Here is a 57,402-nt window from a genome sequence, read left to right as displayed (position 1 = left end):
GTCCGCGCAGCACGGTCGGTCTTGCGGGCAGCTCAGCGCGCCCGCAAACGCTTCGAACGCGCGGAGGTACGTCGGTTCACCGGGCGTACCCGGCGCCGTCGTATCGCCTGGATCGTCGGGGGCGGCAGCGTCGCTCTCACTTTTGGTCTCATCATCGGCGCCGCCTACTCGCCGCTCATGGCGCTGCGCACGATCGAGGTCGTCGGCACCAGCCGCATTCCCGCTGGCGACGTCGCGGCCGCCCTCGCCGACCAGCTCGGCACCCCGTTACCGCTTCTCGACGCGGACGAGGTCAAGACCGAACTCTCCCAGTTCAAGCTCATTCAAAGTTATGTCACCGAGAGTCGCCCGCCGGGCACGGTAGTGGTGCGGGTCATCGAACGGGTTCCGGTGGGCGTGCTCGCTGGTGCGTCCGGCTTCGACCTCGTCGATTCCGCTGGCGTCGTTGTGGAAACAACGCCGGAGCGCGCCGTCGGCTACCCGCTCATCGAAGCTCCGGATGGCGTCGACAGCGCCGGATTCACCGCCGCTGCCGCCGTGCTCGCCGTGTTGCCCGAAAGTATCCGCACGCAATTGGATTCCGTCACCGCCGTTACCACGGATGACGTTACGCTCAGCCTGCTCGGCGGCGAACGGGTGGTCTGGGGCAGCGCGGAGAAGTCGGAGTACAAGGCTGTCGTGCTCGCCGCTCTGCTGGTCGGCCACCCGGCCGGCACGGTCAACGAGTACGACGTCTCCTCGCCCGACAGCGCCGTGCTGCGCTAATGCGCCGTGAGCCTACCGCGACCGACTTGGGTGGCCGCTACGGTAACCGCAGCAGCGGCCATCCGCTTTGGGCGCGGGCGCGGTCGCGAGCATCGTTGGCGCATGAGGCGCAAAATAGACGGCCAAGCGGCTCGCAAGGAGCCGTGCGGAGGGTCGCGGCAACGGATTTTGCGTGTACTTCGCGACACGCGGGCGTGCCTCCCCATTCGCGCGCCTCGCCCGCATACTTTCGTAATCAGGAATTGCATACTCAGCATAACTTTAAACCTCGACTAGAGGTTTAGGGTTCCACCCGGAGGCCGGACGTGTCAAACAATCAAAATTATCTAGCCGTCATCAAGGTTGTCGGCATCGGCGGTGGTGGCGTCAACGCCGTCAACCGCATGATCGAACTGGGCCTCCGCGGTGTCGAGTTCATCGCCATCAATACGGATGCCCAGGCTCTGCTCATGAGCGACGCCGACGTCAAGCTCGACGTCGGTCGTGACCTCACCCGCGGCCTCGGTGCTGGCGCGGACCCCGAGGTGGGTCGCCGTGCCGCCGAGGATCACGCCGAAGAGATCGAGGAAGCCCTCGCCGGGGCCGACATGGTCTTCGTCACCGCCGGCGAGGGTGGTGGCACCGGAACCGGTGGCGCCCCCGTCGTTGCCCGCATCGCCAAGTCGATCGGTGCCCTCACCATCGGCGTCGTCACCAAGCCGTTCGGCTTCGAGGGCAAGCGTCGTCAGGCTCAGGCCGAGACCGGCGTTGCCTCGCTCAAGAACGAGGTCGACACCCTCATCGTCGTGCCCAACGATCGCCTGCTTGAGATCAGCGACCGCGGCATCAGCATGCTCGAGGCCTTCGCGACCGCCGACCAGGTGCTCCTCGCCGGCGTGCAGGGCATCACCGACCTGATCACCACCCCCGGACTGATCAACCTCGACTTCGCCGACGTCAAGTCGGTCATGCAGGGTGCAGGATCCGCACTCATGGGTATCGGCTCCGCTCGCGGCGCCGACCGTGCCATCAAGGCTGCCGAACTGGCCGTGGCCTCGCCGTTGCTTGAGGCCTCGATCGACGGCGCGCATGGCGTGCTGCTGTCGATCCAGGGTGGCTCCAACCTTGGAATCTTCGAGATCAACGACGCGGCCCGCCTCGTGCAGGAAGCAGTGCACCCCGAAGCGAACATCATCTTCGGAGCCGTCATCGATGACACCCTCGGCGACGAGGTACGCGTCACTGTTATCGCTGCCGGGTTTGATGGCGGCGAGCCCGGCGCCAAGGCGGTCGAGGTGCGGCGTGCCGACCTCGTTGCTGCCGGCATTGCGGCCGGTGCCGGTACGGCAGCCGGAGCGGCATCCGCTGGAGCAGCCGGCGCGCCGGCCACCGACTCGGGCAGCTACAGCGATGGCGAGCTTGCGGCCTCAGTCTGGGGTGGTTCCGACTCCGCGAACGGCGTCACCGTGGCTGACCCGGCCTTCGAAGAAGAGGCCGACGACCTGGACATCCCCGACTTCCTCAAGTAGGACGAGATCCCTCCCGGGGCCGACTCAGTCGGCCCCGGGTATCGTGCCTTAATCGCCTGAAACGAAACGAAACGAACCGAACATCATGAGCATGGTATCTCTAGGCGCGGCACCGGTCGATCTGGCCACCCGTCTCGAAACCGTGCGCTCTGGTGTGACCGACGCTGCCCGCGAGGCCGGTCGCGATGCGGCCGAGGTCACGACGATCGTCGTCACCAAGTTTCATCCGGTGTCGCTGATCGAAGCGTTGTACGCCCTCGGGGTGCGCCACGTGGGGGAGAATCGACACCAGGAGGCGCAGTCCAAGGCCGCTGAGCTCGCCGAGCTCTGCCTGACCTGGCATTTTGTCGGACAGGTGCAGGGAAAGAAGGCGCGCCAGGTGCGCGCCTACGCCGACGTCATCCACTCGGTTGATCGGGACTCGCTCGTGGCCGCACTCGCGTCGGGGGAATCGACCATCGATTGCTTCATTCAGGTCAATTTAACGGATGATGCGGCTCGCGGCGGCGTGGATCCCGCGAACCTGCCGGCCCTGGTCGACACCGTTCTCGCCGCGCCCGGCGTGCACCTGCTGGGGCTCATGGCCGTTGCGCCGCTGACGGAGGAACCACGCCGCGCGTTTGCGCGCGTGCGCGAGCTCAGTGAGCAGATTCGCAGCCAGGCCCCCGCGGCCACGGCGCTGTCGATGGGTATGAGCCAGGACTACGCCGCTGCCGTGCTCGAAGGGGCGACACACCTAAGAATTGGCACCGCAATCACCGGTAATCGTCCGGCGTTCAGTTAATCTCGAAGAAGCAAACCAACACGGAGGTCGACATGTCCAACCCGCTCAAGAAAACCATGGTCTACCTGGGTCTGGCAGACGAAGAGCTGGAGTACCAGGTGCCCGCCGGCGCCCAAGGTGCTGCCAACACGAACCACGTGAGCGCGGTGCCGGCCCGTGGGCACGACAACACGCCCCACGGTACCGCCGCGCACTCCAGCGCAGCCCAGAACACCGCCGGTCGTGCACCGGTCACCCCCCTGCGCAAGACTTCGACCCCCCAGAATGTGGTTGCGTCCGAAATGAATGAAATTCTCACCGTTCACCCGCGCGCTTACAAGGACGCCCAGGTCATCGCCGAATCCTTCCGTGACGGCATCCCAGTCATTATCAACCTGTCGCAGATGAGCGACGGCGACGCTCGCCGCCTCATTGACTTTGCCAGCGGCCTGTCTCAGGGACTGTACGGCAAGATCGAGCGGGTCACCGCCAAGGTCTTCCTGCTGTCGCCGTCCCACGTCGTCGTCTCCGGCGACAGCACGACCGAAGAGGGCGCTGAGGACAGTTCCTTCTTCGCGCAAGGCTAAACTGAACTGTGACTGGTATACCGATTCTCGGGAATCTCTTCTACTTCCTGTTCTTTATGTACTTCCTCGTGCTGTGGGGTCGATTCATCATTGACCTCGTGCGCGGCGTGAATCGTTCGTGGCGGCCGCAGGGCTTCTTGCTCGTGCTGGTGGAGCTCGTCTACACGCTGACCGATCCGCCGGTGCAGTTCTTTCGAAAACTGGTACCGCCGCTTCGGATCGGTCCCATCGCGTTGGATTTCGGTTTCACACTGACGATGCTGTGCTGCATCGTGGGCATGTCTCTGTCGGGCTTACTGTAAATAGCCCCACCGGGGCATGTATCCTTGTCCGATGATGGTTCGCCGTGAGCCCATACTCGCTCGTCGGCAGCTCGGGTCGTTCCTAGGACCCAGTCATTCAACTGCTCAAGTCATTCATAGGCTCGCAGCAATCAATTGCTCGAGTAAGTCAAATGTTCGCAACAAATATTAGTTTTGAGGGTGAAAAGCCATGGCGCTAACTCCGGAAGATGTAGTCAATAAAAGGTTCCAGTCGACCAAGTTCCGCGAGGGATACGACCAGGATGAGGTCGATGACTTCCTCGATGAGGTCGTCGTTGAACTGCGTCGCCTGACCAAGGAAAACGAAGAACTGCGCGGCGGGGCCGGCTCCGAAGCTGCCCCCGCAGCCGAGTCCGCTCCGGTTGCGGCAGTGGTCGCCGAACCGGTTGCCGTCGCTGCGCCCGTGGCCGCGGCTGCGCCGATCGTACCGACGCCGATCGACGAGACCGCCGGCACGACCAACCTGCTGCAGCTGGCTCGCCGCCTGCACGAGGAACACGTCAAGGAAGGCGCCGAGAAGCGCGATGCCCTGATCGCTGAAGGTCACGCCACCGCCGCTCGCGTCATCGCCGAAGCCGAGATACAGCAGCGCGTTCAGCTGCAGAAGCTCGACCTGGAGCGCACGGCGCTCGAGGGCAAGATCGATGGCCTTCGCACGTTCGAGCGCGAGTACCGCCTCAAGCTCAAGAGCTACATCGAGGGTCAGTTGAACGACCTCGACGCGAGCTCGGTCGACTCGCCGTCGTCCGACTCGAGCTCGAAGCCCAGCTTCCAGGGCTTTGGAGCCTAGGGCCCGAACGAAGAAGCGTTCGCGAGCGCTTATCGTTCTAGCCCTCGTCGCGCTCGGCGTTTACGCGCTCGATCAAATCAGTAAGTATCTCGTCGTCGCGTCGATGACGGAGGGCTCCGTCATCCGGGTTCTGAACGATGTGCTGCAACTGCACTTCGTTCGGAACCCGGGTGCCGCGTTCTCCCTCGCAAGCGGATCCACCTGGATCTTTTCGATCATCGCCGCGGCCGTCGTGGTGTTCATTATCTGGTTCGCCCGGCGCATCCGCTCGCTCGCCTGGGGACTCGTCTTCGGCCTGCTGCTGGGCGGTGTGCTCGGCAACCTGACCGATCGCCTGCTGCGCGAGCCCGGTTTCGGACTCGGTCACGTCATCGACTTCATCTCAACGCCCTGGATGCTGCCGGCGATCTACAACGTGGCCGACATGGCCATCGTGACCAGCATGGCCATCTTCATGATCCTGACCATCCGCGGCATCGGCCTCGATGGCAACAAGGTCGTGGCCGAAAGCAAGAAGACTGTGTCAACCTTGAAACAAACGGATGCTTTGACTCCAGAAACACCCACCACCGCACCAACCGCAGCTGCACCGGCCGAAACACCGACCACCGAGCCGCGCCCATGACCGGCAGCTCGGAGAGTCGCTCCCTGCCCCTGCCCGACGGCCTGGAGGGCGTGCGCGTTGACGCCGGTCTGGCCAAGCTGTTCGGATTCTCCCGCAGCTTCGCCGCCGAGGTCTCCGAAGCCGGCGGCGTCGTGGTCGACGGCACCGTTGTCGGCAAGTCCGACCGGCTGCGAGCCGGAGCCTGGATCGAAGTCACCTGGCAGCCCAAGCAGCCGCTGCGCATCATCCCCATCGCTGTACCAGACCTGACGATCGTGCACGACGACGAGAGCATCGTCGTCATCAATAAGCCCGCCGGGGTCGCCGCGCACGCGAGCGTCGGCTGGACCGGGCCGACCGTTCCGGGCGCCCTCGCGGCGGCTGGATTCCGCATCGCGACCTCCGGCGCGGCCGAACGCGCCGGCATCGTGCACCGCCTCGACGTCGGCACCAGCGGACTCATGGTCGCGGCCAAGTCTGAGACGGCCTACACGGCGCTCAAGAAGGCCTTCCACGACCGCGAGGTGCAGAAGATCTACCACACCGTCGTGCAGGGTCATCCCGACCCGCTGACCGGAACGATCGACGCCCCGATCGGTCGCCACCCGCGGTCGGACTGGAAGTTCGCGGTCATGGCCGATGGCAAGCCGTCGATCACCCACTACGAGACTCTCGAAGCTTTCCCCTACGGTTCTCTGCTCGAGGTACACCTGGAGACGGGGCGCACCCACCAGATTCGGGTGCACATGACGGCCCAGCGGCATCCGTGTGTCGGCGACGCCATGTACGGCGCCGATCCATCGATCACCGCCCGGCTCGGCCTGAAACGGCAATGGCTGCACGCCAAGCAGCTGGCTTTCACCCACCCGGACAGTCACGAATGGGTCACCTACAACGCCGACTACCCGGCCGACCTCTCGCACGCCCTCGGCGTGCTGCGCGGAGATTAGCCGCAGCCTCCGCTAGCCCAGAATCAAGCGAGGCGATCGATCCCATCGAACACCGTTCCATCAACTGCTCGGAGCAATCGTGAGTAACCCGGCCAGCGCGACCGACTCGTTCGTGCATCTGCACGTGCACAGTGAATATTCCATGCTCGACGGAGCGGCCCGGGTGAAACCCCTGATCAAGGCTGCCGTCGACGAGGGGATGCCGGCGGTCGCGATCACCGACCACGGCAACGTGTTCGGTGCATTCGACTTCTGGAAGAGCGCGACCGATGCCGGCATTAAGCCGATCATCGGCACCGAGGCGTACATCACGCCCGGCACCGATCGGCGGGACAAGACCCGGGTGCGCTGGGGCACGAGCGGCCAAAACCGGGACGACGTCGGTGGCGCCGGTTCGTACACCCACATGACGCTGCTCTCCGAAAACACCGAGGGCATGCACAACCTGTTCCGACTCTCGTCGAAGGCGAGCCTCGAGGGCTACTACTTCAAACCGCGCATGGACCGCGAGCTGCTCAGCCAGTTCTCCAAGGGCCTGATCGGCACCACCGGCTGCGTCGGTGGCGAGGTTCAGACCCGGCTGCGCCTCGGCCAGTATGAGGAGGCCAAGAAGGCCGCCGGTGACTTTCAGGACATCTTCGGCAAAGAGAATTTCTTCTGCGAGATCATGGACCACGGCATCGACATCGAACGCCGCACCATGACCGACCTGCTCAAGCTGGCCAAGGAACTTGACCTTCCGCTGCTGGCCACCAACGACTTGCACTACACCCACGCGCACGATGCGACCGCCCACGCAGCGCTGCTCTGCGTACAGTCGGCATCCACTTTGGACGACCCGAACCGGTTCAAGTTCGACTCCAATGAGTTCTACCTGAAGACCGCGGCGCAGATGCGGCATATGTTTCGGGACCACCCCGAATCCTGCGACAACACGCTGCTCATCGCCGAGCGCTGCGAGGTGGAATTCAACACCAAAGCCAACTACATGCCCCGCTTTCCCTGCCCGGAGGGCGAGAACGAGGAAAGCTGGTTCATCAAGGAGAACGAGATCGGGCTGGCCAAACGCTACCCGAAGGGCATCCCCGATGACGTGCGCAAGCGCGCGGACTACGAAATCGGCATCATCGTGCAGATGGGCTTTCCCGGCTACTTTCTCGTCGTCGCCGACTTCATCATGTGGTCCAAGCAGCAGGGGATCCGCGTCGGTCCCGGTCGCGGCTCGGGCGCCGGCTCGATGGTCGCCTACGCGATGGGCATCACCGACCTTGACCCGCTCGTGCACGGACTCATCTTCGAACGGTTCCTCAACCCCGACCGCGTCTCCATGCCCGACTTCGACGTCGACTTCGACGAGCGTCGCCGCGGTGAGGTCATCAAGTACGTCACCGAGAAGTACGGCGAGGAACGCGTCGCCCAGATCGTCACCTACGGCACGATCAAGGCCAAGCAGGCCCTGAAAGACGCCTCGCGCGTGCTCGGCTTTCCGTTCGGAATGGGCGACAAACTCACCAAGGCCATGCCGCCGGCCATTATGGGCAAGGACGTGCCGCTGACTGGCATGTTCGATAAGGACCACCCGCGCTACCGCGAAGCGGCGGATTTTCGGGCCGTGATCGAAAGCGATCCAGAGGCCCGCACCGTCTTCGACACCGCGCTCGGCCTGGAAAACCTCAAACGCCAGTGGGGTGTGCACGCTGCCGGCGTGATCATGTCGAGCGACCCCCTGATCGACATTATTCCGATCATGAAGCGTGAAGCGGATGGCCAGGTCGTCACGCAGTTCGATTACCCGGCTTCCGAAGCCCTCGGACTGATCAAGATGGACTTTTTGGGGCTGCGCAACCTCACCATTATCGACGACACACTCGACAATATCGCCGTGAACCGCGGCCACCGGCCCGTGCTCGAAGACCTCGGCCTCGAAGACCCCGCCGCCTACGAACTGCTCGCCCGCGGCGACACGCTCGGTGTGTTCCAGCTCGACGGCGGCCCGATGCGGGCCCTGTTGCGGCTCATGAAACCCGACAACTTCGAGGACATCTCGGCCGTCATCGCGCTGTACCGCCCGGGGCCCATGGGCGCCAACTCGCACACCAACTACGCGCTGCGCAAAACCGGCGTGCAGGAGATCATCCCGATTCACAAGGAGCTCGAAGAGCCCCTCAAGGACGTCATCGGCACCACCTACGGCCTAATCGTGTACCAGGAGCAGGTTATGTCGATCGCGCAGGTGCTCGCCGGCTTCACGCTCGGTGAAGCCGACCTGTTGCGCCGGGCCATGGGTAAGAAGAAGAAGTCCGAGCTGGACAAGCAGTTCGAGGGCTTCTCCAAGGGCATGCAGGACCGCGGCTATTCGATGGATGCCGTCACCACGGTCTGGAATATTCTGCTGCCGTTCTCCGACTATGCGTTCAACAAGGCGCACTCGGCCGCGTACGGCGTGCTCTCCTATTGGACCGCCTACCTCAAGGCCGTCTACCCGGCCGAGTACATGGCGGCCCTGCTCACGAGCGTCGGCGACTCCCGGGACAAGCTCGCGCTGTACCTCAACGAGTGCCGCCGCATGGGCATCCAGGTACTAGCGCCCGACGTGAACGAGTCGATCGGATTCTTTGCGGCGGTGGGTACGGACATCCGTTTTGGTCTGGGTGCTGTGCGTAACGTCGGTTTCAACGTTGTGGAGGCCATTCGCGGCGCCCGCGAGGAGAAGGGGCGCTTCGAATCTTTCCACGACTTTCTGCGCAAGGTGCCGCTGCCGGTGGCCAATAAGCGCACGATTGAGTCATTGGTCAAGGCTGGGGCGTTCGACTCGCTCGGCGCCACCCGTCGGGGCATGGTCGAGATTCACGAGTCGGCCGTCGAGTCGGCCGTCAAGATCAAGCGTGAAGAGAGCAACGGCAATATCGGGTTTGACTTTGACAGCCTGTTCGACGAGCCGCAGGACACCGAACAGGTGCCAGACCGGCCGGAGTGGAGCAAGAAAGAGAAACTCGCCTACGAACGTGACATGCTCGGACTGTACGTGTCCGACCATCCGCTCGCCGGGCTGGAGATCCCGCTCGCCAAGCACGCCAGCACCACGATCGCCGACCTGATCGCGTCGGAGTCGACCGAGGACGGCGACACGGTGACCGTGGCTGGCCTGATTACGAGCGTGCAGCATCGCATCGCGAAGAAGTCGGGCAACCAGTACGGCATGATTCAGGTCGAGGACTTCGGCGGCGAGATCACCGCCATGTTCATGGGCAAGGCCTATCTGGAGTTCGCGCCGGAGCTGATCAGCGATTCGGTCGTCGTGGTGCGCGGTCGGGTAAGCCTGCGCGACGACGGGATGAACCTGCACGCCTTCAGCGTGTTCCAGCCCGAACTCGGCCAAGGTTCGGACCAGAGCATGGTCGCGATCACGGTGGGGGAGGCGCGGGCGACGACCGACACGGTGAGCGCGCTCGGCGAGATCCTCCAGCGCCACGCCGGCGACGCCGAGGTGCGCCTCAAACTGGTCAAGGGTGATGTGGCGCGGGTGTTCGAGTTGCCGCACCGGGTGAAGGTAAGCGCGGACCTGTTCGGCGAGCTGAAGAGCATCCTCGGGCCCAACTGCCTGACCTGACCCGGTTCACTGGGCTGCAGATGACTGACAGGATGCCCGCTTAGGCTGGATACATGCACAAGCGAGAGCCGATCTACTCGACCGCTATCAGCGCCGGACGCGCCCTGTTCGGCGTGCTCCGGGTACGCCAGAACGTGACCGGGTTGGAGCAACTGCCCACCACCGGCGGCGCCGTGCTCGCGATCACCCACTTCGGCTACCTGGACTTCGCCCTGGTCGAGTGGGTCACCTGGCTGCACAATCGCCGACACATCCGCTTCATGGCCAAGAAGGGCGCCTTCGACCAGCCGCTGGTCGGGCGGCTGTTGCGTGGCATGAAGCACATTTCCGTGGATATGGAGAGCGGCGGTGAGGCTTACGGGCAGGCCGTGACCGCGCTTCGCGAAGGCGAACTGCTTGGCGTGTTTCCCGAGGGCGGCGTCAACGCCTCGTTCACCGTGCGCCAGCTGAAGACCGGCGCGGTGCGCATGGCCCAGGCCGCGAACGTACCGATCATCCCGGTGGCCGTGTGGGGTGGTCATCGCCTGATGACCAAGAACCACCGCTCGACGCTGCGGCAACGGGTCGGCGTTCCGGTCAGCATCCGCTTCGGCACGCCGTTTCAAACGGATGCTGCCGGCCAGGACGATGACGCAGCGGTCGCCACCCTTCGGCTCCACGCTGCCCTGCAGTCCCTGGTCGATGCCCTGCAGTCGGAGTATGCGGTGCCGGGCTCTGGCCAGTGGTGGCAGCCCGCGCACCTCGGCGGAACCGCGCCGACCCCGGCCGAGGCCGCGATTGTCGAAGCCGAACGTCGTCGTCGCAAAGCCGCCGCAAAGTTAGCCGCCCAGAAGTAGCCGCGCGGCTCGACCAGGCCCGGACCAAGGGTGCCCGCGCTGGCGGGCACGGCCGCTACCCACAGGGAACCACGGCAGCTTTAGACGGCGGCGCCCGGTACCCGGTAGGTTCGCTCGTGGTAGAGCAGGGCCTCATCGTCGGTGCCCATGCCGCCGCCCTCGATCTGCACCACCACCACGGCGTTATTGTGCACCGATACCCGTTCGACAATCCGGCCGATCATCCAGCTGGTCACCCCGGTCAACACGGGAAGCCCATAGGGCCCCGGCTCCCAGTGATCACCGACGAAGCGTTCGGCATGTGGGCCGGCCAGTTTCTCGGCAATCGCCCGGTTCTGGGCCCCGAGCATGTGGATGACCACGCGCTCGGCCACAGCAATCGCAGCCCAGGAGCTGGCCGACCGGGCCATATTGAAGGTCGCCAGCGGCGGAACGGCCGAGAGTGAGGCGAGGGAGGTGGCGGTGAAGCCGACCGGACTACCGTCGGGCGCGAGCGTCGTGACTGCGGCGACCCCGGCGGCATGACGGCGGAACGCGTGCTTGAACGCCGCCAGGTCATCGGGAGCATTCGGGTCAGCTGCAAGCGGCGGGCCGGCGGGCAGAGTAATAGCGGCTTCACTAATGACTTGGGGTTCAACGTTGCTTTGCATACTCAACCAACAATCTGTTTCACCTTCAGCCTATTCCCGGGCACGGAGTGTCACGGCGTGTTCGGCAGTCCGAGCGGCTGCGCCGGTCGGCGCGCAGCGTTCACGGATAGGCTGGGACACGATGATCCAGACTATTGACCTTCGCGGCACAGAGCCGACCCCCGCCGACCTCCTGGCGTCCGTACCCCGCGCGCTGACCAGTGTCGCCGTCGCCGCCGATATCGCCGCCGAGCTCATTGCCGACGTGCGCGAGCGCGGCGAGGCTGCCCTGCTCGACCAGGCTGAACGTCTCGACCGGGTGCGCCCCGAGCAGGTGCGCGTTCCGGCCAGCCACATTGCCGACGCCATCGCCGGGCTCGACCCGGCCGTGCGCACCGCCATCACCGAGACCATCCGCCGGGTTCGCCTGGCCAGCGCCGCCCAGGTGCCCCCGCACGTGACTACCACGATCGAGGCCGGCGCCACCGTCACACAACGCTGGCAGCCGGTGAACCGGGTCGGCCTCTACGTCCCCGGCGGCAAGGCGGTCTATCCGTCCAGCGTCGTGATGAACGTCGTACCGGCGCAGGTCTCCGGCGTGCGCTCGATCGCGCTCGCATCGCCGCCGCAAAGCCACTTCGACGGCCGCGTGCACCCGACCATCCTCGCCGTAGCCTCGCTCCTCGGCGTCGATGAGATCTACGCCATGGGCGGCGCGGGCGCGATCGGCGCCCTCGCCTACGGCGTCGAAGACATCGGCCTCGACCCGGTGCAGATCGTCACCGGACCGGGCAACGTCTACGTTGCCGCCGCCAAACGCCTCATTCGCGGCCAGGCTGGGATCGATTCCGAAGCTGGCCCCACCGATATTCTCGTGATAGCGGATGCCGCCGCCGACCCGCTGCTCGTCGCCGCCGACCTGGTCAGCCAAGCCGAGCACGACGAGCTCGCCGCGGCGGTGCTCGTGACCGACTCGTTTGACCTCGCCGAGGCCGTGGCGGCGCGCCTCGCCGTGCTGGCAGCATCCACTACCCACAGCGAACGGGTTCGTGCTGCGCTCGGCGGCCGCCAGTCGGCGATCGTGCTCGTCGACAACCTGCAGATCGCGGCCGCGTTCAGCAATGCCTTCGGGCCGGAACACCTCGAAATTCAGACCGGCGACCCCGATGCCGTGCTGGCCGAGATTGAAAACGCCGGAGCAATCTTTCTTGGCCCGTATTCGCCGGTCAGCCTCGGCGACTACGTCGCCGGATCCAACCACGTGCTGCCCACCGGGGGACAGGCCCGGTTCTCCTCCGCACTCGGCGCCTACACGTTTCTCCGGCCGCAGCAGGTCGTTCGCTACAGCCGCGAAGCCTTGCAGGGCGTCGCCGGTCACATTGCGGCGCTCTCCAACGCCGAGGCGCTCCCCGCGCACGGCGACGCCGTGACCGCGCGGTTCGCTCCCCAGTAGGCCCCGTCGCGCGAGAGCGGCCTGCTCTCGCGGAGCAGCGGAGCAGCGGGGGATGCCGGGACCGGTAGACTGGCAGCACAATGTTTTGCCCGTTCTGTCGCCACCCCGATTCCCGAGTCATCGACTCGCGCACGAGCGACGACGGCCTCTCGATTCGTCGTCGTCGTCAGTGCCCCGAATGCGGTCGCCGCTTCAGTACCACCGAAACAGCGAGCCTGAACATTATCAAGCGCAGCGGCGTGGTCGAGCCGTTCAGCCGCGAGAAGATCGTCACCGGCGTGCGCAAGGCCTGCCAAGGCCGACCGGTCACCGACTCCGACCTGGCCATGCTGGCTCAGAAGGTTGAAGAGACGATTCGGCAGACCGGAGCGGCACAGATCGAGGCCAACGACATCGGGCTGGCCATCCTCCCGCCGCTACGCGACCTCGACGAGGTCGCGTACTTGCGCTTCGCGAGTGTGTATCAGAGCTTCGATTCTCTCGACGACTTCGAAAGCGCCATCGAGCAGCTGCGCACGGAGCACAAGGCCGCTCAGGCCAGCAAACGAGCGCAACCAGCGGATGCTGCCGGCGCCGCGGCCGCGTCAGCGGAGTCCACGTCCACCAGTTCCACTAAACCGTAGGTGTAAGGTCCAGGGCGCGATGTATCCACTTTTCTTCAAATTCGTGCTCACCAGGATGGACCCCGAGCGCGCCCACCACCTCGCGTTCATCGTCATCCGTCACCTGCCGAGCCTCGGAATCGGCCGCCTCGTGCACCGTTTCACCCGGCCGCGCACCGACCTCGGCGTCGACACCCTCGGCCTGCACTTCGACTCACCGTTCGGCGTCGCCGCTGGGTTCGACAAAGACGGCGAGGCCGTCATCGGACTCGGCCAGCTCGGATTCGGGCACGTCGAGGTCGGCACCCTCACCGCGCTCGCCCAGCCCGGCAACCCGACCCCGCGACTCTTTCGGTTGGTGGCCGACCGCGCCGTCATTAACCGCATGGGCTTCAACAACCACGGCGCCGCGGCCGCTGTCGATCGACTCGCTCGCGTGCGTGCCGTGCCGGGGCGCCCCGTGCTCGGCATCAACATCGGCAAGAGCCGTGTCACCGCCGTCGAGAATGCGACGGCCGACTACCTACAGAGCGCTAAAACCCTCGCCGCTCTCGCCGACTATCTCGTCGTCAACGTGAGCTCGCCCAACACTCCAGGCCTGCGCGGCCTGCAAGAGCTTGACCAGCTCGCCCCGCTGCTGATGGCGGTCAAACAGGCTGCCGGCGATACCCCGCTACTTGTGAAGATCGCCCCCGATCTGGCGGATGCCGAGGTGGCCCGCATCGCCACCCTCGCCGTCGAACTGGGCCTCGACGGAATCATCGCCACCAACACCACGATCTCCCGCACCGGCCTGAAAACGGATGCGGCGACCGTCGACGCAGCCGGAGCCGGCGGCCTGTCTGGCGCCCCGCTGGGGGCCCGCTCCCTCGCCATCCTGCACCAGATTCGCGCTGTCGTGCCGGCCGGGTTCTGTGTCATCTCGGTTGGCGGCGTCGACACGGCAGCCCAGGTCGCCGAGCGTCTCGCCGCCGGAGCCACCCTCGTGCAGGGCTACACCGCGTTCCTCTACCGCGGTCCGCTCTGGGCTCGCCAGATCAACCGCGGCCTCGACCGCCTGCTGGCGCCGACGGGCTGAGCGGCCGGGCCGGGCCAGTGCGGCGTAGAACCGGGCTAGCGGAGGCAACCCTTCTTTTTTAGACATCCGTTCGAAACAAAGTCGAACTCGAATCGATATCTGCCCCGCCTAAACTGCCATTTCTGGTGCTGTTCTGCCCAGGAAATTCATGATCCACAGCGTCTGTACCACCGCAGCGCCCTTGCACCCTCGAGAGGAATCCCGCAATGACACCATCCAGAGGCTTTTCTACCCATAATCGAGCGGTTGTCCGGGTGGTCAAGGGCGTCGCCACCGCCGCCGTGCTGGCCTTGGCACTGACGGCCTGCGCGGGCAGCGATACCCCGGATGCCGCGGGTACGGCCGGGGAGGGTGCCTCCTTCGGCGACGCGAGCATCCAGTTCAGCTGGATCAAGAACGCCGAGTTCATGGGCGAATACCTCGCCGATCAGAACGGTTACTTTGCCGAGGCCGGTTTCGATGCCGTGGACATGATCGAGGGTCCGGCGTCCATTGAAGCTGCCGTCATCTCGGGCAACGTCGACGTCGGCATCGGCAACGCCATCTCCACCGGAACGATCATCGCCAACGAGGGCGCTCCGCTGAAGATTATCGGCGCCACCTACCAGAAGAACCCGTTCACGATTCTTTCGCTCGCCGACAAGGGCAATATCGCCGGTCTCGACGATCTGCTGGGCAAGACCATCGGCGTGCAGGCGAGCAACCTGAGCCTGTGGGAAGCCTTCCTCGAAATCAACGACATCGACGAGGATTCCCTGACCACCCTTCCGGTGCAGTACGACCCGACCCCGCTGTTCAACGGTGAGGTCGACGGTTGGTTCTCCTACCTGACCAACGAGTCCATCGACGCCGAGCTTCTCGGGCTCGACCCGGTCAACCTGCCGCTGGCCGACTTCGGCCTGCCGTTCGTCGCCGAAACCCTCACCGTGACCGACGACGCGATCAAGAACGACCGGGAGAAGCTCAAGGCCCTGCTGGTCGCCGAGATCCGTGGCTGGACCGACGCTATCAACGACCCGGCCGCCGCGGCGAAACTCACCGTCGACACCTACGGGCCGACCTTCGATCTCACCATCGAGAAGGAAACCCGTCAGGCCGAGATTCAGTCCACCGACCTCGTGGTGAGCGCGGACACCCTGGCCAACGGGCTGTTCACGATCAGCTCTGAGCTGCAACAGCAGAGCATCGACACGCTCGAAGCGACCGGCCTGACGATCACGGCGAGCCAGTTGTTCGATCTCACCCTGCTCGCCGAGGTCTACGCCGAGAACCCCGACCTGCTCGCGTACAGCAAGTAGCAGCCCGGTCGGCCGGCTTGCGGGTCGCGTCAGCGTTCCGCAAGCCGGTCTGACCGGAACGTAAAATGGGTACCGGACGAGAACCAATCGCTGTCGCCGCTAAGGAGTAAGAAGACGTGAGTAGTACTGATGCCGGTGTTCGTGATTCAGCGGTCCGCGCCGAGGCGGAGGCGGCCGCTTCGGGAACCGGCCTGCATATCTCCCAGTTGCACAAGGTCTTCGCCGCCGGGCGCAAAGAGGTCGTCGCCCTCGACAATGCCAACCTGCACACCGACAAGGGCAGTTTTCTCTCCCTGCTCGGGCCGTCCGGGTGTGGAAAATCCACCATTCTGCGCATCCTCGCCGGGCTCGAGCAGCCAACGAGTGGCACGACCAGGGTGGACGGCAAGAGCCCGCAGGAGCTGCGTGGCGGGCACCAGCTCGGCATCGCCTTCCAGGATTCCGCCCTCCTGCCCTGGCGCAGCGTGCGCTCGAATATCCGTCTGCCGTTCGAAGTCGCTCGCATTCCCGTCGACGATGCCTACATCGATGAACTGATCGCCCTCGTCGGACTGCAGGGCTTTGAGAAGGCCAAGCCCGCGCAGCTCTCCGGCGGCATGAAGCAGCGCGTGTCCATCGCCCGGTCGCTTGTACTCAAACCCTCGGTGCTGCTGCTCGACGAACCCTTCGGGGCCCTCGACGACATGACCAGGCAGCGTCTCAACCTTGAGCTGCTGCGCATCTGGACCCAGAAGCCGGCCACCACGCTCTTGGTCACCCACGGAATCGCCGAGGCGATCTTCCTCTCCGACCACGTCGCGGTAATGAGCGCACGTCCCGGTCGGGTCAAGGAAGTCATCGACATCGACCTGCCCCGGCCCCGGTTGCCGGAGATGATGCGTTCGCCCGAGTTTCACTCCCTGCATGACCGTGCCTCCGACCTGCTATTTAGCGATGCCGCCGTGCAGGGCGACGACCAGTGATTCGAAGTTCGCTGCGCGCCCTGCCCGCCTGGGCGACCGGGCTGATCGGGGTCGCCGGCGTTGTCGCACTGTGGTGGATCAGCGCCGTCACTGTCTTGGCCGAGGTCGGCTCGATGCCGGGCGGCGCGGTGCCGACCCCGCTGGATGTGCTCCGTCAACTGCTCAGCGATGGGCCGGCCTTCTACCTGCCGCACGTCAGCGTCACCGTGCTCGAAGCGCTCATCGGCTTCGCCTGGGGCAACGGGCTCGCCCTGGCCCTCGCCGGCCTCGTGCTGCTGCTGCCACGCATCGAGAAGATCGCCATGCAGATCGCCGTGATCACCTACTGCATCCCGATCGTCGCCATCGGCCCGATCGCCTACATCGTGATCGGCGCGCCGAGCGCCGGCGACCCGGCCGGAACGGCGGTTTTTCTCGCGGCCATATCCGTGTTCTTCACGACCGTGATCGGTTCCCTGGTCGGTCTGAAGGCAGCGGATGCCGCGAGCCTCGACCTCATCACCGTGTACGGCGGCAGCAGATTCACGCAGCTGCGCAAGGTGCGCCTGATCGCGGGGCTGCCCAGTGTGCTGACGGCGTTGCAGATCGCCGCGCCGGCCGCCTTCATCGGGGCGATCCTGGGGGAGTACCTCGGCGGGGTCAGCCGCGGCCTCGGCATCGCCATGCTCGTGGCCGGTTCAACGGCCAACGTCGACCGGGTGTGGAGCCTCGCGCTCGTCGCAGGAGTCACCGCGGGGCTCGGCTACGCGATTTTCGCCGTCATAGTGCGTTTCGCCACGCCGTGGACGACCGGACGGAGCAGTCGATGAGCTTCGCACGAGTCGCAGTCACGACCGTACTGCGCGGACTGCTGACCGGGCTCGTCACCCTCATTCTCGTGCTGCTCGCCTGGCAGGCACTGCTCCTCGTGCTGGACATTTCGCCCTTCCTGGCCAAGGGACCGCTCGACGTCTGGACCTGGCTCGTCACCGTTCCCGAGGCCGCCGATAATCGGGCCCTCATTCTGGGCAACCTCGTGGTGACCCTGAGCGACGCCTTTCTCGGGTTCGTCGCCGGGCTCACCTGTGCCCTGCTGCTCGCGGTCGTGTTCACCCTGTCGCGGGGTATAGAGCATGCCCTCATGCCCATCGCCCTGCTGCTGCGGTCGGTGCCGCTCGTGGCCCTCGTGCCGATCATCAGCCTCATCACCGGGCGCGGACTCACCACCGCGGTCGTGATGGGCGCCATCGTCGTTCTGTTCCCCGCCCTCGTGAACATCGCCTTCGGTCTGCGGTCCTCCTCACCGCAGATCAGCGATGTGATCACGGTCTACGGCGGCAGCGCCGTCACGACCCTGCGCAAGGTGGCATTGCCGAGCTCCCTGCCCTCGTTTTTCGCCGCGGTGAAGATCTCGGTGCCCGGCGCTATCACCGGGGCACTCTTGGCTGAGTGGCTGACCACCGGCCAGGGCCTCGGCAACTCGATCGTCGCCGCTGTCGCCAAGGTGCAGAATTCTGAGGTGTGGGCCTCGGTCGTGGTGATCACCATCGTCTCGCTCGCCCTCTACGGCCTGGCCCAGGTCGTCGAGAACCTGGTGCTGCGCCGCATGAGCATGGATCAGAGCACCGCGGGGTAACCCAACGCGATCACATCGCTGGTCGTGTCAAAGCCGCTCAGATCTGGCCGGGCTCAAATCAGGCCGTGCTCGGCCAACTGGCTGGACAGGCTGGACCCATCGGGGCCGTACACCCAGGGGGCCTCAGGGCCGCCCTCGATGAGCACGGCGTCGCGGGAGCGGCCGCCGGCGAGCACGGCCTCGCTGGGGGAGAGCTGGCGAATGGCCACGGCGGCGACGCTTCCGGGGTAGTCGCGTTGAAAGTCGCTGTAGATGGCTTCGTCGTGCTGGCCGTCGTCACCGATCAGAATCCAGCGGATTTCCGGAAACTGTTCGGCGAGCCGCCGCAGGTTGTCGCGTTTGTGGGCACTCCCGCTGCGGAACCAGCGGTCGTGCGTCGGGCCCCAGTCTGTCAGGAGCAGTGCCCCGGCCGGGTACAGGTTGCGGGAGAGAAAACGGGACAGGGTCGGTGCCACGTTCCAGGCTCCGGTCGAGAGATAGATGACCGGAGCACCCGGGGTGAACGCCGCGAGCCGTTCCAGAAAGACCGCCATCCCTGGGGTCGGCACGCGGGCATGCTCGTCGAGCACAAACGTGTTCCAGGCTGCCAGCAGGGGCCGGGGGAGGGTTGTGACCATGACGGTGTCGTCGACATCAGAAACGACACCGTAGCCGACCGTTGGGGCAACGATGAAGATGGGGGCGTGTTGAACGTCGGAGAATTCGGTGTGCAGTCGGGCGACGTGCCACCCCGGGGGCAATGACACGGGCACCACGGTGTCGACGACCCCGCCCCGGTCTGCCTGCACGTGATGGGTCTGGCCATCGATCTCGATCGTGACCGTGACGTCATTGACCGGAACGCTTGTGAAGCTGCGCCAGCCTCGAATGCCGGCGTCGCGGCCATCCGCTCTCGGACGTTTTTGCCGTTTTTCCGGCTTGTCCGGCTTGGCCAGCAGAACGCGGCAGAGAATGCGCACCCACCCGGTGGAGCCATAGCCGGAATACGGGATGACGGTCGGTCGGTAGCCGCGGCGACGGGCGGAGTGTTCCCGCCGATCGTGCAGCCAATCCTCGATCCGGGCGGCGCGGTGCATGATTCGCACGGGACTGGTCGCGTTCGGCGTGTTGTCTCGGGACTCTGGCACTCCCTCATTCTGCCATGCTTGCTGTGCATCCCCCGATCAGAGATGTATAAATGGGGTTTTACCCCGTATGATGTTGACTTATCTTCAAGGGGGATAAATGCCGCTTAATGGCCTATTGGGTGAAGACGCTGGCGCCGCACCACAGCAGGTGCGCGCTGAGCCGATTCAGCAGCGCAGTGCAGCACGGTTGTCCGGTTTGCTCGATGCCGCAGCTGCGGTCGTGGACGAGGTCGGTTTCGACCGCATCACGACGGCGATGATCGCTGAGCGTGCCGGTGCGTCGATCGGTACGGTCTACCGCTATTACCCCGACCGGGTGGCTGTTCTGCACGCCCTGCACGAGCGTGCCGTCGTGCGTTTTCGGCAGCGCGTCGTCGACGAGCTCGGTGCAAGCACCCTTACCACCTGGTGGGACGCTGTCGACTGTGTCGTCACGGCCTTCGTCGGTCTGTACCGTTCAGAGCCCGGCTTTCGCATCGTCAACTTCGATGACCGAGACGGTGCTCCGGCAGCGGATGCCGCGGCCGACGTTGATTTCTTCGCCCGCCGCCTGGCTGATGTGCTCGTGAACGAGTTCAATCTGCCCGCCGGCCCGGAGCTCATCTTTCGCCTCGAAGTCGCCGTCGAAATGGCCGACGCACTGTTGGCACGTGCTTTCCACAGCGAGCCGCTCGGTGAAGAACGGTTTATCGCCGAGTGTCGGCTGGTGTTGCGCGAGTACCTCGACCGCTATTACAGCCCGCGGGCGCTCAGCCTCCTCGCCGCTGCGTCGTAGCCTCTGCTCGTCGTAGCGGCTGCGCGTCGATCTGCCGCTGCATTGCTCGGTGGGGTGGTCGGAATTTGAGGCAGTGGGTTGCCTGTTCGCTCCGGGATGAATTCTTTTTGCGTAATCTGTTTTGCCTGTCGCGGAGAAAAGTGGTTGGGTTAGCATCTGGTTTGTCTGACCCGACTTGATGCGAGGAGCGAGCCACCACGATGATTGAATTCCACTCGGTGACCAAACGGTTCCCCGACGGCACGGTTGCCGTCGATGGCTTCAGCCTCGTGCTGCCCTCGCGCAAAACCACCGTATTGGTCGGAACCTCGGGGTCGGGAAAGACAACGCTGCTGCGCATGATCAACCGGATGGTCGACCCGACGAGCGGGTCCATCGAGATTGACGGGGCCGATATAGGCACACTCGAACCGGTCAAACTGCGGCGTGGGATCGGCTACGTCATGCAGAACTCGGGGCTGCTTCCCCATCGCAAGGTCATCGACAACGTCGCCACCGTGCCGATGCTCTCGGGGATTCCTAAGAAGAGAGCCCGCGCCGAGGCTCTGCAGTTACTCGACACGGTCGGTCTTGATCGATCGCTCGCCAACCGGTACCCGAGTCAGCTCTCCGGCGGCCAGCAGCAACGAGTCGGAGTGGCGCGCGGCCTCGCGGTCAATCCCAACATTCTGCTCATGGATGAGCCCTTCGGCGCCGTTGACCCCATTGTGCGGGCGGAACTGCAGCAGGAGTTGCTGCGCCTGCAGCGGGAACTCGGAAAAACGGTCGTGTTTGTGACGCATGACATTGACGAAGCTTTTTTGCTCGGCGACCAGGTGGTGATTCTGCGTACCGGCGGGCTGATCGCCCAGGTGGGGTCCCCGGCGGAGATCCTGGCCAATCCGGCAGACGATTTTGTGGCCACCTTTGTCGGAGCAGATCGCGGCAAACGCGTGCTGCACCTCGAGTCCCACTCGGATGGCGACGTGCTTGTCGACGCCGATGGACGGCTCGCCGGCGTACTCGCGGGTGGAACGTCCCCGAGTGCCGCCGCTGGAGCAAAGACCGCGCCCGAAGAAAAGACCGCCCCCGAAGTAAAGGCCGGCCCGTTCGCGGGATCGGGTGCCCCGGCGCAGGGTGGGGATCCCCGGTGACCTGGATATGGTCAAACCTGGACCTCATCTGGGATCGCACTCTCGATCACGTCGTGCTGAGCGTTCCGCCCATCATCCTCAGTTTTCTCCTGGCTGTTCCCCTCGGCTGGCTGGCATACCGCTTCCGCGTTGGGCGCGGCATCATTCTCTCGGGCGTAGGCCTGCTGTACGCCGTACCCTCGCTCCCACTCTTCATTGTGCTTCCTTTCATCGTGGGAACGACCGTTCGTTCGCCGCTCAATCTCATCATCGCCCTGACGCTCTACGGTGTGGCGCTCATGGTGCGAGTGGTGGCCGATGGTCTCGCCTCCGTCGACCGGAACGTTCGACAGTCCGCGATGGCGGTGGGCTTCTCCGAGTGGACCCAGTTCTGGCGGGTGGAGTTTCCACTCGCGGGTCCGGTCCTGCTGGCCGGGTTGCGGGTCGTCGCAGTGAGTACGGTCAGTCTCGCTACGGTGGGCGCTGTCATTGGTGCCCAGAGCCTGGGCAGTCTGTTCACCGACGGTTTTCAGCGCGGCATCCAGGCGGAAATCATTGCCGGAATTATCGCCACGGTCGTACTCGCGCTGGCACTGGACGGGGCTCTCGTTCTTCTCGGTCGCCTCCTCATGCCGTGGACGAGATCTGCGCCATCGGCGGCGCGCGCGCCGATGCGCTCTGACAAGGAGGCGGTGGCATGAACTTCTTTGCAGATGCAGTCGCGTGGCTGTTCGATCCGACCAACTATGTGGGATCGAATGCCATCGGCATCCGGGTATTGGAACACCTGGGTTTTACTTTGCTCACACTTGTCTTTGCGTCCGTCATCGCCATACCGCTGGGCTTCTTCATTGGACACACCGGACGCGGGCGTGGCTTGGCCGTCGGAACTGCAGGCGCTTTCCGTTCCATTCCGACCCTGGGGTTGCTCACGCTTGTCGCTCTGTCGGTGGGAATCGGTCTGACCGCACCCTACGCGGCCCTCACGGTGCTCGCGATCCCACCCATTCTCGCGGGGGCATACACCGGCTTTGAAGCGATTGATCGCGCGACCATCGATGCCGCCAGAGCCGTGGGGATGTCGGAGGGGCAGATTGTGCGCAAAGTGGAGCTTCCGCTCAGCCTTCCTCTCTTGATGGGTGGGTTGCGCTCGGCCACGCTGCAAATCGTGGCCACCGCCACACTCGCTGCCTACGTGGCCGACATCGGACTGGGCCGCTTCCTGTTCACGGGGTTGAAAAATCTCGATTATGCGCAGATGCTGGGCGGGTCCATTCTCGTTATTCTGCTCGCGCTGCTGCTTGAGGGTATCTTTACGGTGCTTCAGAAATTGGTTGTTCCCCGCGGAGTTGCGGCCGGACGCCCCACAGACATCTGGGCCGGTTTCACCAAGCTGGCCCGGTGATGGAATTCGCCATCATGAAAGGAAAACGCATGTTCACAGCAAAAAAAGGCCGACTCACGCTCATCAGTGTGGTCGCGGTTGGGGCCGCAGTAGCCCTCGCAGGGTGCGCGTCCGGTGATCCCCTGGGCAGTGGAAGTGGCGCCACAAGCGCTGCCGACACGCTCGTTGTGGGTTCCCAGGACTACTACTCCAACGAGATCATCGCCGAGATCTACTCGCAGGCATTAGAGGCCAACGGTTTCACCGTCGACCGCACGTTCCGGATAGGCCAGCGCGAGGTGTACCTGCCCGAGCTGGAAGCAGGCGGCGTCGATGTATTCCCCGAATACACCGGTAGCCTGCTGCAGGCACTCGAACCGAACGCTGTCGGTGGCACGAGCGACGCGATCTACACCGAGCTCCAAGCGGCGCTTCCTTCCACCCTGCGCGTGCTGGACAAAGCGGCGGCCTCAGACCAGAATTCCTGGACCGTAACCCAAGCCTTCGCGGAAAAATACAACCTAACGGACATCGCGTCACTGAAGAATGTCACCGAACCGCTCATGGTTGGTGGCACCTCTGTGCTGGAGACACGTCCGTATGGGCCGGCCGCCCTCAAGGCGAAGTACGGCATCGAAACCGCCGGTTTCACCCCGATTGAGGATGGTGGTGGTCCGCTGACCGTTAAGGCTCTTGTTGACAACGCGATTCAGCTGACCAATATTTATACGGCAAGCCCCAACATCAAGTCAGACAAGCTCGTGGCGCTGAGCGACCCCGATGGTCTCTTCTTCTCGGACAACGTCGTGCCTTTGGTTTCCGAAAAGGTCACCGACAAGGCCGCGTCGGTACTGAACAAGATCAGTGCTGCCCTCAGCGCTGAGGACCTGGTGAGCCTCAACTCTGAGAGCGTCAATGACCAGAAGTCCGCTGAGGCCATCGCGGCGGCCTGGCTCGAAAAGGCAAACCTCTTCTAGCAGGATCGTTTCACCCAAAACCCTCATAACGTCCCTTCTTGGGCGGTGTGAGGGTTTTGTGCGTCTATGCCCGCAACAGCACGATGGCGGGGGCGAGGGCGAGCGCGATCGCGGTCACGAAGACGGCCATGGTGGCGAGGCGGGACAGGGGAAGAGCCTGGTTCATGAGCCGGTACACCCGCGGAGCGACGAGAGCGCGCTCCGGCGACGAGATCCATGGCTCGTCCGACTCGCCATCCGACGCCGCGGCGAGGACCTCCGGTTGTTGCCCCAGCCCCACGAGCGCGATAGCGGTAGCAAGTGTGCGGTCGTCCACGTCGCGGCGTGCGCGATCGTCCGCGATCATTTCAACCAAGAGCGCCACGGCATTTTCGGCGCGATTGGCGATGGGAAACCAGGGTAGGGCGCTGTGCCAACTCTTGAAGGCCAGTAACACCAGGTGATGCTGCTGAACCAGATGGGCTCGTTCGTGGGCGATCACCGCACGCACCTGGTCGGCGTCGAGCAGGCGGAGCAATCCCTTAGACAGCACCGTCGCGGAATGACCAGCACCGGGAAGGCAATAGGCGACCGGGGCAGGATGGTCGATGACGCGCATTCCCGGTTGGCCGTTCAGAGGATCGCTGAGCAGGGCGATGAGAGTGTAGTGGCGGCGTCGCTGTCGCTCGGCGCGCACGAAAGTGGCGAACAAATTCAACAGCAGGTGAGTGCTGAGCAGAATAGCTGCCCCGAGCGCGAGCACGTGGGTGAAACTCGTATCGGCCGGAAGAGTGCCGGACCGCAGGCTGTCGCCGAGGGCGATGACGCTCTGTAGCAGAGCATTACCGAACGGAACAAGACCGTAGAGCAGCAGTGAGCCGATCATCGACATGCCACCGGACAGGGCGATGGCCTGCCAGAGCACGAGGGCGACGTCCGGGGAGCGCGCGGGCCAATCCGAGCGGGCCAGCACCAACGGAAAAGGCCAAGCGAGAATCACGGCAATGACGCCAAGCAGGGCGGCGCTGATGATCACGGGTATCGCAGTTAAGGTCTGGCGGAGTTAGAGGTTGTCGGTCGTCGCAACGCCGAGGAGCTGGCGCAGTGTGTCTGCCTCCTGAGGGGTGACGCCTCCAATGAACCGCACGAGGGCCGCTTGGCGGTCCGGCACCTGCCCGAGTACCTCATGCATGAGCCCGGCCGTGTGGGTCGCACGGGTCATAACAGCGGTGTACGTGTGTGGGCGGACGCTGCGGTCGCGGGTGACGAAACCCTTTGTCTCAAGTCGAGACAACACCGTCAGAACGGTTGTGGTCGCCAGTGGCTTCGTGGGCTTGGTCGCAAGACCCGGGCGCATTAAAGAATCCTTGAGGTCGTTGGCGGTCAACGGTGTGGGGGAGTCCCACAGAACATCCATCAGAAGCCGCTCAAGCACGCCCAAATTTGCCATACGCAGCATCCTACGCGGTCGAACTGTAATTTCTACGTGTCGTAGAAAATTGCTGTCATACCCAGGTTTCTACACAGCGTAGAAGTGTAGTGTTCTACACAGCGTAGAAATTATGCGTGATGCGAATAAATGCTGGAGGGCATATGAACGAGTGGTTGGATCCGTTACTCCTCTCACGGTGGCAGTTCGGTCTTACGACCGTTTACCATTTCCTCTTCGTACCTCTCACCATTGGCATGGCCCTCACGGTTGCCATCGTCCAGACGGCGTGGGTGCGCACCGACAAGGCCAAGTACTTGCAGCTGACGCACTTCTTCGGCAAAATCTTTCTGATCAACTTCGCCATGGGCGTCGTGACGGGAATCGTGCAGGAGTTTCAGTTCGGTATGAACTGGTCGGATTACTCGCGCTTCGTCGGTGACGTGTTCGGGGCCCCGCTCGCGTTCGAGGGCATCCTTGCCTTCTTCCTCGAGGCGACGTTCATCGGCCTGTGGATCTTTGGCTGGGACAAACTGCCGAAGAAGGTGCATCTCGCCACCATCTGGCTCACCGTGATGGGCAGCATCACGTCGGCTTACTTCATCCTCGCGGCCAACGCCTTCATGCAGAACCCGATCGCGTATACCATCAACGCGGAGAAGGGCCGGGCCGAGCTGACTAGCATCGGGGACCTGCTCACCAACCCAATCGCACTGGCGGCGTTCCCGCACACCATCTTCGCGTGTTTCATGGTGTCGGCAGGCCTGATCATTTCGGTGGCGGCCTGGCACCTGGCACGTAACCAGCATTTTGAGACCATGCGCCCAGCTCTCAAATTCGGTCTGTGGATGATGGTCCTGGCCGGCATTGGTACAACTCTCGCCGGCGACCAGCTCAGCCTCGTGATGGGTGAGGTACAGCCGATGAAAATGGCAGCCGCCGAGGCGCTCTACCACACGGCCACCGGAGCCAACGCGTCGTTCTCCCTCTTTACACTCGGCACGCCCGACGGTGTGCACGAACTCTTCTCGATCCGCATCCCGTACCTGCTCTCGTTCCTCTCGACCCACACCTTCGACGGCACCGTGCAGGGCATCAACAACTTGCAGGCCCAGTACGTTTCGACGTACGGCCCCGGCGACTACACGCCCACCATCTGGATCACCTATTGGGCGTTCCGCTGGATGATCGCTCTCGGTCTCGTACACATGCTCGTGGCCGTCGTTGGGCTGTTTCTCACCCGCAAGGGACGGATGCCGACGCAGAATTGGGTATGGAAGCTCGCTATTTGGAGCTTCCCCGCTTCGCTACTCGCGATGACGGTCGGCTGGGTATTCACCGAAATGGGCCGCCAGCCGTGGCTCGTGTTTGGTCTGCTGAGAACGCAGGACGGCGTTTCACCCGGCGTGACCGGCGTGGAAATTCTCATCTCCCTGATCGCCTTCACGGTGCTCTACGGCATTCTCGTGGTGGTCGAGTTCAAACTCATCCTGAAAGCCGTTCAGAAGGGGCCGGACGATGCTCCGGTTCTCGACGCCGAGTCCGGCGAAGTCAAGCACACCGCCACGGTCTATTAAGACGGGTCTAGGGGAATACAAAATGGATCTCACAATTCTTTGGTTCTGGATCATCGCTGTCATGTTCGTTGGGTACTTCGTGCTCGATGGATTCGATTTTGGGGTCGGCATGTCTCTCCCATTCCTGGGCCGGGACGACACCGATCGCCGCGTTCTCATCAACACCATCGGTCCGGTTTGGGACCTTAACGAGACCTGGGTGATCGTGGCTGGGGCGTCGTTGTTCGCGGCGTTCCCCGAATGGTACGCAACGATGTTCAGCGGTTTCTACCTCCCGCTCATGCTTATTCTGGTGGCCCTGATCGTGCGCGGGGTGTCGTTTGAATACCGGCACCAACGCCCCGAATCTTCGTGGAAGAAATGGTTCGACGGCATGATAATCGTCGGATCGGCCGTTCCGGCATTGCTCTGGGGTGTGGCGTTCGCGAACATCGTGCGCGGCGTGAACCTCGACGTCAACCACAACTACACCGGTACCTTCTTTGACCTACTCAACCCGTATGCCCTGCTCGGTGGGGTCACCACTCTGCTGCTGTTCTTTGTGCACGGTGTGGTCTTCATCTCGCTCAAGACCGAGGGTGACATTAGAGTGCGGGCACGCAAGCTCGCCACCAAAGCCGGCATCCTGACGATCGTTGTCGCGGCTACCTTCCTGGTGTGGACAATCTTTGCCTACGGCACCGTGGCATCCGCTCTTCTGGCCGCCGTGGCGGCTGGTGCACTGATCGCATCGTTCCTCGCCAACCTGCGCGGGGCCGAGCGGCTCGCATTCGGCTTGATGGCCGGCGCTATCGGGTTGGTCGTGCTGAGCCTGTTCGCTTCGCTGTTTCCCGAGGTCATGCCGGCGAGTAACGACCCAGCCAACAGCCTGACCATCGCCAACGCCTCCTCGTCGGCGTACACGCTGGGTGTGATGAGCTGGACGGCACTGATCGGAATGCCCGTCATTCTGCTCTATCAGGGTTGGACCTACTGGGTATTCCGCAAGCGCATTGGTCGGGCCCATATTGAGGTCTCTGTTCACTAGCTCGCCCCTGACGAGTACCCCGTTGACCAGCACACCCGTGACACGGGCTGTGGGAGAATAAGCCAGTGCGCCCCCTGGATCCTCGCCTTCTTCGTTATGCCTCAGCGGCGCGCCGGTTTCTTCTCATTGGCGCGCTGCTCGGGTTCGCACAAACCCTCGTTGTCGTCGCCTTCGCGTGGTTTCTCACCCGAGCAATCACCCTCCTGGTGGCGGGGGAGCCCCTCACTGAGATCGTACCCACGCTGGTCGCCCTGGCCGCGGTCATTGTGCTGCGGTCTCTGCTGATCTGGTTGCTGGAAGTCGCGGCCAACCGCGGTGCGGCGCAGGTAAAGAGTCAACTGCGCACCAAGGTCATGGCCAAGCTCGCCGAGCGCGGCCCCGACTGGGTCGCCTCGCAGCAGAGTGCACGCCTGGCGACCGTTGTCACGACCGGCCTCGACGCACTCGACAACTACTTCGCGCGGTATCTGCCGCAGCTGTTGCTGACCGCGATCGCCACGCCGATTCTGATCGCGGTAATGCTCTGGCAAGACCTGCCCAGCGGCCTCACCGTCATCATCGTGATCCCGCTCATCCCCGTGTTCATGATTCTCATCGGCCGGGTCACCCAGTCGGTACAGCAAGACCAGTGGCAGGCACTGCAACGCCTCTCCACCGGGTTTCTCGACGTGGTCGGCGGCCTCGGCACCCTCAAGATCTACGGCCGGGAACGCCGTCAGTTTGATCGCATCCGTTCCATCACCGAGCAGTACCGCACCCGTACCATGAAGGTGCTGCGGGTCTCCTTTCTGAGCGGCTTCGTGCTCGAACTGGCCGCGAGTCTCTCGGTCGCTCTCATCGCCGTGTCGATTGGCCTGCGGCTCATCGACGGCGCGCTGCTGCTCGGCGTCGGGCTGTTCGTCCTGCTGCTGGCCCCCGAGGCGTTTCTGCCGGTGCGCCAGGTCGGAGCGCAATTTCACGCCGCGGCCGACGGCCTGGCCGCTGCCGAAGAGCTGTTCAAGATTCTCGACGACGACTCCAATAAAGCGGATGCCCCGGCGCCGGTCGATCCTGCGGCTGCGCCGGTCGCGCTGGGAGGCCTCGGTGCCGGCGCGCTGCGCCTGGTCGACGTGTCTATTCGGCGCGGCGACACCGTCGTGATCGACCGGCTGGACGCCGAATTCGCCTCCGGGCAAATTAGCGTGCTGCGCGGCGTGAGCGGAGTCGGCAAGTCCACCCTCGTCGCCGCCCTGCTCGGCTTCGTACCCCTGACCGGCGCAGTGACGCTCGGCGGCGTTGCCGTGGCAGCCGGGCCGAGTCGGCCGTGGCTGGCCTGGGCCGGCCAGCGACCCGGCCTGGTCCGGGGAACGGTGGCCGAGAATGTGGCGCTGGGGGCGGCATCCACTGGCCAGGGCACGCCCACCGGGACTCTGGTCGCTCAGGCCCTCGACTGGGCGGGGGCCGCTGAGGTTTCACCGGCCACGGTGCTCGGGGTCAACGGCGACGGGCTTTCGGGTGGGCAGGCGCAGCGCGTCGCCGCCGCGCGGGCGATCTACCGGGCCCTCGCGACCGAGTGCCAGGTCGTGATTCTGGACGAACCCAGCTCGGCGCTCGACGTCGACGCCGAGGCCGGCCTGCTGGCCGGGCTGCGCCGACTGGCCGATCAGGGCCGCGTCGTGATCGTGGTCAGCCACCGGCCGGGCGTCCTGGCCGCAGCTGACCATATGATCGAGCTGCAGGAGCTGATTCATGTCTGACCGGACGCCGAGCCCGACCGCGCGCGACGTACTGCGGCTCGCCCAGCCGCGCCCGCGCTGGTTCGCTCCAGGCCTGCTGGCCGGCGTGACGAGCGCCGTCATGGCGGTGGCGCTGCTGGCCTGCTCGGCCTGGCTCATTACCCGCGCCGCCGAAATGCCGTCCCTGGCCTATCTGGGCTTGGCCGTCGTCGGCGTGCGTGCCTTCGCCATCTTTCGGTCCGTGTTTCGCTACCTGGAGCGCCTGACCAGCCACGATGCCGCATTCCGGCAACTCGCCGAACTCCGCCTGGGCATCTTTCGTCGTATCGTTCCGGTCGCCCCGGCCGGCCTGGCCCAGACCGGGCGCGGCGATCTGCTCACCCGCCTCGTGCGCGACGTCGATGACCTGCAGGACCTGCCGCTGCGGGTTGTGCAACCGCTGCTGGTCGCGGGAATCACCACCCTGCTCAGCGTGATCGGCATCTGGCTGATCGTGCCGGCCGCCGGCCTCACCCTGCTCGTCTGCCTGCTGTTGGCCGGAGTGCTCGGCACCCTCTTTTCCGGCAGCCTCGCTGCCCGGGCAGAGCGGGAGCTCGCACCGCTCCGCGGCACCCTCGCCGATGAGGTGCTCGAAATCGTGGAGAACCTCGACGTGCTCACCGCCTTCGACGCCCTCAGGCCGCGTCTCGCCGCGCTCGCCCGCACCGATGAGCGCCTGCGCCGGGCCACCCTGCGCCGCTCGGTCGGAGTGGGTGTGCAATCGGCCGTCGTTGCGCTGTTTGCCGGTGCGGCAACGCTGGGCGCGCTCTACTTCGGCATACCCGCGCTCAACGGCGGCGGCGGACTCCTCAGCCCGGACCTGCTCGGCCCGACCCTCATCGTCGCCGTGCTCGTGCCGCTGGCCGTATTCGAGGTGTTCGGAATGATTCCGCTCGCCGCCTCGGCCTGGCGCCAGGTGCGGGTGAGCGCGCGGCGCGTCGCCGAGGTTGTTCCGGCTTCGCCACCGGCTGAGATTCCCGTCGATGTTCCGAACCCCCGGCCGTTGCGGGCAACCCCGGTCATGCTCGAACTGACCGACCTGGGTGCCAGCTGGCCCGGCCAGACCGAACCGGGCGTGGCCGGTGTGACCCTTCGGCTCGCGCCGGGGGACCGGGTGCACCTGGCCGGACCGAGTGGTGCCGGCAAGACCACCCTCGCGCAGGCCCTGGTGCGGTTTCTTGACTACACCGGTTCGTACCGTCTGAACGGGGTCGAAGCCCGCCTGCTCGCTCAGACCGACGTGCGGCGGGTGGTCGGACTGTGCGAGCAGCGCCCGTGGTTATTTGACGACAGCATCCGTCAAAATCTGCTGTTTGCCCGCGATACTGCCACCGACGCCGAGTTGTTGGCCGTGCTGGCCCGCGTCGGACTGGCCGAATGGGTCGCAGCGCGCGGCGGCCTCGATGCCCGGGTCGGGGAGCGCGGCGCCCTGGTCTCCGGCGGACAGGCTCAGCGGATTGCCCTGGCCAGGGCCCTGCTGGCCGACTTTCCGGTGCTCATCGTCGACGAACCCACCGCGAACGTCGACAGCGCCCAGGCGGATGCCCTCGTGCGCGACCTGCTGAGAGCTGCGGCCGACGCCCACCGGGCCGTGCTGCTCATCTCCCACACGCCGGTGCCCGACGACCTGGTGACGGGCCGGGTGACCCTGCCCGCCCGGACTTAGTCCATGTGACGCAGCTCGCGGCGGTGCAGCCATTTCTTGATCAGGAACACCGCCAGTACGAACAGTGCGATCACGCCGACGAACAGGTAGCCGGCGAAGTGCAGGCTGCCGCTGAGCTCGCGGTAGCCGCCGGCCGCCGCCGACCCGACGGTGACATAGGCGAGTGACCAGATAACGCAGGCGGGCACGGTCCAGGCCATGAAGGTGCGGTAGCGCATATGGCTCATTCCGACGGTGACCGGAATGAGGGAGTGCAGCACCGGCAGAAACCGGGAGATGAACACGGCCAAACCACCGCGCCGGTCGAGGTAGTTCTCGGCGCGAATCCAGTTGTGTTCGCCGATGCGGCGGCCCAGCCGGCTCGCGCGGATGAACGGTCCGAAGTGGTGACCGAGCGCGAAGCCGATGCTCTCCCCGCCCAGGGCGCCGACGATCACGGCGAGCACGAGCGTGACAAACTCGACCGGGCCGGAGACCGCCGTGCTGGCGACGATCACTATGGTGTCGCCGGGAACGACCAGGCCGACCAGCACTGAAGTTTCCAGCAGCATACCCAAAAAGGCCAGCAGCGTTCGAACGACCGGGTCGACGCTGGATACGGTGTCGAGGATCCACGTGAGGATGTCATTCATTTCGCTCAGCCTACGTGCTGCGCCTGAATCAACAAGGCCGGGCTCTCTGGCGGCCCGGGCGGCCAGCTGCGAAGGCTTCGTGCCTCGTGCGACCTTGGAGTCGCTGCGTCCTAGTAATCTAAAGGGGGGTACACCGGCGCTTTGTTGCGCGTGCACCTCGTATCAATCATGTCTAACCCCTGCAATGAATGAGAGTCACGTGGTTCACGAGCACGAAAGCGTCCGCATCGATTCGAGCGTTGAGAGCGACGAAGAAGTGTATGACTTCGCCGCGATCCAGGCGAAGTGGCAACCCATCTGGGAGGAGCTCGCTCCGTTCAAGACGAGCGGTGAGGGCGACACCCGCCCACGCAAGTACGTGCTCGATATGTTCCCTTACCCCTCCGGCGACCTGCACATGGGCCACGCCGAGGTCTATGCGCTCGGCGACGTCGTCGCCCGCTACTGGCGCCACCAGGGTTTCAACGTGCTGCACCCGATCGGCTGGGATTCCTTCGGCCTGCCCGCCGAGAACGCCGCCATCAAGCGGGGCATCGACCCGCGCGGCTGGACCTACGACAACATCGCCCAGCAGAAGAAGAGCATGAAGCTCTACGCGACCAGCTTCGACTGGGACCGCGAACTGCATACGAGCGACCCCGAATATTACAAGTGGACCCAGTGGCTGTTCCTGCAGCTGTACAAGAAGGGCCTGGCCTACCGCAAGGACAGCTGGGTCAACTGGGACCCGATCGACCAGACCGTACTCGCCAACGAGCAGGTGCTGGCCGACGGCACGAGCGACCGCAGCGGCGCCGTCGTCGTGAAGAAGAAACTCACCCAGTGGTACTTCAAGATCACCGACTACGCCGACCGTCTGCTGGATGACCTCAATCAGCTCGAGGGAACCTGGCCGGCCAAGGTGCTCAACATGCAGCGCAACTGGATCGGCCGCTCCATCGGAGCGGATGTCGACTTCCAGGTCGAGGGGCGCACCGAACGCGTCACCGTGTTCACCACCCGGCCGGACACGCTGTTCGGCGCGACGTTCATGGTCGTCGCCCCGGATTGCGACCTCGCCGCTGAACTCGTCGCCGAGGCGACGCCCGAGGTGCAGGAAGCCTTCCAGGATTACCTCGTGCAGGTTCAGCGCAGCACCGAGATCGAGCGTCAGGCCACCGACCGGCCCAAGACCGGCGTGTTCATCGGCCGCTACGCGATCAACCCGGTCAACGGGGAACGCCTCCCGATCTGGGCGGCGGACTACGTGCTTGCCGATTACGGCACCGGCGCGATCATGGCCGTGCCGGCCCACGACCAGCGCGACCTCGATTTCGCCCGCGCCTTCGACCTGCCCGTGCGCGTCGTCGTCGACACCAACTCGCCGGCCACCGGCATGATCCCGGTGATCACCCAGGGCATGCTCGACGGCACCGAAGAGCTGCCGGCGCTCGACCCGCTCAGCACCGGCATCGCCCTGGCAGGCGAGGGCCGCCTCATCAACTCCGGTCCGCTCAACGGCCTGAGCAAGATCACCGCGATCAAGCGCATCGTCGAGCAGCTCGCCGCCGACGGGCTCGGCCGGTCGGCTAAGAACTATCGTCTGCGCGACTGGCTGGTTTCCCGGCAGCGTTACTGGGGCGCTCCGATCCCGATCATCCACGGCGCCGATGGCGCAGAGATCCCGGTTCCCGAAGACCAGCTGCCGGTGCTGCTGCCGCCGGCAGAGGGCCTCGATCTGAAGCCGCGGGGAACGTCGCCGCTCGGCGGCGCGACCGACTGGGTCAACGTGCCGAACCCGATCGACGGCACGCCGGCGACCCGCGACGCCGACACCCTGGACACCTTCGTCGACAGCTCCTGGTACTTTCTGCGGTTCCTGAACCCCACGGACGACACCAAGGCCTTCGACCCGAAAGAGGCCGAGAAGTGGGCGCCCGTCGACCAGTACGTTGGCGGCGTCGAGCACGCCATTCTGCACCTGCTGTACGCGCGGTTCATCACGAAGTTCCTCTTCGACGAGGGCTATGTGAGCTTCACCGAGCCGTTCACCGCCCTGCTCAACCAGGGCATGGTGATTCTCGACGGCGCCAAGATGAGCAAAAGCAAAGGCAACCTGGTCTACTTCACCGAGGAGATCGAACGCCACGGCGTTGACGCCGTACGCCTCACGATGGCCTTCGCCGGCCCGCCCGAAGACGACATCGATTGGTCTGACGTTTCCCCGGTCGGCTCGGCCAAGTTCCTGGCCCGCGCCTGGCGCGTCGCCCGCGACGTCACGAGTGCGCCCGATGTGGAGTGGAAGACGGGCGACGTCACCCTGCGCCGTGTCACCCACCGGTTCTTGTCCGACGCACCCGGCCTGGTGGAGTCGTTCAAGTTCAACGTCGTCGTCGCCCGCCTGATGGAGCTCGTCAACGCGACCCGCAAGGTCATCGATACCGGTGCCGGGCCAGCGGATGCCGCCGTGCGCGAAGCCGCCGAAGCCACCGCCATGGCGCTGAACCTGTTCGCCCCCTACGCCGCGGAGGACATGTGGGAGCACCTCGGCTACGAGCCGTGCATCGCCCTCGTGCCGTGGCGCAAGGCCGAGCAGACCCTGCTCGTGCAGGAATCGGTCACCGCGGTCGTCCAGGTCGACGGCAAGATGCGCACCCTCCTCGAGGTATCGCCGAAAATCTCGAGCGAAGACTTGGAGAAGATGGCGCGGGAAGCCGCCGCGGTCATCCGTTCGATCGGTGATCGCGAGATCATCAAGGTGATTGTGCGCGTGCCGAAGCTCGTCTCCTTCGTCACCCGCCCATAGCGGAAGGCAAAATCGGGCCGCGGTCGATCCCTCGCAGGATCGGCCGGGGCCTTCTCCACAGGCCCGTCCTGCTTTCTCTGTGCACAGATGGGGCATCCGACCAGAAACGGATACTTCGCGCGGCCTAGCCTGCGAGCATGCAGCCCGACCGGTTCCCCCTCGATCTGGAGCGCCTCGCTCCGGCCGCGGGGGGACGTCCCCGACTGCGAGTTGGCGTGGGAGCGGCCGTCGTGCTCCTGCTGCTCGCCCTCGTGGTCGCCGTCATCGTGTCGGCGGTGGGCCAGCAGGCGGGGCAGCGCACGGTCGGCTCGCAAACGCTATCGATCCCCACGGGCGGCAGCCTCGAGCCGTTTGATGCCGGTGAGAGCACAGCGCCGAATGACTCTGCCACGGACGCGCTCATCTTCGTGCACGTTCTGGGGGCGGTTGCCCGGCCCGGCCTGTTCGAGTTGCGGGACGGCGCCCGGGTCATGGATGCGATCGCCGCCGCCGGCGGGCTGAGCGCCGAGGCCGACCCTGCCGGGGTTAATCTTGCCCGGGTCGTGAGCGATGGCGAGCAATTCTACGTGCCGCGGCAGGGCGAGGTGCCGCCGGGCGTCCCAGCGGCGGCCGTCTCCGGGGGAGCTGGCTCGCCCGCCGCCAAGGTCAACCTCAACTCGGCGACGCTCGCCGATCTCGACTCCCTGCCCCGCATCGGCCCAACCATGGCACAGCGCATCATCGACTTTCGCACGGCTAACGGGCGATTCACCAGCGTGGACGGCCTGCGCGATGTCACGGGAATCGGCGATAAAACGTTCGAGGCGCTCAAAGACCTCATTACGGTATGAGCCTCGACTTGCGGCTGGCGCTTCCGGCCCTGGCCGCGTGGCTCACTGCAGGGTTGCTGATCGGAGCGCCAGAGGGCGCCTGGTCCATCGCCCTGGTCCTGTGGGCAGCGGCCGGGGTGACGGCTGGCATCCTCGTGATGAAACGGATGCCGGCGCATTCCGTCGTGCTGGGGGCCGATGCGCCGCAGCCAGTTCGATCGGCAACCGATCGTGCGAGCGCTGTGCTGGCCAGCGGTCGTGCTGCTCGGCGGGTCGTGGAGCAGAATGCAGCGTCCCGTCGGTGGGGTCGGACTACCCCCGGAACGTCACCTCGGCCGGGTGACCGCTGGCAGACGCGGGGCGGCAGCATCGTGCTCTGCTGTGCGGCGGCGGCTCTTGTCGCCACTGCCGTCGGGGTATGGGCGCCGGTGCGCCTGCCGCCGGAGGTGCGCGCCGCCGCGGAGTCGCACGCGACGCTTACGGTCACGGTCACGGTCTGGTCGGTTCCGGTACCAGCCAAAGCTTTCATCGGCGGCGGTACGTCGGGGCGGGTGCGCTACCGGGCCACGCTCACGCAGTTGGACCTGCGCGGCGAATCGACGAGGGTGTCGACCCCGGTGGTGGTGTTCGCCGAGGCAGCCGGGGGAGGCGACGAACCCGAGATCGGCACCAGCCTGCGCCTGCGCGGCACCCTGCGCCCGACGGATCCGGGCGACGCGGCGGTCGCCTTGCTGTTTGCCACCGACCCCGCTCAGGTAGCCGAGTCTCCGCCCTGGTGGCTGCAGTGGGCGAACGAGCTCCGCGCTCGGTTCGCGGCGGCCGCGACGAGCCTCCCCGGTGACGGGGGCGATCTGCTCCCCGGCCTGGCGATCGGCGACACGAGCGCGGTCAGCCCCGACCTCGATCAAGCCATGAAAACCAGCTCCCTGAGCCACTTGACCGCCGTTTCCGGGGCCAATTGTGCCATCGTCATCGCCGCGATCATGCTGCTCGGCGGCTACCTGCGGCTCGGTCGGAGCTGGCGCATTCTGCTGTCACTGGCGACGCTGCTCGGCTTTACCGTGCTGGTCACACCCGAGCCGAGCGTGCTGCGCTCGGCGGTCATGGCCACCCTCACTCTCGCGTCGATCGGCGCCGGCCGGCCCGGGCGAGGCGTGCCCACCCTGCTCATCGTGGTGATCGGACTGCTCGCGAGCGACCCGTGGCTGGCCCGCAACTACGGCTTTGCGCTGTCCGTGCTCGCGACCGCGGGGCTCCTCATTCTGGCCGGTCCGCTCAGCCGGCTGCTCAGCCAGTGGATGCCGCTGGCCCTGGCCGCCGTCATCGCCATTCCCCTGGCCGCCCAACTGGCCTGCCAGCCCGTGCTCATTCTGTTGAGCCCCAGCCTGCCGCTGTACGGGGTGCCGGCCAACATTCTCGCTGGTCCCGCCGCGCCGGTCGCCACGGTGGTCGGGCTGATCGCCTGCCTGACCCTGCCGGTGCTCCCGGGCGTAGCGTCGGGCCTGCTCGCCCTGGCCTGGCTGCCATCGGCGTGGATCGCCGCCGTTGCCCAGACCACGTCGACGCTGCCGGGCACCCGCCTGCCGTGGCCCGGCGGAGTGCCCGGCGTATTGCTGCTCTCAGTCGTCACCTTGCTCACGCTCGTGGTCGTCCTGCGCGGCCCGGCAGCTCGCCCCGCCCGCTGGCCGGCGGCGGTCCTCGCCGTGCTGCTGGTCGGCTTCGGAGGTTACGCCGGGTCGCTGATCGGCACCGGAATTGGCCGGGCCGCCTCCTTGCCGGCGAACTGGCAGATTGCAGCCTGCGATATTGGGCAGGGCGACGCCGTCGTCGTGCGCGATGGTGATCGGTACGGCCTGGTTGACGTCGGTCCCGACCCGAAACTGCTCGCGAGCTGCCTGGCGACCCTTGGCATCAGTCGCATCAATTTGCTCGTACTTACCCACTACGACCTCGACCATATCGGCGGGTTGGATGCTGTCATCGGCAAGGTCGATACCGCCCTGGTCGGGCAGCCGGAGAACGCGCAGGACGAACGCCTGCACGAGCGTCTCGCCGCCGGTGGAGCCGTCGTGCGTCAGACGGCTCGGGGTGATGCCGGCACGCTGGGCGGACTGCGCTGGAACATACTCTGGCCCGTCCGTGGAGCTACGACGATGCAGGCGGGCAACCCGGGAAGCATCACCATTGTGTTCGAAGGGCGGGGCATCCGTTCGATTTTTCTCGGGGATCTCGGCGAGGAATCGCAGAATGCCTTGCGGCGCGTCTCGCCGCCCGGCCGGGTCGACGTCGTGAAGGTCGCCCACCATGGCTCGGCCGATCAGAGCCCCGAGCTGTACGCCGAGTTGCGGGCCCGGGTGGGGCTGATCTCGGTCGGCGCGACAAACACCTACGGGCATCCCACCGACGCGCTGCTCAACGTTCTCGCCTCGGTGAAAACCGTTTCCGTGCGCACCGACCGGGAGGGGATGGCGGTGGTTGCGCCAGGGGCCAACGGCACCCTCGTGCTCTGGACGGAGAAGATCACCGACCGCGGGCCGCCCGTGCCGCCGACGGCTGCTGCCGGGAGGGTCAGTCGTGCGCGTTAGGCTTGATCGACCACCCGCATGACACCCAAGGAGAGCGCTTTGGCCGCACGACCCGCCACGACCGGCTCCCGCTCCGGCAAGGCAGCCCCCGCCCGCGCGGCCAAGGGCACCGTCATTCCCCAGCTCGGCTGGCACCAGGTGCGTCCGGCACCGATCGTGCTCGTCTCGGGGACCGAAACGTTTCTCGCGGAACGCGCCATCCGTCAGCTCCGCGACTTTCTCAAACTTGAAGATCCCAGCGTTGAAATCAGCGACGTGCAGGCCGACAGCTACGCCCCCGGTGAGCTGCTCACCCTGGCGAGCCCGTCCCTGTTCGGCGAGCCGCGGCTGATTCGGGTCAGCAACGTCGAGAAGTGCAGCGACACCTTTCTCGCCGAGGCGCTCGACTACCTAGAGCACCCGGCCGACGACACCTACGTCGTGCTGCGACACGGCGGGGGAGTGCGGGGCAAGAAGCTGCTCGACACTATTCGCAGCGGACTCGGTGGCGCCATCGAGGTGGTCTGTACCGAGCTCAAGAAAGACACCGAGAAGTACGAATTCGCGTCGAACGAGTTCAAGGCGGCCGGCAAACGCGTCACCGCGAGTGCGCTGCGGCAGCTTGTAGCCGCGTTCTCCGACGATCTGGCCGAACTCTCCGCCGCCTGCCAACAGCTCATCGCAGACGCGACGAGCGAGGTCACCGAAACCACGGTCGACCGTTACTACGGCGGTCGGGTTGAAACCAACGCCTTCAAGGTTGCAGACTGGGCCATCGCCGGCCGCAATGGCGAGGCCCTCGTCACCCTGCGGCACGCCCTCACCTCCGGTGCCGATCCGGTGCCGATCGTCGCGGCCTTCGCTATGAAGATTCGCACCATGGCGAAGGTCTTCGGAGCCCGCGGCGGCTCTGCTCAGCTCGGTGCCCAGTTCGGTCTGGCCCCCTGGCAGGTGCAGCGTGCCCAGAAGGACCTGCGCGGCTGGAGCGACGAGGGCCTTGCCCGTTGCATCCTCGTGCTCGCCGAAACGGATGCCGCGGTGAAGGGTGCGGGTCGCGACCCGGTCTACGCTCTCGAGCGACTCATCGGCGTGATCGCCCGCCGCGGCGAGGGCTAGCACCATCGGCAACGAGCGGGTCTCGGGGCTGCTGAGCCTGGGTCAACCTGCGCGGTTGACCGCAATACACGCCGAGTAATGGACCACTGCGTCACAGAGTGTGTGGTCAATTCGAGACCCAGGGACAGCGCCACTGCTGCCCGAACGGGGTGCCAGGGACACAAAAAACCCCCGCCGAGGGGCGGGGGCTTATGTGCCACGAGGTGCAGCATCCGCTCTAACGAGCCGACGCAGACACCAGGTGCGGGTGGATGCAGCGTCGATTAGACGAGTGCGCCGACAGCCTTCGCGATGGCGGACTTCTTGTTCGCAGCCTGGTTCTGGTGGATTACACCCTTGCTGACGGCCTTGTCGAGCTTCTTGGAAGCAAAGGCCAGACCGACGACGGCCTTGTCTTTGTCGCCAGCGGCAATTGCGGTACGAGTCGCGCGGATCGCGGACTTGAACTCACTCTTGACGGCCTTGTTGCGCTCCTGGGCCTTCTTGTTGGTGCCAATTCGCTTGATCTGCGACTTGATATTTGCCACGTTTTTTACGCTTTCGTTAGGTTCTAGTACGGACAGCCGCTCAGCGGTAGAGGGCGCTTCTGCGGCGAAAATCGTGCGGGGTGGGACCCAACACGCAAGCCAACCACTAACGCTACCAGCAATTGGTCCGCCCCCAAAACCCGCCCGGTCGGTGGGAACCCCTTTTCGCTCGCGCGAGCGGATGCCGCTGCACCCTCCGTGCGCATGACCGCGCCCGATGTGGGTAACCCTACGCCGGTTGCCGTAGCGCGCACCGGTATCGGGCGCGCTCACGCGGGTGCGGTGTGCCATGAGTGCATTCGGGTACCCAGCTCGGCCGCGGCAAGCGGATGCTGCGGCAAGCGGATGCCGCGGCCTCAGTTCGCCCGCGACACCAATCCGGCGACCCCCAACAGAATCGCCGTGAAGCGCTCCGGCTGGGCCAGGCTCGACAGATGCGTTGCTCCCGGCACCACGACGACCGTCCCGTTGCGGCAGGCGGAGAGAAAGCGCCGCTCGTTCAGCCGAAAGTGATCGAGTGCACCGTTGACCAACCAGACCGGGCCGGGATACGCCGCGAGGCTGGCCAGGGGAGTCAGCGTCGAGGTCGCCTGCAGGCCGGAATCCATCACGTCGAGTGCGGCGCCGCCCGCGAGTACATCGCGCGCCCCGGCCGCAGGTAGAAGGAGGCGTGCCAGACCCTCGTGCAGCCACAAGCCCCGATCGGGCAGGCGGTGAATCATTCGGGCCAGCAGCCGATACCCCTCGAGCAAAGCGCCCCTGGGAACTGCACTACAGCCGGCAGCGATCAGCCCGGCTACCCGATCGGGGTGCTCTGCGGCATAGGCGACGGCGTAGTAGCCGCCGAGCGAGAGCCCGACCAGCAGCACACTGCCACCGAGCGCCGCCACCCCGTCGTCGATGGCGGCGAGCGCGGCCGGCACCGTGAACGGCTCCGTCATCCGCTGCCCGTGGCCGGGCAGATCAATCGCGAGAACCCGGTGCCCGGCGGCACGCAGCTTCTTCTCCTGATACCTCCACATCGTGGCCGAGGCACGGATACCGTGAACGAGCAAAATTGGTACGCGTGACTCGGGAATCTCCATGCCCGCGAGCCTAGTCAGCCCCGATCACAGCGCATGCCGAGGCTGGAGCGATGACATCTGCACTCACGACCACGTTGACCGCCATCATCAATGCTCGCGTCGTTCCGGTGAACTTTTTGGTGCACCAGGCCTCCCTGGCCGTGCAGGAAGGGCTGCCGGTGCAGACGACGCTCGAAGCGCTCTCGGTCAACCCGGCCGCGATTCTCGGACGCGACTCCCGGGTCGGACCTCTCACCGTTGGACAGTCCCGCTGGCAGATAGTCGGCAGCCGGGGCCGCCGGTACCAGCGCTTGCGGCTCGGGGAGAACGCCAACCGCCGGAGCATGGAAGAATAGATGAACTATGTCACCGAGAGCCCTTCACGCGCTGGAACCGGCCGCCACGGCCCCCGAGTTCATCCGCAACTTCTGCATCATTGCCCACATCGACCACGGCAAGTCGACCCTCGCCGACCGGATGCTGCAGATCACCGGCGTCGTCGACGAGCGTTCCATGCGGGCCCAGTACCTGGACCGCATGGACATCGAGCGGGAACGCGGCATCACCATCAAGAGCCAGGCCGTGCGCATGCCGTGGGAAATGGACGGCGTCACCTACGCCCTCAACATGATCGACACCCCCGGCCACGTCGACTTCACCTACGAGGTCTCCCGCAGCCTCGCCGCCTGCGAGGGCGCCATCCTGCTGGTCGACGCGGCCCAGGGCATCGAAGCTCAGACCCTCGCCAACCTCTACCTCGCCCTCGAGAACGACCTCACGATCATTCCGGTGCTCAACAAGATCGACCTGCCGGCCGCCGATCCGGAGAAGTACGCCCGCGAACTCGCGAGCCTCATCGGCGGACGCCCCGAAGACGTGCTGCGTGTCTCCGGCAAGACCGGCGCCGGTGTTGAAGAGCTGCTGAACCTCGCCACGACGATGATTCCGGCGCCGAAGGGTAACCCTGATGCCGCCGCTCGCGCCATGATCTTCGACTCGGTCTACGACAGCTACCGCGGCGTCGTCACCTACGTGCGCATGATCGACGGGCACCTAAAGGCCCATGAAAAAATTCAGATGATGTCGACCAAGGCGACGCACGAGATCCTCGAGATCGGCGTCATCTCGCCCGAACCGGTGGAGAGCAAGGGTCTCAGGGTCGGCGAGGTCGGCTACCTGATCACCGGTGTGAAAGACGTGCGCCAGTCCAAGGTCGGCGACACCATCACGACCGCAGTGCGCCCGGCGACCGACGCCCTGCCCGGCTACGACGAACCGCAGCCCATGGTGTTCTCCGGCCTGTACCCGATCGACGGCAGCGATTATCCGGCGCTGCGCGAAGCACTGGACAAACTCAAGCTGTCTGACGCCAGCCTCGGCTACGAGCCGGAGACATCCGTCGCCCTCGGTTTCGGATTTCGCTGCGGGTTTCTCGGCCTGCTGCACCTCGAGATCATCACCGAACGCCTCGAACGTGAATTCAATATTGACCTCATCACCACGGCGCCGAGCGTGCCCTACGAGGTCACCACCGACGACAAGCGCACCGTCACGGTCACCAACCCGAGCGAATACCCCACCGGCAAAATTGCCAAGGTGCTCGAACCCATGGTCAAGGCCGCGATTCTCGCCCCGAAAGACTACGTCGGCGTGATTATGGAGCTGTGTCAGAGTCGCCGTGGCACCCTGCTCGGCATGGAATACCTCGGCGAAGACCGCGTCGAGATCCGCTACTCGATGCCGCTCGGTGAGATCGTGTTCGACTTCTTCGACATGCTCAAGGGCCGCACCGCCGGGTACGCCTCGCTCGACTACGAACCCTCCGGCGAGCAGGAAGCCGACCTGGTCAAGGTCGACATTCTGCTGCAGGGCGAACAGGTCGACGCGTTTTCCGCCATCGTGCACCGCGACAAGGCCTACGCCTACGGCGCGCTAATGACCGGGCGCCTGCGCAAACTGATTCCGCGCCAGCAGTTCGAGGTGCCCATCCAGGCCGCGATCGGCGCGCACATCATCGCCCGCGAGAGCATCTCGGCGATGCGCAAAGACGTGCTGGCCAAATGCTACGGCGGTGACATCTCACGCAAGCGCAAGCTGCTGGAGAAGCAGAAAGAGGGCAAGAAACGCATGAAGATGGTCGGCCGGGTCGAAGTTCCGCAGGAAGCCTTCATCGCCGCGCTCAGCGGCGACATCGAGACCAAAGACAAGAAGTAAAGCGGATGCGCAGGGCCACCTTCACCGACGCCGCCGTCAGCTACGCTGCCATCGGCGGTACGCTGGCGCCCGACCTGATGAGCTATCCGCCCAAGGGCTACCGGCCGATGGAGCAGAGCGTCAGGCTCGGCAGTTCGCCGGAACGCTTTGAAGCCGCGACGAAGTTGCTGATGACGTGGGGAATCCAGCGCGGCAGCGGCATGGAGGTGACCGACCTCGAAAATGGAACCGGCGTGCAGTACACGCCGGTGACCTTTGGGCCTGACGGCGCGCCGGCGGGCGGGCAGCAGCATCCGGTCAATGAAGCGACCTTCGCTGAGGATGGCACCCCGTATATTGCGAACGGTATGACGGCCACACTCAAGATGCGGGTTGGACCGATCGGCGTGACCGCGCCGGTGCGGGTCGTTTACGTGATCGACGAGGCCGCCCGCATCGGGTTCGCCTACGGCACCCTGGCCGGTCACCCGGAGAGTGGTGAGGAATCCTTCATCGTCGAGCACCGCGAGGACGACTCGGTTTGGTTGACGATCCGCTCCTTTTCGCGGCCGAGCGCCTGGTATTACCGACTGGCGTGGCCGGTGCTGCGCTTTCAGCAGGCCAAATTCACCAAGTTGTATCTGCGGGCTTTGCACCCCGCGGGTGCGATCAAATAGAACGTACTGGAGCACCACCCATGGCCGGACCCCACCCCATCGGCGACCCGGCACCCGACGACGGCCTTCTGCCGACCTCGGCAGCCGTCAACGCCGCTGAACGCGATTTCGGCGTCTACCTGCACGTGCCGTTCTGCCGGGTGCGCTGCGGCTACTGCGATTTCAACACCTATACCGCGACCGAACTGCGCGGCGTCAAGCAGAGCGACTACGCCAGCCAAGCCGTGCTCGAGGTTGAGGCCGCCAGCCGCATCCTCACCGCATCGGGTGTGCCCGAACGCCCGGTGGCAACGGTGTTCTTCGGGGGAGGCACACCCACGCTGCTGCCGGTCACCGACCTGGCGAAAATGCTCGGTGCCGTGCGCGACCAGTGGGGCTTGACCGACGACGCCGAAGTAACCACCGAGGCGAACCCCGACTCGGTCGATGCCGCCTACCTCGGCGCCCTCGCCGAGGCCGGATTCACCCGGGTGTCTTTCGGTATGCAGTCCGCCGTGCCGCACGTGCTGGCGACCCTGGAACGCACCCACGACCCGGAGCGGGTGCCCCTCGTGGTGGAATGGGCCCGCGCCGCCGGCCTCGACGTGAGCCTCGACCTCATCTACGGCACGCCGGGAGAGTCGCTCGCCGACTGGCGCACCAGCCTCGAACAGGCGCTCAGCCTGCACCCAGACCACCTCAGCGCCTATTCGCTCATCGTCGAAGACGGCACCAAACTTGCGCGGCAGATTCGCCGCGGCGAGATCGCCCCGACCGACGACGACCAACAGGCCGACTTCTACGAACTCGCCGACGAACTGCTCGCCGCCGCCGGCTATGACTGGTACGAGGTCAGCAACTGGGCTACGAGCGACGCGCACCGCTCCCGCCACAACCTCGCCTACTGGACCGGCCAGGACTGGTGGGGCATCGGCCCCGGCGCCCACAGCCACATCGGCGGGGTGCGCTGGTGGAACGTCAAACATCCCGCAGCCTATTCAGAGCGGATGCTCGGCGGCCTGTCGCCGGCCGCCGGTCGCGAAACGCTCGACGCGCCCACCCGGGAACTCGAACGCATCCTGCTGCAGAGTCGCATCCGCACCGGGATCCCGGTCGCATCGCTGTCCGCGGACGGTCGCCGGGAGGTCGCCGGTCTGATCGCCGACGAGCTCGTCAACGCCAAAGCCGCCCTCGCCGGGACCATTGAACTGACCCTGCGCGGACGGCTTCTGGCCGACGCCGTGGTACGGCGCCTCAGCGACTAAGAGCGCGAGCTAGCTGAAAAACTTGATGGTCAGGGGGTAGGAATACCCCTGGCCGCGGTTGGCGGCGAGTGCGGCGAGGATCGAGAAGATGATGCCGAGCACCCAGGCCACCGGCACAATCAGGTAGCCGATCAGAATCGCCGTCAACGCGGTGCCCACCACATAGACGATCGTCAGTGTGATCTGAAAGTTCAGTGCCGTCGCACTGTGGGCACGAATGAACGGCCCGCGATCGCGCAGCACGAGGTAGCCGATCAGTGCGGGAACAAAGGCGAAGAGGATGCCGCCGACGTGAATCAGGGTCGCCCACATCTTCTCGTCGGCCGGACTCATCGGCGTTGGCGGGACGCCCTGCCCGTACGGGTTTTGCGGCGGGGTGGATTCATATGGATTTGTGCGCGAATCGTTCTCGGACATGCGGTCTCCTGTTCGAGCGTGGTCGGTTTGGTCGCGGTGGATCTGGCGATGGGTTGCCGACGACATCCAGGGAAGAACCACTGCGTGCACTAGCACTGTGTGGGGTCGGACAAGCCAGGCCAGACTCCTCCAGACTAACCGTCCGAGATGCGTATTGGACCGGGCCGCGCGCTACTTGATCAGGCGAATCGCGACCGGATACCGGTAGTTCTGGCCGTCCTTGGCCTTCAGAAACCCAATGATCGAAAAGATGACTCCGGCCACCCAGAGCAGCCAGGTCAGGCCGATGAGCAGGCCGCCAATTCCGAAGGTGACGATCGCCAGGATGAACGAGACGATATTTATCGCGACGTATCCGATCACGAGGGTGATCTGAAAGTTGAGCGCCTCCTTCGCTTCGGTATTGGTGAGGCGGCCGCGGTCCTTGAAGACCAGCCAAATAATCAGCGACGGAAGAAAGCTCAGGATGCCGCCGAGGTGCGCAAACGAGGCCCATTGTCGGTCGTCGGCCTCCGAGAGTGGGGCTGCGGCTGTAGGGGTGCCGTATGGGCTGCCCGTACCGGGCTGCTGGCCATACGGCGGCTTCCCAGCATTAGGGTCACGGTAGTTGGAATCACCGGGAGGTTGTGCCTGTGGATCGCTCATGATCGTGCCTTTCACTGAACTCCGGGGGGAGCGTATAGCGGTAATTAAACGCTCGGTTCGCGATACTGGCAATGGGTGCGCTCAGCCGGAACACGGCCGGTCGCGATAGTATTGGCAGTCAGTGGATGCGAGTGCCAACGACGTGCCGGCAAACCTGCGTTCCGGCGCGCTTGAGGCGCGCCGACCCGGGGCATCCGCTTAATTGAAGTTGTACCGGAAATAGAGGAAGGCGGGCGAAATGGTTTCCGACCGTGGGCTCGATGTGCTGCGCGTCATCGTGCAGGACTACGTCGCGTCCCGCGAACCCGTCGGCTCCAAATCCATCGTCGACCGGCATTCCTTCGGTGTTTCCGCCGCGACCATTCGCAACGACATGGCCCTGCTCGAAGAAGAAGAGCTCATCGCGGCGCCGCACACCTCCTCGGGGCGCATCCCGACCGATAAGGGCTACCGGGTCTTCGTCGACCACCTGGCCGACCTGCGTCCGCTGACCCCGGCCCAGCGTCAGGCCATTGAAACTTTCCTGGGTCACTCCGCCGACCTCGACGAGGTGCTCGTGCGCAGCGTGCGTTTGCTCTCGCAGCTCACCCACCAGGTCGCGCTCGTGCAATACCCCTCGCTGTCCCGCGCCAGGGTTCGGCACATCGAGTTCGTGCCGCTGACCGAGACGCGAATCCTGTCGGTGCTGATCACCGATTCCGGCGGGGTCGAGCAGCGAGTCATCGACCTGCCGCGAGCATTCGACGAGCAGACGCTCGGCGAACTGCGCGCCCGACTCAACGTCACGGTCGTTGGACTGGGCATGGCCGAGGCGAGCGTTGCCCTCGCCGCGAGCGTCTGGCCGGGATCGCCGTCGCTGCAGCCGATCGTCGACCTGATCACGCGCACCGTCGCCGACCAGGTCGGGGCCAACCGTCAGGAGAAGCTCGTCATGGCCGGAGCCGCAAACCTGGTGCGCACCGAAGACGACTTCTCCGGCAGCATCTATCCGGTACTCGAAGCCATCGAAGAACAGGTCGTGCTGCTGCGGCTGTTCGGCGAGATGGAGACCGACCAGCACGGCGTTTCGGTGAGTATCGGCCGGGAGAATGCGGCCTTCGGCCTGCCGGAAGCGAGCGTGCTGACCAGCGGCTATACCGCAGGCGGCAACCTGGCCCGGCTGGGCGTGCTCGGGCCGACCCGCATGGACTATTCCAACAATATGGCGGCCGTCCGCGCCGTCGCCCGGTACCTCTCCCGCCTGCTCGGCGAGACCTGAACTCTGTACCAATCAGGCTCTGTGCCATTTCGAACAACCATCATCAAAAAATCAAGGAGAGCCACCTTTGGCTGACCATTACGAAGCGCTTGGCGTTGACCGCGACGCGACCACCGACCAAATCAAGAAGGCCTACCGTCGCCTCGCCCGCGAGCTGCACCCCGACGTGAACCCCGGCGCCGAAGCATCCGAACGGTTCAAGAGCATCACGCACGCCTATGACGTGCTGAGCGACGCCAAGCAGCGCCAGAAGTACGACCAGGGCGGCGGCCAGAACGGCGGCTTCGACGGGCAGAACTTCGGCAACTTCGGCGACATCTTCGAGACCTTCTTCGGCGGCGGCGGCAGCAGCCGTGGTCCGCGCTCGCGCCGCGAACGCGGCCAGGACGCCCTGATTCGAGTCGACCTCGACCTCGACGAGGTCATCTTCGGCACGCACCGCGACCTGGAGGTCGACACGGCGATCGTCTGTGAGACCTGCAAGGGGTCCTGTTGCGCGCCCGGCACCTCGCCGATCACCTGCGACATCTGCCACGGCACGGGCAGCATCCAGCGCGCCGTGCGCTCCCTGCTCGGGAACGTGATGACGTCAAGCCCGTGCGGTTCCTGCCGCGGTTACGGCACCATCATCGCCACCCCGTGCATGACCTGCTCCGGTCAGGGCCGCATTCGCGCCCGCCGCACCGTTCCGGTCGACATTCCGGCCGGCGTCGACACCGGCCTGCGCCTGCAGATGCCCGGCAGCGGCGAAGCCGGCCCGGCTGCCGGTCCCAACGGAGACCTGTACCTCGAGATGAAGGTGCGCCATCACGACGTGTTCAGCCGTGACGGCGACGACCTGATGTGCTCGCTCGACGTGCCGATGACCAGTGCGATTCTCGGCACCACCGTGACCGTCAAGGCTCTCGACGGTGACATCGAGGTGGAGATTCGCCCCGGATCGCAGAGCTCCGAGGTACTCACGATCAAGGATCGCGGCATCACCAAGCTGCGCGGCAGTGGCCGCGGCGACCTCAAGGTCGGCATCCACGTGCTCACCCCGACCAAGCTCGACCACAAGGAACGCGACCTGATCGAACAGTTCGCAGCCCGCTACGCGGCTCCGGCGCCGACCCTGAGCCAGTACCAGCAGGGCTTGTTCGCGAAGCTGCGCGACCGGTTCCTCGGCTGACGTGGCACATTTCTACCTGCAGGAAACGCTCCGGGCGGCGCAGTGCCGCCCGGGGCAGGTGGTCACCGTGGACGGCGCCGAGGCGCGGCACGCGGTCACGGTGAGCCGGGTGCGCCCCGGGGACCGGCTCCGCCTGGGTAATGGGGCCGGGTTGCTGCTGGAGGGAGCCGTGCTGACGGCGGACGCTGTGCAGTTGACCCTGCGCGTCGATGACGCGAGCGAGACTGCGGCGGCGACGCCGCGCATCCGCTTGGTGCAGGCCCTCGCCAAGGGTGACCGGGACGAACTGGCCATTCAGGCCGCCACCGAACTCGGCGTCGACGGCGTCATCCCGTGGTCCGCAGCCCGCTCCATCACCAGGTGGGAGGGCGCGAAGATCGCCAAAGGCCACGAACGCTGGAGCAGCATCGTGCGTGAGGCCAGCAAACAGTCGATCCGGGCTTGGCTGCCCGATGTCGCCCAGCTGACCAGCACCAAGCAGCTGGCCGTTTTGGCCGCCACGACACGGATGCTGCTGCTCGACCCGACCGCGACCGGTCGCCTCACCGAGGTGGCCGTCCCCACCGACGACCGCGACATTCTGCTTGTCGTCGGCCCCGAGGGCGGAATATCGCCGGCCGAACTGCTCCTGCTCGAGCAGGCCGGCGCGAGCCAGGTACGCCTCGGCGACACCGTGCTGCGCACATCGACCGCGGGGCCAGCCGCCCTCGCAATCCTCAATGCAACTTTGGGTCGCTGGTAGAGCGTGCCGTTGGTAGTGCGTGCCGCTGATAGCGCCGCTTAAGATAGAGGTATGTCTTCTTCCGTCGCCCAACCGACCATTTTCAGCCGCATCATCGCGCGTGAGATTCCGGCGACGATCGTGGCCGAAACCGAGCACATCATCGCCTTCCTCGACATTGCACCCAAAGCCCCGGTGCACGTTGTCGTCACCACGAAAGACCCTCAATATCAGAACGTGGTCGAGCTCGCCGCCGGCAATCCCACCCTGCTCGCCGAACTCGTCGCCGTGGCCGAGCAGATCGCGGTCGAACGCACCAACGGACAGTTCCGTCTGGTGTTCAACACCGGGGCGGCCGCCGGCCAGACCGTCTTCCACGTGCACGCGCACGTGCTCGGCAGCCCCGAAGCGTCTGATCAGCTGGGGGAGGACTCGCTTGGCGCCCTCTGATTCTTATAAAGCTGACTCCAACAGGGAGCTGCGCTTCACCGTTGACGGCGTCGCCATGGTGCGCCTGCTCGGCCCCGAAGACCGCTACCTGAACACCATCGAGGCCGCCTACCCGAAGGTCGACGTGCACGTGCGCGGCAACGACGTGACGCTCGGCGGCTCGGCCGACGACGTCGAGGCCGTGCGTCGCCTGATCGAGGAGCTGCAGCTGGCCCTGCGCACCGGCCACGACCTCGGCGAAACCGAGGTGGCCACGGCGGCACGGATGCTGGCTGTCGACAGTTCCGTGAGCCCATCCGCTCAGCTCGGCGCCCCAATTCTGACCGCCCGTGGCAAGAGTATTCGGGCCAAATCGATCGGCCAGAAAGAGTACATCGACGCGATCGACGACAACACGATCGTGTTCGGCATCGGACCGGCCGGAACCGGCAAGACCTACCTCGCCATGGCGAAGGCGGTGCGTGCTCTGCAGAACAAAGAGGTCGAGCGCATCATCCTGACCCGCCCGGCCGTGGAGGCCGGAGAACGGCTCGGCTTTCTGCCCGGCACGCTCACCGACAAGATCGATCCCTACCTGCGGCCGCTCTACGACGCGCTCGGCGAAATGCTTGACCCCGAACTGATCCCCAAATTGCTCGCGGCCGGCACGATCGAGGTCGCCCCGCTTGCCTACATGCGCGGTCGCACCCTGAACGCAAGCTTCGTCGTGCTCGACGAAGCCCAGAACACGACGCCCGAGCAGATGAAGATGTTCCTGACCCGCCTTGGCTTCGGCTCCAAGATGGTCATCACCGGCGATGTCACCCAGATCGACCTGCCGGCCGGCAGCAGCGGCTTGAAATTGGTGACCCGTGTGCTTGACGGTATCGACGACATCCACTTTTCCTATCTGACCAGTGCCGACGTTGTGCGGCACTCGCTGGTCGGGCGCATCGTCGACGCGTATACCGAGTACGACGCGCAGAAACAGGCCCTCCGCCAGGAGAGCGCCGAAGCGCGCGCATTTGCTACTCAAGGCCCCCAGCGCACCGGCAATGCGCCCGGCCGCAACCCGAAACGGAGTTCCAGTTGAGCATCGAAATCAACAACGAGTCGACCATCCCGGTCGATGAGGCCGCCATTCAGCGCCTCGCTGCCTTCGCGCTCGACACCATGCACGTGCACGCCGACGCCGAACTCGCCATTGTGCTGGTCGACGAGGGCGCCATGGAGCAGCTGCACGTGCAGTGGATGGATGAGCCGGGCCCCACCGACGTTCTGAGCTTTCCGATGGACGAACTACGCCCCGGTACCGAGGAGCAGGAGACCCCGCCCGGATTGCTCGGCGATATCGTGCTCTGCCCGCAGGTCGCCAAGGAGCAGGCTGAAACCGCCGGGCACAGCACCCTCGATGAGCTACTGCTACTGACCACGCACGGCGTGCTGCACCTGCTCGGCTTCGACCACGCCGAACCGGCCGAGGAGAAGGAAATGTTCGGCATTCAGCGCGACATTCTCATCGGTTTTGCCATGCAGGAACGACAACGCCCCTGATGCACATCGTGTGGTTTATTTACGCGGCCGTGGTTCTGGTCGTGTTTGCCGGTCTGATGGCCGCCGTCGACGCGGCGATCACGACCCAATCCCGGGCCGATATTGTCGGCCTGGTGCCGACTCGGCGGGCGAAACGGTCGCTCCGCGCGATCGCCGAGGACACCGGCGCACACCTGAATGCGATCAACTTCATTCGCATTACCGCCGAGACCACGGCGGCGGTCCTGGTGACCCTCGTTTTTGCGACCACCATCGAGGCCCTGTGGCTCGCGCTGTTGCTGTCGGCGCTGATCATGACCTCGGTTTCGTTTGTGCTGGTCGGTGCCAGTCCGCGCAGTGTCGGGCGGGCGCATCCGGTCGCCCTGCTGACGGCCACCGCGCTGCTCGTGCATGTTGCGCGCGTTCTGCTCGGACCGATCGCGAACGCCCTGGTCGCCCTCGGAAACCGCGTCACCCCCGGCCGTACCAAGCTGGCGACCTTCACCTCCGAAGACCAGCTGCTCAGCATGGTCGACGAGGCCACCGAACTCGACGTAATCGAGGAGGACGACCGCGAGCTCATCCACTCAATTTTTGAGTTCAGCGACACTGTCGTGCGGGAGCTCATGATTCCCCGCACCGACATGATCACCATCGACGCCGACGCGAGCATTGACGCGGCCATGGGCCTGTTCCTGAGCAGCGGTACCTCGCGCGTGCCCGTTCGGGGCGGCGAGGTCGACGACGTCGCCGGCATCCTTTACCTGCGCGACGTTGCCCGGCTGGTCTTTGAACGCCCGATCAATGCCCTGCAGCTGACGGTCGCAGAACTCGCACGTCCGGCCGTGTTCGTGCCGGAATCCAAGAAAGCCGACGATATGCTGCGGCAGATGCAGCTTGAGTCCAACCACCTGGCCATGGTCGTTGACGAGTACGGCGGCATCGCCGGACTGGTCACCCTCGAGGATCTGATCGAGGAGCTCGTCGGCGATATCTCGGATGAGTACGACCGCGATGTGGTCGAGTTCGAAGACCTTGGCGATGGACATTTTCGGGTCAGCGCCCGACTGCCGGTCGACGAGCTCGGCGAACTCTTTGACCTCGAGCTCGACGACGATGATGTCGACTCGGTCGGTGGCCTTCTGGCCAAGGCACTCGGGCGACTGCCCGTCGCCGGGTCGGTCGCCTCGGTGAGCGGATTGAACCTCACCGCCGAACGCACCGAAGGTCGTCGTAAGCGCATCAGCACCGTGCTGGTGGAGCGCGACGAAGCGCTGATTGATGCGCAGACCGCATTTCTTACGGGAACGAACCGTAGCACAGTGTCTGATGATGAAGGAGAACGGTCATGACCGCAGCAACACCGGCGCACCCCGCCGATTACCGAGCGGGATTCGTCTCCTTCGTGGGACGCCCCAACGTGGGAAAATCCACGCTGACAAACGCGCTCGTGGGGGAGAAGGTCGCGATCACCTCGTCGAAGCCGCAGACCACCCGCCGCGCCATTCGGGGCATCGTGCACCAGAAGAACGGCCAGCTCATTCTGGTCGACACCCCCGGAATCCACCGCCCGCGCACCCTCCTCGGTGAGCGCCTGAACAGCCTGGTCACGGCGACCCTGGCCGGCGTCGATGTGATCGGCCTGTGCATCCCGGCCAACGAGCCGATCGGCCCGGGAGACAAGTTCATCAACGAGCAACTGGATGCCTTCCCGCGGGCCAAAAAGGTCGCCATCGTCACCAAGATTGATGCATCCTCCAAGACCAACGTCGCCAATCAGCTGCTCGCCGTCTCCCAGCTGCGGGATTGGGAGGCCATTGTTCCGATCTCCTCGACCAGCCGAATCCAGCTCGACACCCTGGCGACCCAACTCCTGCGCCTGCTGCCGCATGCGGATGCCCCGCTCTACCCGGCCGACACCGTCACCGACGAGACCCTCGAGTCGCGCATCTCGGAGTTCATTCGCGAGGCAGCCCTTGAGGGCGTCACCGACGAGCTGCCGCACTCGATCGCCGTGACCATCGACGACATCATCGAGCGTGATGACCAGGAACTGGTTGAGATTTACGCCAACCTGTTCGTCGAACGGGACAGCCAGAAGGGCATCATCATCGGCAAGTCGGGCAGCCGGCTGAAGGATGTCGGTACCCGCGCGCGTAAACAGATCGAACCGCTCGTCGGCAAGCGCGTCTTTCTGTCGCTGCGGGTGAAGATCGCCAAGGAATGGCAGCGCGACCCGAAGCAGCTCGGGCGCCTCGGCTTCTAACGCATTGGCCAATCGTTCAGTTCGGGTCATTTGCGGTCTGAATCTCACGCGTGGGCGCGTTCGTATGCTTCCGCTGCTTCACGGATCACGTGTGATTTCGTGACACGCCGTTGGCTGGCGACCCTGGTGGAGCGGGCTCGGTGAACGCGTCCAGAGCCTGAACCGCTCGTCGACCATGTTCATCCGGGTTTTGCGTTGTTCGAGGCGATCCCGTTACGGTCGAATGGATGTTGCAGTGAATGTGCAGAGTTTCGAGTTCTACGGGGGTAGTCATCCGCTACGCAAGAATTGCACTTTCGACCGGATTCGCGCTGGTCTATCTAGTGGCGGTGGGATTCATCGCCCTGCGGGCAGAGGCGGTGACGTCAGGGGTAGTTCTCGGTTGGGACAACACGGTGATCTCGGCTACCAACGTCGGTTCGCCGTGGTTGCAAAATCTTTTTGTAGCCGGGCTGAGCGGCTTGCTGATCTTCTGGTGCGTGCGCGACAGCAGCGGTGATGAGCCCATCCGTGTTTACCCCGCTCTGTGCGCGTTCGGTGTGTTGATCCTCGGCACTGTCTGGTTTTCAGTCACGAAGGACTATTCCTTCGTCCCGTACACTCTCGGGGGTCCGCTCGAGGCCCAAGCCAATCCCGTCGGCATGTGGGCCGAAGCCGGTGCGCTGAGTCCTGCCGTGCATGCTGTTTGCGCCGTTCTTGCCGTAATAGTCCTTGTTGCTCTCCAGAAGCACAGAGCAGACATTCGACGGCGCCCTGTTCGGGAGTCGATGCCCGGTTAGTGGCGCTGGCCGGCTCGCTGCCCCTCCCGAGATCGTCCCGCGCTGGCCTGAACTGCATGAAATGGCGATAGAACTTCGATGTTTACTTCGATGCGTCAATCGCCCCCACCGCAATGCTCCCGATGCACAAACTCTTCAATCGGGCACCAGCTAGGGCCTAGCGCTGCGTGGATGACCACCAGCTCGCTGTGGCACCGGAAATTCTTATTGAAAGATATCTGAGTTTCTCTCGCTTTCATGTTCGATTCGGGGTAGAATTACGGGAAGGAGGCAATGGCGATGACCGCCGATCAGACCGAGGAGGAGGGCGCGGTGTCCCTGGCTCGCCGGCTGGGCTGCCGTAGCGGCCTCGTGTTGGTCTCGACCCTGGCCCGGATCTCGCGCAGTGAGGTGCGGCAGCGTGCCAGCCTGGGTAAGACTGCGGGTGAGCGGATGCTGCTGGGTCGGTCCCTGTCGCCGACCTATCCCGTTGTCGGGGAAGCTGTGCAGGGCGGGGCGCTTGCAGTGGAGCAGGCCCGCGTGATTGTGTCCGTTCTCGACGGCTTGCGCCCCTCGGTTCTGGTTGATGACCTCGACCGGGTCGAACGCTCTCTCGTGGCGAGTGGGTCCGGTGCGATCACGCCCGAGACCGACGGCCAGCATGGCCAGAACGCAGGCCGCGACGAACGGACTGGAGCAAGCGGCGGCCAGGTGCTCAGTCCTTGCCCGCAGGAACCGGGCGACTTCCGCTCGATCGGTGAGAAGCAGGCCGGGATCCTCCGCGCGGTGTTCGAAGCGGCCGCTCGACAGCCGGGAACCCCGACGATGGGCGGCGCGGCACCGTGGGTGGGGGCTCGCGCATCGACCGGCGGGCGGGAACTCGCGCCTCTACCAGCGTGTGCGCATTCCACCAGCGGCACGGTGACGTTTTTCAGGCCGGCAATCATCGGGCTCACGGTCCGATCGGCGGGGGTGCGCGACGCCAGGTGGATCCTCGGGAACGTTAGCAGCATGTCGGAACCACCCCATCGTTGGTCGAGCCCGTCGAGACCGCCATCTCCTGACCGGTCGAGACCTGCGGTGCCGGCCACGGTCCTACCGGTCGGACCGGGAGGTGCCGCCCGGGCACGACTGCGCTACCCGGTGAATGACTGGGCGTAGGAATCGTCCTGGGCCGTGTGTCCGGTGAGCCCGTCCAGAGCGGGAACGGTTGGTTCCTGGGTAGCGACGGCGGTTTCGATCCGCGTCGGCGCTGACGTTTCGCCCGGCACCGGGGCATCCGTTGTCGGGGCACGCCCGGACGAGGTTTCCGCATCGGGCTTCGTGCTCGTTCAAACTGACCTCGGTCTCGGGACTCGAGCAGGCGCAGCCGCTCGCCGACGCCAGCGTTGCGACGTGGTCGAAACCAGGCCAAACGGTGCTAGCCTGAAAATGTGTTGAACGGTGCGCTCCTCCTTAGCTGCCGCGACGGGTCCTAATCTAAAGGCCTCCCTCGTCGCGGCGTTCGTCGTTGGCTGTGCGACACCCACGAGGAAACAGGATCATGAAGAACAATCAGACCGCGTCCACCCTGCCGATTCACCGCTACCGCCCGTACCACGAGCAGTTCGCCGTCGAGCTGCCCGACCGTACCTGGCCGAGTAAGCGCATCACGGTTGCACCGCGTTGGTGCGCGGTCGACCTGCGGGACGGCAACCAGTCGCTCATCGACCCGATGAGCCCCGAGCGCAAGCGCATCATGTTCGACCTGCTCGTGCGCATGGGCTACAAGGAGATCGAGGTGGGCTTTCCCTCGGCGAGCCAGACCGACTTCGACTTCGTGCGCAGCCTCATCGACGAGAACGCCATCCCCGACGACGTCACGATCCAGGTACTGACCCAGGCTCGCGAACATTTGATCAAGCGCACCTACGAGTCGATCACGGGCGCCAAACAGGCCATCGTGCACTTCTATAACTCCACCAGTATTTTGCAGCGCGAGGTGGTGTTTCGCGAGCAGAAGCAGGGCATCGTCGATCTGGCCCTGTTCGGGGCCCGCCTGTGCAAGCAGATGGAAGCGACCATTCCCGGCACGACCATCTACTACGAGTACTCGCCCGAGAGCTTCACCGGCACCGAACTCGACTTCGCCGTCGACATCTCCAACCAGGTCATCGAGATTTTGCAGCCGACCCCGGAGCGCAAAGTCATCATCAACCTGCCGGCGACCGTCGAAATGGCCACGCCCAATGTGTATGCCGATTCCATTGAGTGGATGAGCCGTCACCTGACCCAGCGCGAGAACGTGTTGATCTCGCTGCACCCACACAACGACCGCGGCACCGCGATTGCCGCCGCCGAACTGGGCTACCTGGCCGGTGCCGACCGCATCGAAGGCTGCCTGTTCGGCAACGGTGAGCGCACCGGAAACGTCGACCTCGTCGCCCTCGGCGTGAACCTCTTCACGCAGGGAATCGACCCACAGATCGACTTCAGCAACATCGACGAGATCAAGCGCACCGCGGAATACTGCAACCAGCTGCCCGTGCCCGAGCGCAACCCGTGGGCTGGCGACCTCGTCTTCACCGCGTTCAGCGGTTCGCACCAGGACGCCATCAAAAAAGGCTTCGAAGCGATGGATGCCGATGCCGCCAAACAGGGCTGCACGGTCAACGACCTGGTCTGGGCCGTTCCGTATCTGCCGATCGACCCCAAGGATCTCGGCCGTAGCTATGAGGCTGTGATTCGGGTCAACTCGCAGTCCGGCAAGGGCGGCGTCGCATACCTGCTCAAAACCGACCACGCCCTCGACCTGCCACGCAAGCTGCAGATCGAGTTCTCTGGCGTCGTGCAGGCCAAAACGGATGCCGAGGGTGGCGAGGTCACCAGCGAGCAGATCTGGGACATCTTCAACGACGAGTACCTGCCGGCCACGGTCAAGAACCCGGAAGCCCAGTGGGGCCGGTTCGAACTGCACTCCACCCGCACCTCGAGCGACCTGTCCGGCACCGTCGACCTCGCGGTCGAACTTCGTGACGGCGACACCGTGGCGCAGGCCACCGGCTCCGGCAACGGCCCGATCAACGCGTTCCTCGGCGTCATGGCCGAGCGCGGCATCGCGATCACGCTCTACGACTACGTCGAGCACGCGCTGTCGGCCGGGGGCGACGCCCAGGCTGCCGCCTATGTCGAGCTCGACGTGAACGGCAAGCGTTACTGGGGCGTCGGCATCGACGCCGATATCTCCACCGCTTCGCTCAAGTCGGTTGTCTCCGCAGTCAACCGCGGCATTCGCGCCGAGGTCGGCGACCGGGAGCTGTCCGCCGTCTAAGCCTGAATCCACCGGTTGACCTTGAGGTTTTGACGGCGCGTTAAACCGAGAATGCCCCTCTGACCAGCTAAAATAGTTGTTATCTAGACAAGCTATTCAATGC

General features: G+C 65.1%; 54 protein-coding genes (1 of these 54 only partly in view). 45 read left to right on the top strand and 9 right to left on the bottom strand.

Translation table 11 applies throughout. The annotated features are described in order from the left end of the window. The 10 genes from E3O45_RS09105 to E3O45_RS09060 all read left to right on the top strand — a co-directional run. Window positions 1-765: the 3' portion of an FtsQ-type POTRA domain-containing protein gene (locus E3O45_RS09105; protein WP_166789445.1), read on the top strand. The gene continues 63 nt to the left of window position 1, outside the view; only the last 765 of its 828 coding nucleotides appear in the window; its start codon lies beyond the left edge, outside the window; its stop codon occupies window positions 763-765. A 305-nt stretch (window positions 766-1,070) separates the two neighbouring features. Then, complete coding sequence (ftsZ, locus tag E3O45_RS09100; RefSeq protein ID WP_134443110.1) at window positions 1,071-2,273, top strand: cell division protein FtsZ; 1,203 nt, start codon at window positions 1,071-1,073, stop codon at window positions 2,271-2,273. Between the two features lie 85 nt (window positions 2,274-2,358). Continuing rightward, window positions 2,359-3,057 carry a YggS family pyridoxal phosphate-dependent enzyme gene (locus E3O45_RS09095; protein WP_134443109.1) on the top strand — a complete coding sequence of 233 codons (699 nt, stop codon included), beginning with the start codon at window positions 2,359-2,361 and terminating at the stop codon, window positions 3,055-3,057. A 32-nt stretch (window positions 3,058-3,089) separates the two neighbouring features. Next, window positions 3,090-3,623, top strand: a complete 534-nt coding sequence (locus E3O45_RS09090) for a cell division protein SepF (protein WP_134443108.1) — start codon at window positions 3,090-3,092, stop codon at window positions 3,621-3,623. A gap of 8 nt (window positions 3,624-3,631) precedes the next feature. Continuing rightward, window positions 3,632-3,925: a YggT family protein gene (locus tag E3O45_RS09085; RefSeq protein ID WP_241977903.1), complete on the top strand. Its 294-nt coding sequence runs from the start codon at window positions 3,632-3,634 to the stop codon at window positions 3,923-3,925. Window positions 3,926-4,115: 190 nt separating this feature from the next. After that, window positions 4,116-4,736, top strand: coding sequence for a DivIVA domain-containing protein (locus E3O45_RS09080; protein WP_134443107.1), 621 nt, complete (start codon window positions 4,116-4,118; stop codon window positions 4,734-4,736). After that, window positions 4,726-5,361 carry a signal peptidase II gene (gene lspA, locus E3O45_RS09075; RefSeq protein ID WP_134443106.1) on the top strand — a complete coding sequence of 212 codons (636 nt, stop codon included), beginning with the start codon at window positions 4,726-4,728 and terminating at the stop codon, window positions 5,359-5,361. The genes E3O45_RS09080 and lspA overlap by 11 nt, the downstream gene beginning before the upstream one ends. Continuing rightward, window positions 5,358-6,290, top strand: a complete 933-nt coding sequence (locus E3O45_RS09070) for an RluA family pseudouridine synthase (protein WP_134443105.1) — start codon at window positions 5,358-5,360, stop codon at window positions 6,288-6,290. The genes lspA and E3O45_RS09070 overlap by 4 nt, the downstream gene beginning before the upstream one ends. A gap of 142 nt (window positions 6,291-6,432) precedes the next feature. Continuing rightward, complete coding sequence (dnaE, locus tag E3O45_RS09065; protein ID WP_233195394.1) at window positions 6,433-9,900, top strand: DNA polymerase III subunit alpha; 3,468 nt, start codon at window positions 6,433-6,435, stop codon at window positions 9,898-9,900. A 53-nt stretch (window positions 9,901-9,953) separates the two neighbouring features. Continuing rightward, window positions 9,954-10,736, top strand: a complete 783-nt coding sequence (locus E3O45_RS09060) for a 1-acyl-sn-glycerol-3-phosphate acyltransferase (RefSeq protein ID WP_134443104.1) — start codon at window positions 9,954-9,956, stop codon at window positions 10,734-10,736. An 80-nt stretch (window positions 10,737-10,816) separates the two neighbouring features. Here E3O45_RS09060 and E3O45_RS09055 read toward each other — a convergent pair whose 3' ends face one another. Then, on the bottom strand, window positions 10,817-11,386 hold the full coding sequence (locus E3O45_RS09055) for a flavin reductase family protein (protein WP_134443103.1): 570 nt from the start codon (window positions 11,384-11,386) through the stop codon (window positions 10,817-10,819). Between the two features lie 121 nt (window positions 11,387-11,507). Here E3O45_RS09055 and hisD point away from each other — a divergent pair, with 121 nt between their 5' ends. From hisD to E3O45_RS09020, 7 genes are all read left to right on the top strand, one after another. Beyond that, window positions 11,508-12,818 (top strand): histidinol dehydrogenase, encoded by a 1,311-nt coding sequence (gene hisD / locus E3O45_RS09050; protein WP_092450509.1) that lies wholly within the window; start codon window positions 11,508-11,510, stop codon window positions 12,816-12,818. A gap of 80 nt (window positions 12,819-12,898) precedes the next feature. Then, window positions 12,899-13,441 (top strand): transcriptional regulator NrdR, encoded by a 543-nt coding sequence (gene nrdR / locus E3O45_RS09045; RefSeq protein ID WP_134443102.1) that lies wholly within the window; start codon window positions 12,899-12,901, stop codon window positions 13,439-13,441. Window positions 13,442-13,460: 19 nt separating this feature from the next. After that, window positions 13,461-14,498: a quinone-dependent dihydroorotate dehydrogenase gene (locus tag E3O45_RS09040; protein WP_134443101.1), complete on the top strand. Its 1,038-nt coding sequence runs from the start codon at window positions 13,461-13,463 to the stop codon at window positions 14,496-14,498. A 206-nt stretch (window positions 14,499-14,704) separates the two neighbouring features. After that, window positions 14,705-15,796 (top strand): ABC transporter substrate-binding protein, encoded by a 1,092-nt coding sequence (locus E3O45_RS09035; protein ID WP_134443100.1) that lies wholly within the window; start codon window positions 14,705-14,707, stop codon window positions 15,794-15,796. 116 nt (window positions 15,797-15,912) lie between these two features. Next, the gene (locus E3O45_RS09030; RefSeq protein WP_134443099.1) at window positions 15,913-16,758 is read left to right on the top strand and encodes an ABC transporter ATP-binding protein; all 846 of its coding nucleotides are present in this window, start codon (window positions 15,913-15,915) and stop codon (window positions 16,756-16,758) included. Continuing rightward, window positions 16,755-17,567, top strand: a complete 813-nt coding sequence (locus E3O45_RS09025) for an ABC transporter permease (protein ID WP_241985298.1) — start codon at window positions 16,755-16,757, stop codon at window positions 17,565-17,567. The genes E3O45_RS09030 and E3O45_RS09025 overlap by 4 nt, the downstream gene beginning before the upstream one ends. Then, a complete protein-coding gene (locus E3O45_RS09020; RefSeq protein ID WP_134443098.1) occupies window positions 17,564-18,373 on the top strand; it encodes an ABC transporter permease in 810 nt (269 codons plus the stop codon). Before E3O45_RS09025 ends, E3O45_RS09020 begins: the two co-directional genes overlap by 4 nt. Window positions 18,374-18,426: 53 nt before the next feature. Here E3O45_RS09020 and E3O45_RS09015 read toward each other — a convergent pair whose 3' ends face one another. Next, window positions 18,427-19,449 carry an App1 family protein gene (locus tag E3O45_RS09015; RefSeq protein WP_134443192.1) on the bottom strand — a complete coding sequence of 341 codons (1,023 nt, stop codon included), beginning with the start codon at window positions 19,447-19,449 and terminating at the stop codon, window positions 18,427-18,429. 148 nt (window positions 19,450-19,597) lie between these two features. Here E3O45_RS09015 and E3O45_RS09010 point away from each other — a divergent pair, with 148 nt between their 5' ends. From E3O45_RS09010 to E3O45_RS08990, 5 genes are all read left to right on the top strand, one after another. Then, window positions 19,598-20,275, top strand: coding sequence for a TetR/AcrR family transcriptional regulator (locus tag E3O45_RS09010; protein ID WP_092450497.1), 678 nt, complete (start codon window positions 19,598-19,600; stop codon window positions 20,273-20,275). 200 nt (window positions 20,276-20,475) lie between these two features. Beyond that, window positions 20,476-21,408 (top strand): ABC transporter ATP-binding protein, encoded by a 933-nt coding sequence (locus E3O45_RS09005; RefSeq protein WP_134443097.1) that lies wholly within the window; start codon window positions 20,476-20,478, stop codon window positions 21,406-21,408. Next, complete coding sequence (locus E3O45_RS09000; RefSeq protein ID WP_092450492.1) at window positions 21,405-22,088, top strand: ABC transporter permease; 684 nt, start codon at window positions 21,405-21,407, stop codon at window positions 22,086-22,088. The genes E3O45_RS09005 and E3O45_RS09000 overlap by 4 nt, the downstream gene beginning before the upstream one ends. Further along, complete coding sequence (locus tag E3O45_RS08995) at window positions 22,085-22,792, top strand: ABC transporter permease (protein WP_092450489.1); 708 nt, start codon at window positions 22,085-22,087, stop codon at window positions 22,790-22,792. Before E3O45_RS09000 ends, E3O45_RS08995 begins: the two co-directional genes overlap by 4 nt. A gap of 29 nt (window positions 22,793-22,821) precedes the next feature. Next, window positions 22,822-23,748 carry an ABC transporter substrate-binding protein gene (locus tag E3O45_RS08990; RefSeq protein ID WP_134443096.1) on the top strand — a complete coding sequence of 309 codons (927 nt, stop codon included), beginning with the start codon at window positions 22,822-22,824 and terminating at the stop codon, window positions 23,746-23,748. Window positions 23,749-23,812: 64 nt separating this feature from the next. Here E3O45_RS08990 and E3O45_RS08985 read toward each other — a convergent pair whose 3' ends face one another. Together E3O45_RS08985 and E3O45_RS08980 are read right to left on the bottom strand one after the other, a co-directional pair. Beyond that, on the bottom strand, window positions 23,813-24,763 hold the full coding sequence (locus E3O45_RS08985) for a M56 family metallopeptidase (RefSeq protein WP_241985297.1): 951 nt from the start codon (window positions 24,761-24,763) through the stop codon (window positions 23,813-23,815). 27 nt (window positions 24,764-24,790) lie between these two features. Continuing rightward, window positions 24,791-25,177, bottom strand: coding sequence for a BlaI/MecI/CopY family transcriptional regulator (locus E3O45_RS08980; protein ID WP_134443094.1), 387 nt, complete (start codon window positions 25,175-25,177; stop codon window positions 24,791-24,793). Between the two features lie 143 nt (window positions 25,178-25,320). Between E3O45_RS08980 and E3O45_RS08975 the strand changes: the two genes are divergently transcribed. The 4 genes from E3O45_RS08975 to cydC all read left to right on the top strand — a co-directional run bounded on the left by E3O45_RS08975 (window position 25,321) and on the right by cydC (window position 31,180). After that, on the top strand, window positions 25,321-26,733 hold the full coding sequence (locus E3O45_RS08975) for a cytochrome ubiquinol oxidase subunit I (RefSeq protein WP_134443093.1): 1,413 nt from the start codon (window positions 25,321-25,323) through the stop codon (window positions 26,731-26,733). A 22-nt stretch (window positions 26,734-26,755) separates the two neighbouring features. Next, on the top strand, window positions 26,756-27,760 hold the full coding sequence (gene cydB, locus E3O45_RS08970) for a cytochrome d ubiquinol oxidase subunit II (protein WP_134443092.1): 1,005 nt from the start codon (window positions 26,756-26,758) through the stop codon (window positions 27,758-27,760). A 65-nt stretch (window positions 27,761-27,825) separates the two neighbouring features. After that, a complete protein-coding gene (cydD, locus tag E3O45_RS08965; protein WP_134443091.1) occupies window positions 27,826-29,496 on the top strand; it encodes a thiol reductant ABC exporter subunit CydD in 1,671 nt (556 codons plus the stop codon). Then, entirely contained in the window at window positions 29,489-31,180 is a 1,692-nt protein-coding gene (gene cydC / locus E3O45_RS08960; RefSeq protein WP_134443090.1) for a thiol reductant ABC exporter subunit CydC, read from the top strand. The genes cydD and cydC overlap by 8 nt, the downstream gene beginning before the upstream one ends. Here the strand turns inward: cydC and E3O45_RS08955 are convergent. Next, complete coding sequence (locus E3O45_RS08955; RefSeq protein WP_092450475.1) at window positions 31,177-31,812, bottom strand: DedA family protein; 636 nt, start codon at window positions 31,810-31,812, stop codon at window positions 31,177-31,179. The two genes, cydC and E3O45_RS08955, sit on opposite strands and share 4 nt — an antisense overlap. A 199-nt stretch (window positions 31,813-32,011) precedes the next feature. Between E3O45_RS08955 and leuS the strand changes: the two genes are divergently transcribed. From leuS to holA, 4 genes are all read left to right on the top strand, one after another. Then, complete coding sequence (gene leuS, locus E3O45_RS08950) at window positions 32,012-34,597, top strand: leucine--tRNA ligase (RefSeq protein WP_370449885.1); 2,586 nt, start codon at window positions 32,012-32,014, stop codon at window positions 34,595-34,597. A 137-nt stretch (window positions 34,598-34,734) separates the two neighbouring features. Continuing rightward, window positions 34,735-35,427, top strand: coding sequence for a helix-hairpin-helix domain-containing protein (locus E3O45_RS08945; RefSeq protein WP_134443088.1), 693 nt, complete (start codon window positions 34,735-34,737; stop codon window positions 35,425-35,427). Next, window positions 35,424-37,991: a ComEC/Rec2 family competence protein gene (locus E3O45_RS08940; protein ID WP_134443087.1), complete on the top strand. Its 2,568-nt coding sequence runs from the start codon at window positions 35,424-35,426 to the stop codon at window positions 37,989-37,991. The genes E3O45_RS08945 and E3O45_RS08940 overlap by 4 nt, the downstream gene beginning before the upstream one ends. A 39-nt stretch (window positions 37,992-38,030) precedes the next feature. Then, a complete protein-coding gene (holA, locus tag E3O45_RS08935) occupies window positions 38,031-39,086 on the top strand; it encodes a DNA polymerase III subunit delta (protein WP_241985296.1) in 1,056 nt (351 codons plus the stop codon). A gap of 263 nt (window positions 39,087-39,349) precedes the next feature. On the opposite strand, the gene rpsT is transcribed toward holA, so the two are convergent. Together rpsT and E3O45_RS08925 are read right to left on the bottom strand one after the other, a co-directional pair. Then, the gene (gene rpsT / locus E3O45_RS08930; protein ID WP_092448491.1) at window positions 39,350-39,613 is read right to left on the bottom strand and encodes a 30S ribosomal protein S20; all 264 of its coding nucleotides are present in this window, start codon (window positions 39,611-39,613) and stop codon (window positions 39,350-39,352) included. Window positions 39,614-39,969: 356 nt separating this feature from the next. Continuing rightward, on the bottom strand, window positions 39,970-40,698 hold the full coding sequence (locus tag E3O45_RS08925) for an alpha/beta fold hydrolase (protein WP_134443085.1): 729 nt from the start codon (window positions 40,696-40,698) through the stop codon (window positions 39,970-39,972). Window positions 40,699-40,748: 50 nt separating this feature from the next. Between E3O45_RS08925 and E3O45_RS18010 the strand changes: the two genes are divergently transcribed. From E3O45_RS18010 to hemW, 4 genes are read left to right on the top strand one after another with little or no spacing between them, the layout of a single operon-like run. Continuing rightward, window positions 40,749-41,033: a hypothetical protein gene (locus E3O45_RS18010; protein WP_241985295.1), complete on the top strand. Its 285-nt coding sequence runs from the start codon at window positions 40,749-40,751 to the stop codon at window positions 41,031-41,033. A 7-nt stretch (window positions 41,034-41,040) separates the two neighbouring features. Continuing rightward, complete coding sequence (gene lepA, locus E3O45_RS08915) at window positions 41,041-42,891, top strand: translation elongation factor 4 (protein ID WP_134443084.1); 1,851 nt, start codon at window positions 41,041-41,043, stop codon at window positions 42,889-42,891. Window positions 42,892-42,896: 5 nt separating this feature from the next. After that, entirely contained in the window at window positions 42,897-43,547 is a 651-nt protein-coding gene (locus tag E3O45_RS08910) for a DUF1990 family protein (RefSeq protein WP_134443083.1), read from the top strand. 20 nt (window positions 43,548-43,567) lie between these two features. After that, on the top strand, window positions 43,568-44,791 hold the full coding sequence (hemW, locus tag E3O45_RS08905) for a radical SAM family heme chaperone HemW (protein ID WP_134443082.1): 1,224 nt from the start codon (window positions 43,568-43,570) through the stop codon (window positions 44,789-44,791). A 9-nt stretch (window positions 44,792-44,800) separates the two neighbouring features. On the opposite strand, the gene E3O45_RS08900 is transcribed toward hemW, so the two are convergent. Together E3O45_RS08900 and E3O45_RS08895 are read right to left on the bottom strand one after the other, a co-directional pair. Then, entirely contained in the window at window positions 44,801-45,208 is a 408-nt protein-coding gene (locus E3O45_RS08900) for a DUF4870 domain-containing protein (RefSeq protein WP_370450350.1), read from the bottom strand. Between the two features lie 171 nt (window positions 45,209-45,379). After that, window positions 45,380-45,853: a DUF4870 domain-containing protein gene (locus E3O45_RS08895; RefSeq protein ID WP_134443081.1), complete on the bottom strand. Its 474-nt coding sequence runs from the start codon at window positions 45,851-45,853 to the stop codon at window positions 45,380-45,382. A 238-nt stretch (window positions 45,854-46,091) separates the two neighbouring features. On the opposite strand from E3O45_RS08895, the gene hrcA reads away from it, so the two are divergent. From hrcA to leuA, 11 genes are all read left to right on the top strand, one after another. Further along, on the top strand, window positions 46,092-47,111 hold the full coding sequence (hrcA, locus tag E3O45_RS08890; RefSeq protein ID WP_134443080.1) for a heat-inducible transcriptional repressor HrcA: 1,020 nt from the start codon (window positions 46,092-46,094) through the stop codon (window positions 47,109-47,111). Between the two features lie 67 nt (window positions 47,112-47,178). Then, on the top strand, window positions 47,179-48,282 hold the full coding sequence (dnaJ, locus tag E3O45_RS08885; RefSeq protein ID WP_134443079.1) for a molecular chaperone DnaJ: 1,104 nt from the start codon (window positions 47,179-47,181) through the stop codon (window positions 48,280-48,282). A gap of 1 nt (window position 48,283) precedes the next feature. Beyond that, the gene (locus E3O45_RS08880) at window positions 48,284-49,024 is read left to right on the top strand and encodes a 16S rRNA (uracil(1498)-N(3))-methyltransferase (protein WP_134443078.1); all 741 of its coding nucleotides are present in this window, start codon (window positions 48,284-48,286) and stop codon (window positions 49,022-49,024) included. Between the two features lie 51 nt (window positions 49,025-49,075). Beyond that, complete coding sequence (locus E3O45_RS08875; protein ID WP_134443077.1) at window positions 49,076-49,453, top strand: HIT domain-containing protein; 378 nt, start codon at window positions 49,076-49,078, stop codon at window positions 49,451-49,453. Between the two features lie 55 nt (window positions 49,454-49,508). After that, a complete protein-coding gene (locus E3O45_RS08870) occupies window positions 49,509-50,525 on the top strand; it encodes a PhoH family protein (protein WP_134443190.1) in 1,017 nt (338 codons plus the stop codon). Then, complete coding sequence (gene ybeY, locus E3O45_RS08865; protein WP_092448504.1) at window positions 50,522-50,986, top strand: rRNA maturation RNase YbeY; 465 nt, start codon at window positions 50,522-50,524, stop codon at window positions 50,984-50,986. Before E3O45_RS08870 ends, ybeY begins: the two co-directional genes overlap by 4 nt. Then, the gene (locus E3O45_RS08860) at window positions 50,986-52,317 is read left to right on the top strand and encodes a hemolysin family protein (RefSeq protein ID WP_174843076.1); all 1,332 of its coding nucleotides are present in this window, start codon (window positions 50,986-50,988) and stop codon (window positions 52,315-52,317) included. Before ybeY ends, E3O45_RS08860 begins: the two co-directional genes overlap by 1 nt. Next, window positions 52,314-53,231: a GTPase Era gene (gene era / locus E3O45_RS08855; RefSeq protein WP_092448506.1), complete on the top strand. Its 918-nt coding sequence runs from the start codon at window positions 52,314-52,316 to the stop codon at window positions 53,229-53,231. The genes E3O45_RS08860 and era overlap by 4 nt, the downstream gene beginning before the upstream one ends. A gap of 329 nt (window positions 53,232-53,560) precedes the next feature. After that, window positions 53,561-54,010: a hypothetical protein gene (locus E3O45_RS08850; RefSeq protein WP_134443075.1), complete on the top strand. Its 450-nt coding sequence runs from the start codon at window positions 53,561-53,563 to the stop codon at window positions 54,008-54,010. A 279-nt stretch (window positions 54,011-54,289) separates the two neighbouring features. Further along, entirely contained in the window at window positions 54,290-55,150 is an 861-nt protein-coding gene (locus tag E3O45_RS08845; protein WP_166789444.1) for a DUF222 domain-containing protein, read from the top strand. A 382-nt stretch (window positions 55,151-55,532) separates the two neighbouring features. Further along, window positions 55,533-57,299, top strand: coding sequence for a 2-isopropylmalate synthase (leuA, locus tag E3O45_RS08840; protein WP_134443073.1), 1,767 nt, complete (start codon window positions 55,533-55,535; stop codon window positions 57,297-57,299). The last annotated feature ends 103 nt before the right edge of the window (window positions 57,300-57,402 follow it).

This window comes from Cryobacterium sp. TMS1-20-1 (genome assembly GCF_004402355.1).
GTDB lineage: Bacteria > Actinomycetota > Actinomycetes > Actinomycetales > Microbacteriaceae > Cryobacterium > Cryobacterium levicorallinum.
The sequence above is the reverse complement of the archived record's forward strand: the minus strand, read 5'-3'. Positions and strand labels throughout refer to the sequence as shown.

Excerpts from the sequence above, each read along its gene's own strand:
- E3O45_RS09095 (WP_134443109.1), top strand. The coding sequence starts at position 2,359 with ATGAGCATGGTATCTCTAGGCGCGGCACCGGTCGATCTGGCCACCCGT.
- E3O45_RS09090 (WP_134443108.1), top strand. The coding sequence starts at position 3,090 with ATGTCCAACCCGCTCAAGAAAACCATGGTCTACCTGGGTCTGGCAGAC.
- E3O45_RS09080 (WP_134443107.1), top strand. The coding sequence starts at position 4,116 with ATGGCGCTAACTCCGGAAGATGTAGTCAATAAAAGGTTCCAGTCGACC.
- E3O45_RS09070 (WP_134443105.1), top strand. The coding sequence starts at position 5,358 with ATGACCGGCAGCTCGGAGAGTCGCTCCCTGCCCCTGCCCGACGGCCTG.
- dnaE (WP_233195394.1), top strand. The coding sequence starts at position 6,433 with ATGCTCGACGGAGCGGCCCGGGTGAAACCCCTGATCAAGGCTGCCGTC.
- E3O45_RS09060 (WP_134443104.1), top strand. The coding sequence starts at position 9,954 with ATGCACAAGCGAGAGCCGATCTACTCGACCGCTATCAGCGCCGGACGC.
- E3O45_RS09055 (WP_134443103.1), bottom strand. The coding sequence starts at position 11,386 with ATGCAAAGCAACGTTGAACCCCAAGTCATTAGTGAAGCCGCTATTACT.
- hisD (WP_092450509.1), top strand. The coding sequence starts at position 11,508 with ATGATCCAGACTATTGACCTTCGCGGCACAGAGCCGACCCCCGCCGAC.
- nrdR (WP_134443102.1), top strand. The coding sequence starts at position 12,899 with ATGTTTTGCCCGTTCTGTCGCCACCCCGATTCCCGAGTCATCGACTCG.
- E3O45_RS09040 (WP_134443101.1), top strand. The coding sequence starts at position 13,461 with ATGTATCCACTTTTCTTCAAATTCGTGCTCACCAGGATGGACCCCGAG.
- E3O45_RS09035 (WP_134443100.1), top strand. The coding sequence starts at position 14,705 with ATGACACCATCCAGAGGCTTTTCTACCCATAATCGAGCGGTTGTCCGG.
- E3O45_RS09020 (WP_134443098.1), top strand. The coding sequence starts at position 17,564 with ATGAGCTTCGCACGAGTCGCAGTCACGACCGTACTGCGCGGACTGCTG.
- E3O45_RS09015 (WP_134443192.1), bottom strand. The coding sequence starts at position 19,449 with ATGCACCGCGCCGCCCGGATCGAGGATTGGCTGCACGATCGGCGGGAA.
- E3O45_RS09010 (WP_092450497.1), top strand. The coding sequence starts at position 19,598 with ATGCCGCTTAATGGCCTATTGGGTGAAGACGCTGGCGCCGCACCACAG.
- E3O45_RS09005 (WP_134443097.1), top strand. The coding sequence starts at position 20,476 with ATGATTGAATTCCACTCGGTGACCAAACGGTTCCCCGACGGCACGGTT.
- E3O45_RS08995 (WP_092450489.1), top strand. The coding sequence starts at position 22,085 with ATGAACTTCTTTGCAGATGCAGTCGCGTGGCTGTTCGATCCGACCAAC.
- E3O45_RS08990 (WP_134443096.1), top strand. The coding sequence starts at position 22,822 with ATGTTCACAGCAAAAAAAGGCCGACTCACGCTCATCAGTGTGGTCGCG.
- E3O45_RS08980 (WP_134443094.1), bottom strand. The coding sequence starts at position 25,177 with ATGGCAAATTTGGGCGTGCTTGAGCGGCTTCTGATGGATGTTCTGTGG.
- E3O45_RS08975 (WP_134443093.1), top strand. The coding sequence starts at position 25,321 with ATGAACGAGTGGTTGGATCCGTTACTCCTCTCACGGTGGCAGTTCGGT.
- cydB (WP_134443092.1), top strand. The coding sequence starts at position 26,756 with ATGGATCTCACAATTCTTTGGTTCTGGATCATCGCTGTCATGTTCGTT.
- cydC (WP_134443090.1), top strand. The coding sequence starts at position 29,489 with ATGTCTGACCGGACGCCGAGCCCGACCGCGCGCGACGTACTGCGGCTC.
- E3O45_RS08955 (WP_092450475.1), bottom strand. The coding sequence starts at position 31,812 with ATGAATGACATCCTCACGTGGATCCTCGACACCGTATCCAGCGTCGAC.
- E3O45_RS08945 (WP_134443088.1), top strand. The coding sequence starts at position 34,735 with ATGCAGCCCGACCGGTTCCCCCTCGATCTGGAGCGCCTCGCTCCGGCC.
- E3O45_RS08940 (WP_134443087.1), top strand. The coding sequence starts at position 35,424 with ATGAGCCTCGACTTGCGGCTGGCGCTTCCGGCCCTGGCCGCGTGGCTC.
- E3O45_RS08925 (WP_134443085.1), bottom strand. The coding sequence starts at position 40,698 with ATGGAGATTCCCGAGTCACGCGTACCAATTTTGCTCGTTCACGGTATC.
- E3O45_RS18010 (WP_241985295.1), top strand. The coding sequence starts at position 40,749 with ATGACATCTGCACTCACGACCACGTTGACCGCCATCATCAATGCTCGC.
- lepA (WP_134443084.1), top strand. The coding sequence starts at position 41,041 with ATGTCACCGAGAGCCCTTCACGCGCTGGAACCGGCCGCCACGGCCCCC.
- E3O45_RS08910 (WP_134443083.1), top strand. The coding sequence starts at position 42,897 with ATGCGCAGGGCCACCTTCACCGACGCCGCCGTCAGCTACGCTGCCATC.
- hemW (WP_134443082.1), top strand. The coding sequence starts at position 43,568 with ATGGCCGGACCCCACCCCATCGGCGACCCGGCACCCGACGACGGCCTT.
- E3O45_RS08900 (WP_370450350.1), bottom strand. The coding sequence starts at position 45,208 with ATGTCCGAGAACGATTCGCGCACAAATCCATATGAATCCACCCCGCCG.
- E3O45_RS08895 (WP_134443081.1), bottom strand. The coding sequence starts at position 45,853 with ATGAGCGATCCACAGGCACAACCTCCCGGTGATTCCAACTACCGTGAC.
- hrcA (WP_134443080.1), top strand. The coding sequence starts at position 46,092 with ATGGTTTCCGACCGTGGGCTCGATGTGCTGCGCGTCATCGTGCAGGAC.
- E3O45_RS08875 (WP_134443077.1), top strand. The coding sequence starts at position 49,076 with ATGTCTTCTTCCGTCGCCCAACCGACCATTTTCAGCCGCATCATCGCG.
- E3O45_RS08870 (WP_134443190.1), top strand. The coding sequence starts at position 49,509 with ATGGTGCGCCTGCTCGGCCCCGAAGACCGCTACCTGAACACCATCGAG.
- E3O45_RS08860 (WP_174843076.1), top strand. The coding sequence starts at position 50,986 with ATGCACATCGTGTGGTTTATTTACGCGGCCGTGGTTCTGGTCGTGTTT.
- era (WP_092448506.1), top strand. The coding sequence starts at position 52,314 with ATGACCGCAGCAACACCGGCGCACCCCGCCGATTACCGAGCGGGATTC.
- E3O45_RS08845 (WP_166789444.1), top strand. The coding sequence starts at position 54,290 with ATGACCGCCGATCAGACCGAGGAGGAGGGCGCGGTGTCCCTGGCTCGC.
- leuA (WP_134443073.1), top strand. The coding sequence starts at position 55,533 with ATGAAGAACAATCAGACCGCGTCCACCCTGCCGATTCACCGCTACCGC.